This window comes from Streptomyces sp. Root1304, assembly GCF_001426405.1.
Taxonomy (GTDB): Bacteria; Actinomycetota; Actinomycetes; order Streptomycetales; family Streptomycetaceae; genus Streptomyces.
Window position 1 is genome coordinate 55,352 of sequence record NZ_LMEP01000006.1, and the last position, 54,752, is coordinate 110,103.

Here is a 54,752-nt window from a genome sequence, read left to right on the forward strand (position 1 = left end):
CCGTGATGGACGTCCACGTCATCACCCTGACCCCGCGTCAGACCGTGGCCGAGCAGGACGCCGAGTACGGTCCCCGGCTCCACGACCGCGACCCCGACCTGTGCTGCGCACTGCGCAAGGTCAAGCCGCTCGAAGAGGGCCTGACCCGGTACCGCGCCTGGGCGACCGGCCTGCGCCGCGACGAGTCCCCGACCCGGGCGAACACCCCGGTCGTCGGCTGGGACGAGAAGCGGCGGAAGGTCAAGGTCTCCCCCATCGCCCGCTGGACGCAGGACGACGTCGACGCCTACGTCACCGAGCACGGTGTCCTCACCAACCCGCTCCTCATGGACGGGTACGCCTCCGTCGGCTGCGCCCCCTGCACCCGCCGCGTCGAGGCGGGCGAGGACGCCCGCGCCGGACGCTGGGCGGGACGGGCCAAGTCCGAATGCGGACTGCACGGATGACGGACACTCAGGAAGTTCAGGAGAAGCACGTGACGGGTGCCACCATCTGGCTCACCGGCCTGCCGAGCGCCGGCAAGACCACCATCGCGTACGAGCTGGCAGGACGCCTCCGCGAGGAGGGCCACCGGGTCGAGGTGCTCGACGGCGACGAGATCCGCGAGTTCCTCTCCGCGGGCCTCGGCTTCACCCGTGAGGACCGGCACACCAACGTGCAGCGCATCGGCTTCGTCGCGGAACTGCTCGCCTCCAACGGCGTGAAGGTCCTCGTCCCCGTCATCGCGCCCTACGAGGACAGCCGCGAGGCGGTCCGCAAGCGCCACGCCGCGGAGGGCACCCCGTACGTCGAGGTGCACGTCGCCACCCCGGTGGACGTCTGCTCCGTCCGCGACGTGAAGGGGCTCTACGCCAAGCAGGCCGCGGGCGAGATCAGCGGCCTCACCGGCGTCGACGACCCCTACGACGAGCCGCGCAACCCCGATCTCCGGATCGAGTCCCACACCCAGACCGTGCAGGAGTCGGCAGCGACGCTCCACGCGCTGCTCACCGAGAGGGGCCTCGCATGACGACCGTCGCTCATGTTCACGACACCACGGACAGCCCGTTCGCGCTGTCGCACCTCGACTCCCTGGAGTCCGAGGCCGTCCACATCTTCCGTGAGGTGGCGGGCGAGTTCGAGCGGCCGGTGATCCTCTTCTCCGGCGGCAAGGACTCGATCGTCATGCTGCACCTGGCGCTGAAGGCCTTCGCTCCGGCGCCGGTCCCCTTCACGCTGCTTCACGTCGACACCGGGCACAACTTCCCCGAGGTCCTGGAGTACCGCGACCGCGTCGTCGCCCGGCACGGGCTGCGGCTGCACGTCGCCTCCGTGCAGGAGTACATCGACGCCGGCAAGCTCCGCGAGCGCCCCGACGGCACCCGCAACCCGCTGCAGACCGTCCCGCTCACCGAGGCGATCCAGCAGCACCGCTTCGACGCCGTCTTCGGCGGCGGCCGCCGCGACGAGGAGAAGGCCCGCGCCAAGGAGCGGGTGTTCTCGCTGCGCGACGAGTTCTCGCAGTGGGACCCCCGCCGCCAGCGCCCCGAGCTGTGGCAGCTCTACAACGGCCGCCACGCGCCCGGTGAGCACGTCCGCGTCTTCCCGCTCTCCAACTGGACCGAGCTGGACGTCTGGCAGTACATCCAGCGCGAGAAGATCGAACTCCCGCAGATCTACTTCGCCCACGAGCGCGAGGTGTTCTCCCGCAGCGGCATGTGGCTGACGGCCGGCGAGTGGGGCGGCCCCAAGGAGTCCGAGACCACGGAGAAGCGGCTGGTCCGCTACCGCACCGTCGGCGACATGTCCTGCACCGGCGCCGTCGACTCCGACGCCGCCACGCTCGACGCCGTCATCGCCGAGATCGCCGCCTCCCGGCTCACCGAGCGGGGCGCGACCCGCGCCGACGACAAGATGTCCGAGGCCGCGATGGAAGACCGCAAGCGCGAAGGGTACTTCTAATGAGCACGTCCACCGAGCAGCTGTCCGACCAGCTGGCGGCCACCACCCTGCTGCGTTTCGCCACCGCCGGCTCCGTCGACGACGGCAAGTCCACCCTGGTGGGCCGGCTGCTGCACGACTCCAAGTCGGTCCTCGCCGACCAGCTGGAGGCCGTGGAGCACGCCTCGCGCTCCCGCGGCCAGGAGGCGCCCGACCTGGCGCTCCTCACCGACGGACTGCGGGCCGAGCGCGAGCAGGGCATCACCATCGACGTGGCGTACCGCTACTTCGCGACGCCCCGCCGCCGGTTCATCCTCGCCGACACCCCCGGGCACGTGCAGTACACCCGGAACATGGTGACCGGCGCGTCCACCGCCGAGCTGGCCGTGGTCCTGGTCGACGCCCGCAACGGCGTCGTCGAGCAGACCCGCCGGCACGCCGCCGTCGCCGCGCTGCTGCGCGTCCCGCACGTGGTGCTGGCCGTGAACAAGATGGACCTGGTCGACTACCGGGAGCCCGTCTTCGCCGCCATCGCGGAGGAGTTCACGGCGTACGCCTCCGAGCTCGGCGTCCCGGAGATCACCGCGATCCCGATCTCGGCGCTCGCCGGCGACAACGTCGTGGAGCCGTCCGCGAACATGGACTGGTACGGCGGCCCGACGGTCCTGGAGCACCTGGAGACCGTCCCGGTCAGCCACGACCTGACGGCCTGCCACGCGCGCTTCCCCGTGCAGTACGTGATCCGCCCGCAGACCGCCGAGCACCCCGACTACCGGGGTTACGCCGGTCAGATCGCCGCCGGTGCCTTCCGGGTCGGCGAGCAGGTCACCGTGCTGCCCTCGGGGAAGACCTCCACGGTCACCGGGATCGACGCGCTCGGCGAGGCCGTGGACATCGCCTGGGCCCCGCAGTCGGTCACCCTCCGGCTCGCGGACGACATCGACATCTCGCGCGGCGACCTGCTCGCCCCGAGCGGTGACGCCCCGGCGACCACCCAGGACATCGAGGCGACCGTCTGCCACGTGGCGGACCGGGCGCTCTCCGTCGGCCAGCGGGTGCTGCTCAAGCACACCACCCGCACGGTCAAGGCGATCGTCAAGGAGATCCCCTCGCGGCTGACCCTGGACGACCTCTCCCAGCACCCGAACCCGGGTCAGCTGGTCGCCAACGACATCGGCCGGGTCGTGGTGCGCACCGCCGAGCCGCTCGCGCTGGACGCGTACGCCGACTCGCGCCGCACCGGTTCGTTCCTGCTGATCGACCCGGCGGACGGCACCACGCTGGCGGCGGGCATGGCGGGCGAGTCCTTCGCCACCGCCAAGGCCGTCGCGGTCGTCGAGGACGAGGAAGGGTGGGACTTCTGATGAGCGAGAACGTCTACGCCACCTTCGCGAAGGAGGGCGGCCGGGTGGGCTCCGGTGCCCTCGGTGCGGGCATGGGAGGCGTCGCGCGATGTGCGTGCTGACCTCGACGCGCCGCGTGCGCGGCGCGACCCCGCTCCACCCCGAACGACATAGACGCAGACTTCGAAAACGCTGAATCGAGGGGAAAACCTCCCGTGCCTGCCACCACCCGTACCACCCTGCGACGCGGCCTCGCCGCCGCCGCCGCTCTGCCGCTGCTGATCGGCGCGCTCGCCTCCTGCGGCTACGGCTCCGAGGCCAAGAACGACGAGAAGAAGGTGGCCGCCGAGGGCGAGAAGCTCTCCGCCGACACCGTACGGCTCGGGTACTTCCCCAACCTCACGCACGCCACCGCGCTGGTGGGCGACCAGGAGGGCCTCCTCCAGAAGGAGCTGGGCGGCACCGAGCTGGTGCCCACCACCTTCAACGCCGGCCCCTCCGAGATCGAGGCGCTCAACGCCGGCTCGATCGACATCGGCTTCATCGGCCCCTCGCCGTCCATCAACGGCTACGTGAAGACCAAGGGCTCCAACCTCCGCATCGTCGGCGGCGCCGCCTCCGGCGGTGTGAAGCTCGTGGTGAACCCGGCGAAGATCAAGACCGTGGACGACCTCAAGGGCAAGAGGATCGCCACCCCGCAGCTCGGCAACACGCAGGACGTGGCCTTCCTCAACTGGATCTCCGAGAAGGGCTGGAAGGTCGACGCCCAGAGCGGCAAGGGCGACGTCTCGGTGGTCCGCACGGACAACAAGGTGACCCCGAACGCCTACGCCTCCGGTGCCATCGACGGCGCCTGGGTGCCGGAGCCGACCGCTTCGAAGCTGGTCAGCGACGGGGCGAAGGTGCTGATCAACGAGTCCGACATCTGGCCGGACAAGAAGTTCGTGATCACGAACATCATCGTGTCGCAGAAGTTCCTGACCGCCCACCCGGACGTCGTCGAGGCCTTCCTGCGCGGCGCGGTGAAGACCAACGCGTGGATCAACGCCAACCCGGACAAGGCGAAGGCCTCGGCCAACGCCAAGCTCAAGGACCTCTCGGGCAAGGCGCTGGGCGCGAAGGTCATCGACGCCGCGTGGCCGTCCATCCAGTTCACCGACGACCCGCTGGCCGCCACGCTCCAGGCGCAGGCCGACCACGCGGTGAAGGCCGGTCTGCTGGAGAAGCCCGAACTGGGCGGCATCTACGACCTCAAGCCGCTCAACAAGGTCCTGAAGGCCGCGGGGCGGCCCGAGGTCTCCGACGCCGGTCTCGGCGTGAAGTAGTTCCGGGATACCGGCGTCAGACACCCGTGCAGCAGCCCGAGTTCAGCTTCACCAGGAGGTGACGACCATGGCCACGACCGCGACGCTCGCCAAGGCCGAGGACCGTGCGGCGGTGACCCATGCCGCCCGCATCGAGCACGTCTCCAAGTCCTTCGGCGGACCCGCCGGCGGGCAGCTCGTCCTCGACGACATCTCGCTCGATGTCGCCCCGGGCGAGTTCGTCACCCTCCTGGGCGCCTCGGGCTGCGGCAAGTCCACGCTGCTCAACCTGGTCGCCGGGCTCGACCGGCCGTCCGCGGGGTCCATCGAGACCCCCGGCGGCCGGCCGGCCCTGATGTTCCAGGAGCACGCCCTCTTCCCGTGGCTCACCGCGGGCAAGAACATCGAACTGGCCCTGCGGCTGCGCGGGGTGCCCAAGACCGAACGGCGCTCCGAGGCCGAGCGGCTGCTCGAACTCGTCCGGCTCGGCGGCTCGTACGGCAAGCGCGTCCACGAGCTGTCCGGCGGCATGCGCCAGCGGGTCGCGCTGGCCCGCGCGCTCGCCCAGGACAGCGACCTGCTCCTGATGGACGAGCCGTTCGCCGCCCTCGACGCCATCACCCGGGACGTGCTGCACGACGAACTGACCCGGATCTGGCGGGAGACGAAGCTGTCGGTGCTCTTCGTCACCCACAACGTGCGCGAGGCCGTGCGGCTGGCCGAGCGCGTCGTCCTCCTCTCGTCCCGGCCGGGCCGGATCGCCCACGAGTGGACCATCGACATCCCTCAGCCGCGCCGCATCGAGGACTCCGACGTCGCGGAGCTGTCCCTCGAGATCACCGAGCACCTGCGTGGGGAGATCCGCCGTCATGGCCAGCACTGAAACCAGCCCGAGGGCCCCGAAGACGCGGAAGGCGGACGACCTCGCCGGGCTCGAAGCCGGCCTGGACGCGCTCGACACCGTGCAGATCCGGCGGACCCCGGTCCGTGAGGTCCTGCTCAAGAAGGTGTTCCCGCCGGTCTTCGCCGTCGTGCTCGTCCTCGTGGTGTGGCAGCTGCTCGTCACCGCGAAGGTCACCGACGAGTACAAGCTGCCCGCGCCGTCCGCGGTGTGGGACAGCCTGACCACGATGTGGCTGGAGGGCACCCTCCTCGAGGTGCTGTGGACCAGCGTGTCGCGGGCCCTCCTCGGCTTCCTCATGGCCCTCGCGATCGGCACCCCGCTCGGACTCCTGGTCTCCCGGGTGAAGTTCGTCCGGGCGGCGCTCGGCCCGATCCTCTCGGGTCTCCAGTCGCTGCCCTCGGTGGCCTGGGTGGCACCGGCCGTCCTCTGGCTCGGCCTCAACGACAGCATGATGTTCGCGGTGATCCTGCTGGGCGCCGTCCCGTCGATCGCCAACGGACTCGTCGCCGGTGTCGACCAGGTCCCGCCGCTCTTCCTGCGGGCCGGGCAGACGCTCGGCGCGACCGGTCTCAAGGGCGCCTGGTACATCGTGATGCCGGCCGCGCTTCCGGGCTATCTCGCCGGGCTCAAGCAGGGCTGGGCGTTCTCGTGGCGTTCGCTGATGGCCGCGGAGATCATCGCCTCCTCCCCCGACCTGGGCCTCGGCCTCGGCCAGCTCCTGGAGAACGGCCGCAACAACATCGACATGGCCGGCATCTTCCTGGCGATCATCCTGATCCTGGTCGTCGGCATCGCCATCGACCTGCTGATCTTCAGCCCGCTGGAGCGCGCCGTGCTGCGCCGCCGCGGTCTGCTGGCGCAGGGCTGAGTCCGACCGTGAACCGACCGGCCCTCCTCGTCATCGCCCACGGCAGCCGCGACCCGCGGCACGCGGCGACCGTCCGGGCGCTGGTGCGCCGGGCCGGTGCGCTGCGGCCGGGGCTGCGCGTGGAGACGGCGTTCCTGGACTTCAACCTGCCGTCGGTGACGGGGGTCCTCGACCGGCTCGCCGCCGACGGGGTGCGGGAGGTCGTGGCCCTGCCGCTCCTCCTCACCCGGGCCTTCCACGCGAAGGCCGACGTCCCCGCCGTGCTGCGCCAGGCACCGCCGTCCCTGAGCGTCCGCCAGGCGGAGGTCCTCGGCCCCTCGCCGCTGCTGATCGCGGCGGTGGAACGGCGGCTGTACGAGGCCGGGCTCACGCCCGGCGACAAGAGCACCACCGGGGTCGTCCTGGCCTCGGCGGGCTCCACCGACCCGGAGGCGATCGCGGTGATCGCAGAAACGGCGCGGGAGCTGCGGCGCACCGGTTGGTGCTCCGTGCGGCCCGCGTTCGCCTCCGCATCCCTTCCCCGTACGGAGGAAGCCGTACGGGCCCTGCGCACGGAACGGGGCGTCCGGCGGGTGGCCGTCGCCCCGTACGTGATCGCCCCCGGCCGCCTCCCGGACCGCATCGCGGCGGGCGCGGCGGACGCGGACGTGCTCGCGGACGTGCTCGGCCCTTCCCCGGAGCTGGCCCGGCTCCTGGTGGACCGCTACGAGGGGGCGCTCGCGGCGCGCGAGCCGGTCGCGAGGACGGCGTAGCCCGTCAGCCCTTCGGGTTCCGTCCGGTCAGCCTTTAGGGTTCCGGCCGCTGACCGCGAGGGCGCGGGTGAACGCCGGGGCGTCGTCGGGTACGTCGACGACGGCGGCGAAGCCCTCGTACTGGCGGTAGATCGTGGCGTTCTCCTCGACGACGCCGAGGACGAAGACCGCCGTGTCCTCGGGGACGTCGAAGTCCTGCCCCGTGGAGCGGGCCAGGTCCCAGCCGTGCAGGGCGAGTTCGAGGACGAGCATCGCGGCGATGGCGGTGGCGGGGACGCCGTCGGAGCCGAGGCTGATCTCGCCCTCCCAGGCCTCGGGTCGTTCCCAGGCGGCCAGCGCCCGGTCGAGCTGGGCCGCGTACGCCTCGGCCCAGCCGTCCTCGGCGACGAAGGAGCGCTTGACGGTCTCCTCGGGGAGTTCGGTGCGCAGGGCCCGGTGTTCGAGCCCGTGCGCGCTGTAGAGCACCAGGTGGTCGGCGAGCTCGCCGACCGTCCAGCCGGAGCAGACGGACGGTGCGGCGAGCTGTTCGGCGGTGACCGCGCGGGCGACGCGGCTCGCTTCGGCGGCGCAGACGGTGAGGTGGCTGTGGGTCTCGTTCATGCCGTCCACGCTACGGAGCGGCCGGCCGCCGGTCTTGAACTTTCGCGACAGCGGCCGGCCCGGCCCTACGGGAACGCCCTACGGGATGGTCCGCGACGGGAAGATCCGACGGCCGTCAGGAGGAGGCGCCCCGGAAGAGGTAGCCCTCGATCGCGCTGCGGTCGGTGTTCCAGAAGGTGACGCCGGGGGTGGGGCCGACGTTGAGGAACTCGACCTCCGGGGAGAGCGCGATGTCGAGCGGCGCGCCCTCGTCGCCGGTGTTGGTGACGCGCTCCTGGTAGGCGAGGGAGAAGGAGGTCACGGTGGTGGTCTTCTCGCCCGGCCGGAAGAGCCGGAGGCCCGCGTACGCCTTCTGCTTCGGCCGGATGGTGGCGAGGGCCTTCGCCGGGGACTCCAGCGGGCCGATCGGGTCCTCGGAGCCGAGGCCGATCAGCGGGTAGTGGTAGAGCGTGCAGGCCGAGCCGGAGATGTTGGTGGCGGTGATGAGCAGGTGCTGCCCCGAGTCCATCCGCCAGTACGACGTACCGATCGAGAGGTCGGGGTCGGCGCAGGCGCGGGCCGCGCCCCGGTCGCCGTTCCCGGAGTCCCCCGAGGTGCCGCCGGAGCCCTTGGATCCGGTGGAGGCGCTCGGGTCGGCCTTCCCGCCGGGCGAGACCGAACCGGTGCCCGTGTCGGGGGTCCCACTGCTCGGGGCGCCGCTGCTCGGGGTTCCGGCGGGGGTGGTGGCGGGGGCGCTCGTGGTGCCGCTCGGGCCGGCGGCCCCCGCACGGCGACGGCCGCGGCTCCGAGTGCGCATGTCTTCCGGTTCCTGCGGGCAGCTCGCATGGTGGTCCCCCGTATGCCTTCACCTGGATCGAACGGTCTGACTGACTGGCTGATTCTTGCCCCGGGGGCATACTGAACTCGCCGTTCCGGTCGGACTGTTACGGATCGGTGGCAGGGCCGCCGCACATCCGTTCCCTCAGCCGAAGTCGAGGCCTCCGGTGCGGGTGCGCTTGAGCTCGAAGAGGTCGGGGTGGCCGGCGAGGACCCGGAAGCTGTCGAAGAGTTCGGCCGCCCGTTCGCCGCGCGGCACGGCCCGCAGGACCGGTCCGAACCAGACGGTGCCGTCGACGTGGAGGGTCGGGGTGCCCACGTATCCCTCGGCCTCGGGCTCCTTGCCGGCGTCGTGGCTGCGGCGGACGGCCTCGTCGTACGCCGGGTCGTGGGCGGCCGCGGCGAGTTCGGCGGGGAGGCCGAGTTCGGCGAGCGACTCGGCGACGACGGCGTCGAAGTCCTCCTGCTTCCGCTCGTGGATGCGGGTGCCGTACGCGGTGTAGAGCGGGCGCAGGATCTCCTCGCCGTGCTGCTGGGCGGCGGCCGCCGCCACCCGGACGGGGCCGATGGAGGCGTCGACGAGCGCGCGGTACCAGTCGGGCAGGGTGTTGCCCTCGTTGTGGAAGTACAGGCTCATGACCTTGAAGCGGAGGTCGATGTCCCGGTGGCGTTCGACCTCCAGCATCCAGCGGGAGGTGATCCAGGCGAAGGGGCAGGCCGGGTCGAAGTAGAAGTCGACGACGGGACGGGTCCCGGCCTCTTCCCGGGACTCGGTCCGGGGCTGGGTCTGCGGCTGGATCTGGGTCTGCGGCTGGATCTCGGTGCTCGTCATGACACTGAATCTAGTCAGTGGATGGCCCGGACATCCGGGCCATTCGCCGCCGATTCACCTGGGCCACTTCGGGCTCAGTCCTCCCGTGTCATCTCGATGAGCTTGAGCACGGTGTTCCAGTTCCTGGCCGTGGTCACGAGCCCCTTCATGACGGACGGGCGGGAGATCACCGGGGCCAGCCTGGACGTCCCGAGACCGTCGGGGACGTAGAGGTAGAGGACCCGGTCGCCGAGGGCGAAGTCCTCGGGGAGGTAGCTCCCGCGGTCGATCGCGGCGAAGCGTTCGGGAGTGACGGGCCCGGAGCAGTAGAAGGCGTGGAGTTCCTTGCCCTTCACCTCGGCGGCCGGGAAGGGGCAGGCCTCGGCGACGGCGGCGAGATAGTCGCCGTCACGGACGAGACAGTCGACGCGGAAGCCGAAGTGGCCCTCGATCGCGTCCTCCAGCGCGGTCGCGAGCCCGTCCTCGCCGGCGTCCGAGTCGGTGGTGAAGACGGCGTTCCCGCTCTGGAGGTAGGTGCGCACCTTCGTGTGCCCGAGGCCTTCGAGGAGGCCCCGGAGCTCCGCCATGGGGACCTTCCGGTGCCCGCTCACGTTGATGCCGCGGAGCAGGAGGGCGTATGTCTGCGTCATGGGTGCAGCGTAGGACGGTCACCGCGCCTCGTGGGGGGCGGCGCGGTGACCGGTTCGAACACTGTCCGATCAGGGTGGCCGGGAGAAGACCCTTCACCCATCTGTGACTTATTCAACAATGTTTCGTAATGCCGGACCGTCCTCGAACGGTTTATTTGCGCTGATAGCGGGCGAGCACCCGGTTGCCGTCCTCGACCAGGCGTCTGCGCAGTTCGGCCGTGTCGATGGCGCCGCTGTAGTACTCCTGGAAGGCCGGGGTCGCGACCTTGTCCTTCCACTCCGGGTATCCCCGCACCGACTGCGCGGGCGCCGGGCTCAGCCTTTCGGCCACCGCCGCCCCGGTCGCCCAGCCGTCGCGGGCGGTGTGCAGCGAGGGGTCCGCGAGGGCGGCCGTGCCGGTGGGCAGCATCCAGTCGCCGCGCGCGAGCCGCGCCATGTTGGCGGGGCGCAGGAAGAAGTCGAGGAAGGCGGCGGCCTCCTTCTTGTGCGGGCTGCTCTCGGCGATCGACAGGGTCTGCGGGGAGACGCCCTGGGTGAGGCCGGCGCTCCCGGCGGGCGCGGGCAGCACCGTCCACTCGAAGCCCTTCGGCGCCTGCTGGACGATCTGCTGCCGGTAGGCGAAGCCGAGCGGGACCATGGCGTACTTCCCGGCGAAGAGGCCGGGCAGGGTGTCGGAGCCACCGCTGCCGAGGGTGGTGCGCGGGGCGGTGCGGTCGGTGACCACCTGGTCGTGGACGGTGCCGGGGACGACCGCGTCGGCCTCGGTGAAGCGGACGGTGACCCGGCCGTCGGCCTCCCGGTGGAAGAGCTGTCCGCCGGCGGAGAGGCCGAGGTTGAGGCTGACGGAGACGGGTTCCTTGAGGGGCCAGGCGACGGCGTACCGGCCGGGTCCCATGCTCCGGGTGAGGTCCTGGGCGATCTGCCGGAACTCGGTCCAGCTCCAGGGCTTCTCCGGGGTGGGGACACGGACGCCGGAGGATTCGAGGATCTTCCGGTTGGCGATGAGCACGCGGGGTTCCTGGAGGAACGGCACGCCGTAGACGCCCTCGCCGAAGGTGGTGGTCTGCCAGCTGCGGGCGGGGATGTCGGCGCGGAGCCGGGCCGAGAGCAGCGGGCGGAGGTCGGCGAGGTCGCCGCCGTACGCGAAGTCGGCGAGGTCGTCGGAGGCGTCGTGGATGAGGTCGGGCGCCTCGCCGCCCTCGAAGGAGGTGAGGAGCTGGTCGTGGACGGAGTCCCAGCTGCCCTGGACGTACTCGACCTGGATGCCGGGGTGGCCGGCGTTCCACTCCTCCACCAGCTCCCGGTTGGCGTCGACGGACTCCTTCTGCCAGGCGAGGGACTGGAAGCGGAGCCGTACGACACCGTCGTCGGGTCCCTCGCTCCCCGTGGTGCAGCCGGTGAGGAGCAGAGCGAGCGCGGCGACGCAGGTGAGGAACGGTCGTCTCATGACTTCACCGCCCCGGCCATCATGCCGCCGGTGATCCGCCGCTGGAGGACGGCGAAGACGACGAGGGACGGCAGGGTCGCGAGGAAGGCCGCGGCGGCGAGCGGGCCGAGGTCGGCGACGCCCTCGGCGCCGAGGAAGTGGGTCAGGACGACGGGCAGCGTCTGCTTCTCCGGGGACTTGAGGAGCACGAGGGCGAAGAAGAACTCGTTCCAGGCGGTGACGAAGGCGAACAGGGCGGTGGCGACGATGCCGGGGAGGAGCAGCGGCGCGGTGACCGAGACGAGGGTACGGAGCCGGCCGGCGCCGTCGACGGCGGCGGCCTCCTCCAGCTCGGCGGGGACGGCCCGGACGTATCCCATGAGCATCCAGAGGGCGAAGGGCAGCGACCAGACCACGTACACCAGGACGAGTCCGGGCACGCTGTTGATCAGGTGCAGGTTCTTGAGGACGAGGAAGAGCGGGATGATCACCAGGACGAACGGGAAGGCCTGGCTGATCACGACCCAGCCGGTGGCGGCCGAGGCGAGCCCGCCCCGGTGGCGGGCCGTCACATAGGCGAGCGGGGTCGCGACGGCCACCGCGATCAGGGCGGCGGCGACCGCGGCGACCAGGCTGTTCGCGGCGGCCCCGAGCAGCGGCTGCTCGCCGAAGGCCTGCCGGAAGTTGTCGAGCGTGGGGTCCTTCGGAATCCAGGTGGGGTGGAGCGAGGCCAGCTCGGGCGCCGGTTTGAAGGCGGTGGAGATCAGCCAGAGGAACGGGAAGGCGAGGAAGACCAGGTACGCGAGGAGGGCCAGGTACTGGCCGGCCCGCGCGGGTCCGCTCGTCCGGAGGGCGCTCACCGGTCCTGGTCCCCTTTCAGCCGTCGTACGAGGGAGAGGGCGATGAGCACCGAGACGGCGGCGACCATCACACAGCCCATCGCGGCGGCGTAGCCGAACTGCCCGTAGCGGAAGGCCTCTTCGTAGGCGAAGAGCATGGGGAGCCGGGTCCGGCCACCGGGTCCGCCGCTGGTCAGGACGTAGACCAGAGCGAAGGAGTTGAAGTTCCAGATGAGGTTGAGGGCGGTGATGGCGAGGGCCACGGGCCGGAGCGCGGGCCAGGTGACGGTACGGAAGCGGCGCCAGGCTCCGGCGCCGTCGAGGGCGGCGGCCTCGTGGAGCTCGCGCGGGGTGTTCTGGAGTCCGGCGAGCAGGGCGACGGTGGTCTGGGGCATCCCGGCCCAGACGCCGACGACGATGACGGCGGGGAGGGCGGTGGCGAGCCCGGAGAGCCAGTCGTGGCCCTCGCCGAGGCCCAGGTTCCGGAGGGTCTCGTTGAGGATGCCCGCGTCGGGGTTGTAGACGAGCCGCCACATGATGCCGACGACGACCTCGGGCATCGCCCAGGGGACGATGGCGAGGGCCCGCGCCAGCCAGCGGAAGCGGAGGTTCTGGTTGAGCAGGAGGGCGAGGCCGAGACCCAGGAGGAACTGGGGGACGGTGACTCCGACGGCCCAGACCAGACCGATGCGGAACGATTCCCAGAAGAGGGTGTCGTGCAGCAGGTCCTGGAAGTTGAGGGTGCCGACCCAGCGGGTGCCCTGGGTGCGGCCGGACTGGGCGTCGGTGAAGGCGAGCGCGACGCCGTAGAGCAGCGGGCCGACGCTGAGCACCAGGATGGGGAGCAGCGCGGGGAGCACCAGGAACCAGGCGCCGAGGTCGGGGCCGCGCGGGCGTCCGCCGTGGGCGGCGCGCGGTGCCCGTGTCGTGTCCGGCCGCTTCGTCGCGGTCGTCGAGCTCATCGGTCCGACCCCCGTCCGCCTGTCCCGGACCCCGTCCGGGAGGTCCCGTGACCGCCGTGGGAATCCCGCCATGGTCCTGACGGACCGTGGGGCCGTCAAGGCGGCCTCCGCGGTGAGCTGCCCGGATGGGAGACTTTGGCTCAATCGCACAGGTGAGGGAGAGGTCGATGGACGAGGCGCGGGCGCGGGAGATCCTGGCGGCGGCGGGGCTGCCGGTCGCGGAGGCGCGGCTGCTGGCGCTCGGTGAGAACGCGGTCTTCGCCGTGGGTGATCTCGCCGTGAAGGTGGGCCGGGACGCCGAGCTGTTCGAGCGGGCGGAGCGGGAGGTGGCCCTCGCCTCCTGGCTGGAGGCCGCGGGTGTGCCGGCCGTCCGGGCGGCCGAGGAGAAGCCGCGTCTCGTCGACGGGCATCCGGTCACCCTCTGGCACCGGCTGCCCGACGCGGTGCGGCCGACGGAGCCCCGTGACCTGGCCCCGCTGCTCCGCGCGGTGCACGCGCTGCCCGAGCCGGCCGGCTTCACCCTGCCCCGGCGCGAGCTGCTCGGCGGGGTCGAGCGGTGGCTGCGGCTCGCGGGTGACGCGATCGACCCGGCGGACGCGGCCTTCCTCCGCGAGCGGCGCGATGCCTTCGCCCCCGCGGCGGCGGCGCTGACCCCGCACCTGGCGCCGGGCCCGATCCACGGCGACGCCCTCCCCCGGAACGTCCACGTCGGCCCGGAAGGACCGGTCCTGGTGGACCTGGAGACCTTCTCGTCCGATCTGCGCGAGCACGACCTCGTGGTCCTCGCGCTCTCCCGGGACCGGTACGGCCTGGACCCGGCGGCGTACGAGGCGTTCACGGAGGCGTACGGCTGGGACGTGCGCGCGTGGGAGGGGTGCGCGGTGCTGCGCGGGGCGCGGGAGACCGCGAGCTGCGCGTGGGTGGCGCAGCACGCGCCGTCGAACCCGAAGGCGCTGGCCGAGTTCGAGCGGCGGGTGGCCTCGCTGCGGGACGGCGACCCCGAGGTGCGCTGGTACCCGTTCTGACATCATGATCCCGTCGAACCGGCCGGTGGTGAACGGGGTGTTGAAGATGCGGGTGGAGCTTTCGGACGTCACGCTGGACGTCGAGGTGAGCGGTGAGGGTCCGGCGGTCCTGCTGGTGCACGGCTTCCCGGACTCGCACCACCTGTGGCGCCACCAGGTCGCCGCGCTCACGACGGCGGGCTTCCGGTGCGTGGCCCCCACGCTGCGGGGCTTCGGCGCCTCGGACCGCCCCGAGGGCGGCCCGGAGGCGTACCACCCGGGGAAGCACGTCGGCGATCTGGTCGAGCTCCTGGCGCGGCTCGACCTGGACCGGGTCCATGTGGTGGGCCACGACTGGGGTTCGGGCATCGCGCAGGGCCTGACCCAGTTCTTCCCGGACCGGGTGCGGAGCCTGAGCATCCTGTCCGTGGGGCATCTGGGGGCGATCCGGTCCGCGGGCTGGGAGCAGCGGCAGCGGTCCTGGTACATGCTGCTGTTCCAGCTGGCCGGGCTGGCCGAGGACTGGCTCGCCCGGGACGACTTCGCCGGCCTGCGGGACATGCTGGGCGAGCACCCGGACGCGGAGTCCCTGATCGAGGAGCTGCGGGCGCCCGGCGCGCTGACGGCCGCGCTGAACATCTACCGGGCGGGCATCCCGGCGGAGGTCCAGTTCGGCCCGGAGGCCCCGGCGGTGCCGTTGCCGGAGTCGGTGCCGGTGATGGGCGTGTGGTCGACCGGCGACCGTTTCCTCACCGAGCGCTCGATGTCCGGGACGGCGGAGTACGTGGCGGGCGACTGGCGTTACGAGCGGGTCGAGGACGCGGGCCACTGGCTCCAGCTGGACCAGCCGGAGAAGGTGAACGACCTGCTGCTCTCCTTCCTGAAGGAGAACTCCTAGCCGACCGGCCGGCCGACGGGCGCCACCACCGGACCGCGCAGGGGCCACGTGGGATCCACGACCGCTTCCGCGTCGCCCTTGCGGCGCAGGAAGTCCTGGAAGTTCTCGGCCCAGGCGCGGTACCAGACGATCTGCCGCTCGTGGAGTTCGGCCGGGTCGAGCTCGGCGACCTCGCGGTGCCGCTCGGCTATCGCGACGGCGACCCGGACGGCGGCCAGCGCGTCGGCGGCGGCCTGGTGGGCGGCTTCGAGCACGACGCCGTACTCCCCGCAGACGGCTTCCAGGGTCCGCTTGCCGCGCCGGTAGCGGTCGACGGCCCGGTCGATGGTGTACGGGTCGACGACGGGTCCGACGGGCACGCCGCCGAGCCGCTCGCTCAGCGAGGGCAGCCCGTGGCGGTGCAGCTCCGCGGAGAGCAGCGTCAGGTCGAAGCCGGCGTTGTACGCGACGACGGGGACGCCGTCCTCCCAGTACGCGGTGAGGGTCCGCGCGATCTCGTCGGCGACCTCGCGCACCGGCCGGCCCTCGGCGGCCGCGCGCTCGTTGCTGATGCCGTGGATCGCGGAGGCCTGTTCCGGGATGCGGATGCCCGGGTCGGCGAGCCAGTCCCGCCGCTGTGCGATGTGTCCCCCGCCGTCGACCTCGATGATCGAGGCCGTCACGATACGGGCCTCCAGCGGTTCTGTGCCGGTCGTCTCCAGGTCGAAGCCGACCAGCGTTTCGCCGTGCCAAGCCATCGGGTCCTCCTTACGTGATCTCCCCCGTGGTGCTGACCACCCTCGCACGCACCACTGACAACGCCCCCGGCTGCCCCCGGCGAGAGGTCAGGAGACGGGCCGGGAGTCGAGCCAGACGGACTCGAATTCCTCCCGGTACGTCTCGAAGAGTCCGTGATCGCCGTCACGTGCGCCCTGGCCGTGGCGGACCACGTTCCGGCCGCCGCCGCGCAGCACCAGGACGGGTGCCTCCATGCCCCGGGCCCGGCGCAGATAGGACTGCACGACGCCGACGCCGTCCGGGCCGTCGCCGTCCACCAGGTAGGCGGTGAAGCGGGGGGTCTCGTCGAAGACGTGGATCTGGAAGGCGCCGGGGTCGCGGAGCTTGGAGCGGACCCGGCGCATGTGCAGGATGTTCATCTCGACCGAGCGGCTCAGCTCGCCCTTCTTCAGGCCCAGTTCCCGTTCGCGGCGCTTGACCGCGCTGCTGGCGGGGTTGAGGAAGAGGAGGCGGGTCCGGCAGCCGGACTCGGCGAGCCGGACCATGCGGCGGCCGGAGAAGTTCTGCACCAGCAGATTGAGGCCTATGCCGGTGGCGTCGAGGCGGCGGGCGCCGCCGAAGAGGTCCTCGGCGGGCAGCTGCCGCTGGAGCCGCACCCGGTCGGGGTGGACGGAGACCACGTCCGCGTACCGGTCGCCCACGAGGTCCTCGACCGCGTCCACGGGCAGCCGGTCGGCGGACGGCACTCCGGCGCCGCTGCCGAGGATCTCCAGGATGCGGGCGGAGGCCCGTTCGGACTGGGCGAGCACGGTCAGCGAGAGGGCCCGGTTGCGGGAGACCACGTTGCGCGTGACCTCCAGCTCGTCGAGGGCGAGCTCCACCTCGCGCCGGTCGTCGAAGTAGGGCTCGAAGCAGGGCCAGTGCTGCACCATCAGCTCGCGCAGCTGCGGCAGGGTGAGGAAGCTGAGGACGTTGTCGTCGGCCGGGTCGAGGAGGTAGCCCTTGCGGCGGGAGACCTCGCGGACGGCGACGGCCCGCTGGACCCATTCCTGGCCGGCCGGGCCCGCCGCGGCCACCACCCACTCCTCGCCGTGCACGGGCTCGTACACGGGCCGCAGGACGGCGGCGACCACGGCGCGGAGCCGCTGCTCGACGAGGTTCAGCCAGATGTAGGCCCGCCCGGCGCGCTGGGCGCGGGTGCGGACCTCGCTCCAGGCCTCGGCGTCCCAGTCGATCTCGGCCCCTATCTCCACGGGCCGGGCGACGGTGACCGCGCCGGGCGGCACGACGCCCGGGGTGGCCGCGCCGGACGACGCCGAGGCCTCCGCGGGCTCGGCCGGGCCCCCCTCGTGACCCGAATCACCTGGGGGCAGCTCCAGACCTCCCGAGCTCACCCGCGCACCGCCTTCTGCTCCTGGACGCCCGTGTCGACCGGTCCGACAACGATCAAGGAAGGGTACTCCGGGAGCGGGAGGCGGTGCAGCAGGATCGTCAGGCTCCTTCGTCAACTCCCCAGATCGGGCTGGCCGTTCTGCGAGGCGAGATCGGGCGGAGTGAGCGGATTCATAGCGGTTACGTCCCTGGGCGCGAGCTGGAAGCCCTGCCAGTGGACCGGCATGGGCTGCTGGTCCTCGTCCCGGGCGATGTGGTGGAACCCGATGTTGACCCAGACGGACGGTTTGGTCAGAGTCTCACCGTTGACCCATTTGTCCACGCTGTCACCGGCGTTGGGCGCGCAGTTGCCGATGTTGTTGCTGGCGAACTTCTCACAGGCGCGGGCCTGCGTGAAGTACACGTCGTGCTTGGTGAAGCCGCGCCCGGCGTGGGTGTCGGTGTGGCCGGGCACGATCTCGTACGAGCGGGCGTGGCCGTCGGCGTTCTTGCCGGTGCCACTGACCACCCGCCACCAGCGCATGTTCCTGGCGTCCCCGGCGAGCTCCTTGGTGACGACGGTCCGCTTGGTCTTCACGGTCGGTCCGCCGCCGCCCGCGGGCGGCGGGGTGACGGTGGAGTCGAACTGCTCGATCCGGTCCTTGGTGGAGCCGTCGAGACCGAAGTCGAGCTTCCAGAAGACGTTGTGGGCGTGGCTGGTGGCGTAGGCGCGGGCGCCCTTGCCGAGCGGCCAGCCGCGCCCGTCGGTGGCGTCGTAGTCGACGGGCGAGAGGCTGCCGGTGGCTCCGACGTTGGCGCCGATGGTGCCGTCGGCGGAGAAGCGCCACTCGGAGATGTACTCGTACCAGCCGACCTTGTTCACGGTGTAGACGAGCAGGTCCTTGGCCTGTGCCTGCCAGACCTTGGAGCCGTTGTCGCTGGCCATGCGGTAGGCGTGGCCGCGGGCCCTGGTCGTGGTGCACAGGCCCTTCACCTGGCCGACCTCGGGCACCTTGATGGTGGTGAGGGTGCCGCCGGGGCACTCGGCCGGCTTGAGGTTCTGCAGGCCCCAGCCGAAGCCCGCGCCGGTGAGGTCGTCGTACTCGGCGACGCCGTCGTCGTACGGCACGTGGATCTGGGCGAGCCGGGCGCTGGCCAGGACCTTCACGGGGGCGGCGGCACCGGGCGGCTGGAAGGTGACCTTGTCGAGGGTGAGGCCGGCGTCGGTGTCGTAGCGCCAGCACATCCGCCAGACGGTGCCGCCGTCGAGCTTCTGGGTGATGCGGTAGGCGGCGGAGCAGTCGGCCGACGGCGGGACGGGCGCGCGGGTCGGGGACGGCGGGACGGGCCCGCGCGTCGGGGAGGGCGGGACGGGCGCGGCGGTGGCCGCGGGTGCGGAGGCGGCCGTGGCGGTGCCGAGCAGGACGGCCGCGGCCAGGACGGCGCCGCGTCGGCGGGCCCGGTTCGGCTCGTGGGTCCGGTCCCGTCGGCGGGCCGGGGTGCGCGGGTGGGACATGGGAACGTACTCCCTCGTACGAGATGCGGCAGGAGAGGACGGGCGCGGCGGTGGTCAGCCGACGCGGGTGACCGTCCTCGCCGAGAGGTCGACGATCAGGTTGCGGGTGTCGATCCAGGCCCCGTTGAGGACCTTGGTGACGAGCCGGACGCAGCGGTGCTCACCGCAACGGGCCAGCTGCGGAGGTACGTTCGCCTCGCGGTAGGTGCGGTAGACGTCGCCGTTGAACCACAGCTGGGTGGTCGAGGTGAGCGCCTTGCCGGTGGCGTCCGCGTAGTCCTCCTTGACGCCCTTGCCGAGCGGGCTCGCGAGGATCAGTTCGAGGGCCGCGCGGAGTTCCTCGGGGTGGGCGGAGGGCTGGACGCCGCGCTGGGCGCCGGACCGCTCGACCTTCCCCGTGTCGAGGTTGACGGTGCGGGTGATGAGCTCGTCCCGCTTGTAGTCGTAGAAGCGGACCTCGGCGCGGCGGGTGCCGTCCCCGGGCAGCGGGTCGGCGAGGTCGGTGCCGAGGTGCTGGGGGCCGCGTCCGCCCGCGACGTCCTGCTGGGCGGCGGCGCCGGGCGGGGTCAGCGCCAGGCTCTCCGCCCGGGCGAGCTCGTCGTCGGTGAGCGGGTCGCTGCCGACGCCCTTCTCCCCCTCGGCGGCGGCGGGGACGACGGTCGCCGGCGCGGGCGCGGTGCCCCCGGTCGCCGTCCCTCCGCCGCCCTGCTGTCCGTAGCCGGCGGCGCCGCCGTCGGCTCCGGCCGAGCCGTCGGCCGCGACGGTCCCCCGGCCGCCCGGAGTGTCGTCCGCCCCTGCCGGGCCCGGCAGGCTGATCGCGACCGCGACGGCGGTTCCCGTCACCGCCATGGCCGCTCCGGCCACCACCTTCCCCAGGTGGCGGCGTGCTATTTCGTACACACTTCCCCCTCTTTCCCCCTCTTGGTCTGCGGTCACCCGGTAGGACGGGGCGAAGTCCTAGGAGGTTGCGCCTCTTTCGGGCAGGATTCGGCCGAAGAACACCTCCATAACCCGGACAGAAGAGGAAGATTCGTATCCATGCAGGTCTGGCCGGGACAGGCGTACCCCCTGGGCGCCACCTATGACGGAGCGGGAACCAACTTCGCGGTCTTCTCGGAGGCCGCCCACAGGATCGAGCTGTGTCTGCTCCACGACGACGGCTCGGAGACGGCGGTGGAGCTGCGCGAGACCGACGCGTTCGTGCGGCACGCCTACCTGCCGGGTGTGATGCCCGGTCAGCGGTACGGGTTCCGGGTGCACGGCCCGTACGCCCCGGAGCGCGGGCTGCGCTGCAATGCGACGAAGCTGCTCCTCGACCCCTACGCGCGGGCGGTGTCGGGGCAGGTCAAGTGGGGTGAGGCGGTGTACGGCTACCCCTTCGGGCGGCCCGACGCGCGCAACGACCTCGACTCGGGCCCGCACACGATGACCTCGGTCGTGGTCAATCCGTACTTCGACTGGGGCGACGACAGGCGGCCGCGCACCGAGTACCACCACACGGTGATCTACGAGGCCCATGTGAAGGGCCTGACGATGCTCCACCCGGACCTTCCGGAGGAGCTGCGCGGGACGTACGCGGGGCTCGCCCACCCCTCGGTGATCGGGCACCTGAAGGAACTGGGCGTCACCGCCCTCGAACTGATGCCCGTTCACCAGTTCGTGAACGACCACCGGCTGGTGGACGCGGGGCTCTCCAACTACTGGGGCTACAACACGATCGGCTTCTTCGCCCCGCACAACGCCTACGCCTCCTGGGGCGACCGGGGCCAGCAGGTCCTGGAGTTCAAGTCGGCGGTACGGGCGCTGCACCAGGCCGGCATCGAGGTCATCCTCGACGTGGTCTACAACCACACCGCCGAGGGCAACCACCTGGGCCCGACGCTCTCCATGCGGGGCCTGGACAACCCCTCGTACTACCGGCTCGCCGACGACCCCCGCTACTACACGGACACCACGGGCACCGGGAACTCGCTGCTCATGCGCTCCCCGCACGTGCTCCAGCTGATCATGGACAGCCTGCGGTACTGGGTGACCGAGATGCACGTGGACGGCTTCCGCTTCGACCTCGCGGCCACCCTGGCCCGGCAGTTCCACGAGGTGGACCGGCTGTCCTCGTTCTTCGACCTGGTGCAGCAGGACCCGGTGGTGAGCCAGGTGAAGCTGATCGCGGAGCCCTGGGACGTGGGCGAGGGCGGCTACCAGGTGGGCAACTTCCCGCCGCTGTGGACCGAGTGGAACGGCAAGTACCGCGACTGCGTACGGGACCTGTGGCGGGGCGAGCCGCGCACCCTCGCCGAGTTCGCCTCCCGGCTGACCGGCTCCTCCGACCTCTACCAGGACGACGGACGGCGCCCGCTCGCCTCGGTCAACTTCGTGACCTGCCACGACGGATTCACCCTGCGCGACCTCGTCTCGTACAACGAGAAGCACAACGAGGCCAACGGCGAGGGCAACCGGGACGGCGAGAGCCACAACCGCTCGTGGAACTGCGGCGCCGAGGGCGACACCGAGGACGTGGGGATCGGGGAGCTGCGCGCCCGCCAGACCCGTAACTTCCTCGCCACCCTGATGCTGTCGCAGGGCGTGCCGATGCTCAGCCACGGCGACGAGTTCGGGCGCACCCAGGGCGGCAACAACAACGCCTACTGCCAGGACAACGAGGTGTCCTGGGTGCGCTGGCCCAAGGAGAACAGCGAGGCGGAGGCGACGCTGCTCCGCTTCACCCGTGCGATGGTGCGGCTGCGCCGGGAGCATCCGGTCTTCCGCCGCCGCCGCTTCTTCCACGGGCGTCCCGTCGAGGGCACCCACGACGAGCTGACGGACATCGCGTGGTTCACGCCCGAGGGCGAGGAGATGACCTCCCGCGACTGGCAGGCGGCGCACGCCCAGGCGCTGACCGTCTTCCTCAACGGCAACGCCATCTCGGAGCCGGGCACGCAGGGCGAGCGGATCGCGGACGACTCCTTCCTGCTGATGTTCAACGCCTCGGCGAAGGAGCTGGAGTTCGCGGTCCCGGACAGTCACGGGGCATGCTGGCGCACGGTGGTGGACACCTCGGACCCGGAGGGCATGCCGCCGCAGCAGGGCCCGGAGCTGGCGGGCGGCGAGCGGGTGACGCTGGCGCCGCTCAGCCTCACCGTTCTGCGACGGCCGGCCTGAGCTCCCGTACCGGAGCCGTCACCCGCACCGTCCACGACAGCACCGCGCAGGCCACCGCCGCCCCCACCGCCACCGCGAAGGCGGCGGGGGCGCCGTGGCCTTCGGCGAGGCGTCCCGAGACGGCGAGGGCGAGGGCCTGGCCGGCGACGACCCCGCTGGTCAGGAAGGCCATGGACTCGGCGAGCCGGGCAGCCGGGACGGTCCGCTCGGTGAGCCCGAAGACCGTGATCAGGTGCGGGGCGTAGGCGGCGCCGAGGACGACCACCACCGCGTAGAGCGCACCGAGCGAGCCGACGGACAGCAGCGGCAGGGAGAGGACGACCAGCGCGACGGTCGCCGCCCGCCAGCGGGTCATCAGCCCGATCCGGGCGGGCACGGCCGCCATGGAGAGCCCGACGGCGGCGCTCATCACCCCCATCGCCGCGTAGACCAGACCGGCCTGGGCGGGTGCGCCCAGCTCCTCGGTGAGTGCCGTGATCCCGGCCTGGGAGGCGCCGAACATGGCGCCCTGGAGGACCATCGCACCCCGGAGGGCGTACGCGGACCCCGGCAGCCGCGTCCGTTCGGCGGCGCCCGTACGGGTGGACGCGGCCGGGTCCGGAAGGGTGGCGCGCGCGGAGGGGTGGAGGGCGAAGGCCGTGCCGAAGACGGTGAGGAGCAGCGCCGCCAGGAGGAGTGCGGCGGCCGGGTGGGCGACGGCGGCGGCGAGGCCGACGAGGGCCGGGCCGAGGACGAAGGACACCTCGTCGAGGGTGCCCTCGAAGGAGAGCACCGTGCCGACGAGCCGGTCGTCCGCGCCCGAGCGGCGGGCGAGGGCCACCGAGCGGGTCCGGGCGAGCGGCCCGATCTGGGGGACGGTGGCCCCGGAGAGGACGGCGACGGCCATGAGCCAGGCGGTGGGGGCGTGGGCGAGCGCGGCGAGGACGAGTCCGGTGACGGCGAGCGCGTTCGCGAGGGAGGCGGCGAGGACGACCCCGCGCTGGCCGTGGCGGTCGGTGAGCCGCCCGAGGACGGGTCCGGCGACGGTCTGCCCGGCGGCGAGCGCACCGCCCACGAGGCCGGCCGTGGCGAGGGAGCCGCTCGTCCCGGCGACCAGGAGGAGGCTGCCGAGCTGGCACATGGCGGTGGGCAGCCGGCCCAGGAAGGAGACGACGGGGAGGGCGGGGCCGAGCAGCGAGAGCGTGTCGCGATACATCCGGAGCATCGGGCGAACGTAACGCGACGCACCCGAACGAGTGCATGGGGCGATGACACAGAAGCCCTCCGACGGGGTACGTACGTTCGCATGACCTCCCTCCCGGCCGGTTCCTCGGCCACCCGCCCGGTCCCGCCCACCGCCACCTACCGGCTCCAGCTCCAGCCGGAGTTCCCCTTCGCGGCGGCCGGGCGGGCCGTGCCGCACCTCGCGGGACTCGGGATCTCCCACCTCCACCTCTCCCCCGTCCTGGAGGCGGTGCCCGGCTCGACCCACGGCTACGACGTCACCGACCACCGGTCCGTACGGGCCGAGCTGGGCGGCGAGGAGGGGCTGCGGGCCCTGGCGGCGACCGCGCGGGCGCACGGCCTCGGGCTCGTCGTGGACCTGGTGCCCAACCACATGGCGGCCTCCCCGACGCACAACCACGCGCTGCGGGCGGTGCTCGGGGAGGGCCCGGACTCGCCGTACGCCCGCTGGTTCGACATCGACTGGCGGGCCGGGGACGGCCGGCTGCTGCTGCCGGTGCTGCCCGCCCGGCTCCCCGAGGTACGGGACCGGCTGCGGGTCTCGGACGGCGCGCTCCACCTGGACGGCCAGGAGTTCCCGCTGCGGCCCGGCACGGAGGGGCTGCCGCTCGACGAGCTGCTCGACGCCCAGTGGTACCGGCTCGGCTGGTGGCGGCTCGCCCGCACGGAGCTGAACTACCGGCGCTTCTTCACCATCTCGGAGCTGATCGGGGTCCGGGTGGAGGACCCGGAGGTGTTCGAGGCCACCCACGCGAAGATCGTCGAGCTGGTGCGGGACGGGGTGGTCGAGGGGCTGCGCATCGACCACCCGGACGGGCTCGCCGACCCGCAGGGCTATCTGGATGACCTGGCGGCGGCGACCGGCGGGCGCTGCTGGACGGTGGTCGAGAAGATCCTCACCGGGCCGGAGACGCTGCCGGCGGCCTGGCCGGTCGCCGGGACCACCGGGTACGACGCCCTGCACCGGGTCGACGGGGTGTTCACCGACCCGGACGGCACCGAGGAACTGACCGGGGTGTACCGGGATTTCACGGCGAAGGCGGGTGACAGGGGCGGGCACTGGGAGGCGACCGGGCGACGGGCCGCGTACGAGGTGGTGGGGCACGACCTGGCCGCCGAGACGGCCGCGCTGACCCGGCTCGCGGAGCGGATCTGCGCCGCCGACCCCGCGCTGCGGGACCACGCCCCCTGGGCGCTGCGCACCGCGATCCGGGAACTCCTCGTGCGCGTCCCGGTCTACCGCTCCTACCGGACGGGCGGCGAGGAGGTGCTGACCCCGGAGGCGGCGCGCGGCGCGAAGGCCGCGTTCGCGGTGCCCGAGGAGGCGGCGGCGGTCGACGTGGTGCGGGACCTGGCGCTCGGCCTACGCGGGGACGGGCCCGAACACCGGTCGTTCCGCGCCCGGTTCGCGCAGACCTCGTCCGCGCTGCGGGCCAAGTCCGTGGAGGACACCGCCTTCTACCGGTACGTCCCGCTGCTGTCGGCGAACGAGGTCGGCGGGGACGCGGGGCGCCCGGCGGTGTCGGTGGAGGAGTTCCACGCGTACTGCGGGCGGATCTCGCGGGACTGGCCGGACACCGGCACGGTCCTCACCACGCACGACACCAAGCGCAGTGCGGACGTCCGGGCCGGGATCGCGGTCCTCTCCCAGTGCCCGCGGGTGTGGGCGGAGCTGCTCGCCGAGGTCGCGGGGGTGCCCGCGCCCGATCCGCACGTGGCCTGGACGGCCTGGCAGACGGCCTTCGGCTTCGGGGCCCCGGACCCGGAGCGGCTCGGCCCCGCGATCCTCAAGTCGGTACGGGAGGCGGGGCTGCGGACCAGCTGGACGGAGCCCGACGCGGGGTACGAGAGGGCGGTGGCCGAGTTCGCGGCGGCCGGGCCCGGCCGCATCCCGCTCCGGGCGGCCTCGGAGGCGGCCTTCGCCCTGGAACCGCACATCCGGGCGCACGCGCTCGGCGCGCTCCTGACGCAGCTGACGATGCCGGGGGTGCCGGAGCTGTACCAGAACACGGAGCGCGCGTACCGGGCGCTGGTCGACCCGGACAACCGGGCCCCGTTCGCGGTCGGCCCGGACGACGACCACACGGCCCTGGTGCGGGCGGCCCTGAAGCTGCGCCGGGAGCGTCCGGAGGTCTTCGCCGCCGCCGGCTCGTACACCCCGCTGACGGCCGAGGGCCCGGCCGCCGCGCACTGTCTGGCCTTCGCCCGCTCCGCCGAGGTGGTCACGGCCGTCACCCGGCTGCCCCTCCGCCTCGGGGAGGCGGGCGGCTGGCAGGACACGGAACTGGTGCTGCCGGAGGGCCGCTGGGCCGATGTCCTGGACGGGGTACGGGAGTTCACGGGCGGCGCGGCGACGGAACTGAAGCTGGCGGAGCTGTTCGCGGAGCGGCCGGTGGCGCTGCTGGCCCGTATCGACGGCTGAGGGCGCCCCGGGTCGTGGACCCGGGACGCCCTCGGTCTGCCGGGCGCCGCCGGTCAGGAGCGGGAGGCTCGCGAGACCTCGCACTTGGTGTACTCCGAGCCGTCGCCGGAACCGGTGTACGGGGTGGTCAGTTCGGCGCTCGCGGAGGCACCCGCGGTGACCGCGATGCCGGTCTTCGTCGCGGACGCCGGGGTCGCGGTGCCGCTCGCGCCACCGGTGAACTTCATCGTGACGCTGTAGTCGTAGTCGAGCACGCCGTCGTTCTTGATGGTGATCCGGGCGACGAGGTTCTTCGTGGCGGCGTCGTACTTGCACTCGTCGATGGTCACGTCGCGGGCCGCCTTGGCCGCGCTGCTGGAGCCACCGGACACGGAACCGCCGGAGGTGCTGCCGCCGTCGTTGTCGTTGCCGTGGTTGCTGCCGCCGGAGCTGCTGGAGCTGCCGGAGCCGCTTCCGCCGCAGCTGCCGCCGTGCGAGCCGCGGGCACCGGTCAGGGCGACGACCGCGATGCCGAAGACAGCGATGGCGCGGACATGACGCATCTTCATGTTTGAATCCCCGTGAAAAGTGGTATATAGAACGGCCGTTTGACGGGCGCACGTCACCCTAGCAGCGGTCACGGACACCTCCGCCCGGGGCGGCCGCCGGACCGGCCGCCGCTCAGCCGCCGGGACGGACGATCAGACTCCGGGGCGCCCGGGTGATGAGCCCGGTGGGCGTGGGGCGGAAACCGTCGGCGAGCCGGAGCCGGGGCATGGCCGTGAACAGGGCCCGCAGGGCGTACTCGGCTTCGAGCCCGGCGAGCACGACGGCGGGGCAGAAACCGCCGCCGTAGGTGAGCTGGCCCGGATCGTCGCGCAGCGGGTCGAACCGGCCGGGCTCGCGGAAGCGTTCCGGGTCGCGGCCCGCCGAGCCGATCAGCAGGGCGACGGACGCGCCGGCGGGGACGACCCCACCGCTCACCGGGACCTCGGCGGTCGTCCGGCGTACGGCGATCTGCACGGGCGGGTCCCGGCGCAGCGACTCGGTCCAGGCGCGGCCGACGAGCCCGGCGGGGGCGTCACGGAGTGCGGCGACCTGGTCGGGGTCGGACAGGACGTTGCCGAGGAAGGACGCGAGGGCCTTCTCCCGTACGGCGATCTGCCCGCCGCACTCCCCCGCCAGCGCCCCGGCCGCCCGGCCGCGCACCAGCCGCATCATGTCCCGGTACGGCACCCCGACGGCGGCGGCGACCGTGCCTGCGGGCAGCCAGTGGCAGAAGTCGGCGACCAGGTCGGCCTGCGGTCGCTCGGCGATCCGGCGGGCCAGGACGTACGCGGTGCGTTCGGTGACGGACCGCAGGGCCTCGGCGTCGACGTCGACGTGGGCCCGCGCGCACGGCGGGTCGCCGGGCCGGTGCCCGTGGGTGAAGCGCCCGTCGGTGAGCGCGGCGGCCACGTCCGCGTAACGGCTGAGCACCCAGGACCGCAGCAGCGGGTCGTAGGTGAGCGGGAAGTCCTCGCGGAGGGTCCGGTGGATCCGGTGCGGGTCGCGCGAGGCCCCGGGATCGAGGGGACTGGGCGCGACGGTCCGCGCGACGGACCCGTGGGGGCCCGCGGCTCCGGCGGCCGTCGGGTCGGGCACGGTCCGGACGCGCCCGGGAGGCGCGGCGGGACCGACGGCGTCCCCGCGCTCGGCGGGGGCCATGGACGGCAGCCGTGTCCACGGGTCCCCGGACGGCATCCCGGGCCGCTCGTCCGGTATGCCCGGGCCCGGTTCGCGGTGCGGCTCGTCGCTCATCGCGCGCCCCCTGTCGATCGGCGGTGGGTACCGCGGCCGGGAGGTGGCGCGCGTCCCCCCAGCCCACCACCCCGGGCGCCCCGCCGCCCGCCGCGTACCCCCGAACGAGTGACGCCGCCCGGCACCCGTACGACCGCCGGGCGCCGTTCCGGCTCAGTCGAGCGACAGACGGAACGACATCTGGCCGAAGCCCACGACGTCGCCCGCGCGGACCGCCACCGCGCCCGTCACACGGCGGCCGTTGACCGTCGTGCCGTTGGTCGAGCCGAGGTCGCGCAGGACCCACATCCCGCTCTGCATCGAGAGTTCCGCGTGCAGCCGCGAGGCCGTCTCGTGGCTGAGGCGGAGGCCGTTGACCGGGTCGCGGCCGATGCGCAGCGGGTGCGGGCCCGGCAGGGGCAGCAGCAGCTTCGGCAGGCGCTCCGCGTGCCAGGCGCGGCCCAGACGGGCCGTGAAGGCCGACATCCGCTCGACCGCACCCACGACCCGGCGGGTCCAGGTGCCCTCGGTCCTCAGGTCGGCGGTGAGCAGGGCGAGTTCGTCCGGCCGCCGGGCCTGCAGCGCGCGCTCCATCCTGAAGACGAACGTGTCGTGCGAGAGGCGGCCCTGCGCGGCGCCCTCACGGAGCAGCACCAGCGCACGGTCCCGCTCGGCGTCGGTGAGCCGAGGGGAGTTCGCCGGAAGCTCGAAAGGGGTCGTCACATCCGTGATTGTCGGCCTGCCGGGCCCGACGTGTCCAGAAGGGCCCCTGAGCCGCGGAAACCCCGTACCGGACCGGGCGGGTTCGCTGTTACGGTCTGCGGGCTCCGAACCCGGCATCCCCAGGGGGAAACCAGACGTGACCTCGTCCTCTTCGACCACTCACCACGACGCAGCGCAGCACATCCCGCACGACCTCGTCATACGCCCGCTCGCCGGCCCCGAGGAACTCGACCTGTTCCTCCGCCTCACCTATTCACTGGACCACGAGGTCGCCGACGACCTCGCCACCGGCCGCCGGCTGCCCGAGTGGATGTGGATCGCGCTCGACGGCGACCGCCTCCTCGGCCGGCTGTCCTGGTGGGTGAAGGCCGCCGGCGGCAAGCCGCAGGTGCTCGACTTCTTCGACCTCGCCCCCGAGCTGTCCCCCGAGGCGCGCGCCGAGGTCGGTCTGCGGCTCCTGGAGACCGCGACGGCCGCCGTGATCCCGGCGGGCGAGCAGCGCCCCGAGTTCGAGCGGTACATGCCGGCCGACTGGCGCGAGCTGCCGGAGACCCGGTCCCTCCTGGAATCCGTCTTCGGCGCCCTGACGGCGACCGGCGCCCGTGCGCTGGTCGAGCGGCTGCGCCTGGAGTGGCGGCCCGGCACCCCCGTACCGGAGCCGAAGGGCCGGCTGGAGTTCCGTCCGGTGCGCGACCGCGAGGACCTCGTCGCGCTGATGACGCCGGTCATGGAGGGCACGCTCGACGCGCACGGCCGGGCCGACCTGGCCTCGGGCATGTCGGCGCGGGAGGCGGCGGAGCTGCACTTCGACGAGGAGTTCGCGCACTACTCCTCGCCGCGCGCGTGGTGGCGGATCGCCCAGCTGCCGGAGAGCGGCGAGCCGGTCGGCTTCGTCGTCCCCGCGCGCAACAACTACCACCACACGATCGCCTACATCGGCGTCCTCCCGGCGCACCGGGGCCACGGCTACATCGACGACATCCTGGCGGAGGGGACGCGCGTCCTGGCCGCCGCCGACGTCCCCCGCGTCCGGGCGGCGACGGACCTGGGGAACGTACCGATGGCGGCGGCGTTCGCCCGTGCGGGCTACGTGAACTTCGAGCGCGCGATCAACTACGTGTGGGACGCGCCGGGCGTGGCGGGGTCCTGACTGCCAGGATGGACCCGGTGGGCCCGGTGGACCCGAGGGCACGGCGGTCGTGAAGGCCGCCGTGACCGGGTACCGGTCCCACCGAGTGGTTGGTCCGTCGACGAGGGGATTTCCGTGCTCTTCGAGGTGTGGGCGCCGCACGCCCGTGACCGGGTGACGCTGGAGCTGAACGGCTCCGGCCACGACCTGGACCGGGACGCCGAGCGGGCCGGCTGGTGGTCGGGGGTCGTGCCCGCCGAGGACGGCGACCGGTACGGCTTCGCGCTGGACGGCGGGCCCGTCCTGCCGGACCCGCGCGCCCGCCGGCTGCCCGCCGGGCCCGACGGGCTCGCCGCGGTCGTCGACCACTCCGCGTACGCCTGGCTGCACGAGTCCCCCCGGCTGCGGCTGCGCAGCTCGGTCCTGTACGAGCTGCACGTCGGCACCTACACCCCGGAGGGCACCCTCGACGCGGCGACCGCGCGTCTCGGGGAGCTGGCGAACCTCGGCGTCACCCATGTGGAGCTGATGCCGCTCTGCCCGTTCCCCGGGGTGCGGGGCTGGGGGTACGACGGGGTGGCGCCGTGGGCGGTGCACGAGCCGTACGGCGGTCCCGAGGCGCTGAAGCGGTTCGTGGACGCGGCGCACGGGCTCGGCATGGGGGTGGTCCTGGACGTGGTCCACAACCACCTGGGGCCCTCCGGCAACCACCTGCCGTCCTTCGGGCCGTACTTCACCGAGACCCACCACACCCCGTGGGGCGCGGCGGTGAACCTGGACGCGCCCGGCTCGGACGAGGTCCGGGCGTACTTCCTGGGCAGCGCCCTGGCGTGGCTGCGGGACTACCGGATCGACGGACTGCGCCTGGACGCCGTGCACGCGCTCGCGGACACCCGCGCGTACACCTTCCTGGAGGAGCTGTCGGCGGCCGTGGACGAGCTGGCGAGGGAGCAGGGCCGCCAGCACTTCCTGATCGCGGAGTCCGACCTCGCCGACCCCCGTACGACCACGCCCCGGGCGCTCGGCGGGATCGGGGTCCACGCCCAGTGGAACGACGACTTCCACCATTCCCTGCACACCGCCCTGACCCGTGAGTCGCAGGGCTACTACGCGGACTTCGCGGCGGCCCCGATGGCCGCGCTCGCGAAGACCCTCACGCGGGTGTTCTTCCACGACGGCACGTACTCGGCGTTCCGGGGCCGCCACCACGGGCGCCCGGTGGACCGGGAGCGCACCCCCGCGCACCGCTTCCTCGGCTATGCGCAGACCCACGACCAGATCGGCAACCGGGCGCTGGGCGACCGCCTTTCGGCCTCCCTCTCCCCCGGGCTGCTCGCCTGCGCGGCGACCCTGGTCCTGACGGGCCCCTCGGTGCCGATGCTGTTCATGGGCGAGGAGTGGGGGGCGACGACGCCCTGGCAGTACTTCACCGACCACACCGATCCGGAGCTGGCGGAGGCCGTACGGCGGGGCAGGCGGCGGGAGTTCGCGGCGCACGGCTGGGACGAGAACGAGGTCCCGGACCCGCAGGAGGCCGCCACCCGGGACCGTTCCGTCCTCGACCGGTCCGAGCGCGAGCAGGACCCGCACAAGCGGCTGCTCGCCTGGCACCGCCGGCTCATCGCCCTGCGCCGCACCCTGCCGGACCTGACGGACCCGGACCTGGCGGGTGTGAAGGTGGCCTTCGACGAGGACGCGCGGTGGCTGGTGTTCCGGCGCGGGGTGCTGCGGGTGGGGGTGAACCTGGGCAAGGAGCCGGCGGTGATCCCGCTCGGCTCCAACGGCCGCGACCGGGTCCTGGCGGCCTGGGAGCCGGTCGGGACCCCGGCGGAGGACGGGGTGCTGCGGCTCCCGGGCGAGTCGGCGGTCCTCCTCACGGACGGCTGAGACCGCCCGCGTGGACCACCCGCGTCCTACTCGACGATCGCCATCTCGTGCGGGGTGTTGTTGAAGCGGCGCCCCGCACCGTCCTCCGTCGCCGTCACGATGTCCTCGATGCGGACGCCGAACCGGCCGGGGAGGTAGACGCCGGGCTCGATGGAGAAGCACATGCCGGGGACGATCGGCAGTTCCTCGCCCTCGATCATGTACGGCGGTTCGTGGGTGGTGACGCCGATGCCGTGGCCGGTGCGGTGGATGAAGTACTCGCCGTATCCGGCGTCCGTGATGACCTTGCGGGCCGCCCGGTCCACGTCCTGGCAGGCGACCCCGGGGCGGACCGCCTCGAACCCGGCCTGCTGGGCCTCCCGGACGAGGTCGTGGACGCGCCGCTCCTCGTCGGTGGGTTCGCCGACGTGGACGGTACGGGTGGTGTCGGAGCCGTAGCCGTGCTTGAGGCCGCCGAAGTCGAGGACGACCATGTCGCCGCGCTCGATGACCCGGTCACCGGCCTCGTGGTGCGGGTTGGCGCCGTTGGGGCCGGAGCCGACGACGGTGAAGTCGACCTGGGAGTGCCCGAACTCCATGAGCAGCCGGGCGAGGTCGGCGGCCACGTCGGTCTCCTTGCGGCCGGCGAACCGCACCTTCAGGATCTCGCCGTACGCCCGGTCGGCGGCGGCCCCGGCGGCGGCGATCCTGGCGAGTTCGTGGGCGTCCTTGACGCCCCTGAGCATGGGCAGGGCCTCGGTGAGCGAGACGTACGAGGTGCCGGGCAGGGCCTTCTGGAGGCCGAGGAGGTGCATGGCCCAGGCGTTGTCGCTGACGCCGAACCGTCCGTCGACGTCGAGCAGCGGCGCGGTGACGGCGTAGGGGTCCTTGCCGTCGGTCCAGTCGCGCAGGGAGAGCGCGGCGGCCCCGGTGGCCTTCTCGGCGTCGGGGGCCTCCAGGGTGGGGACGACGAGGACCGGTTCCTGGCCCGCGGCGAGCACGAGGACGGTGAGCCGCTCGGTGATCGCGGTGGGCTGGTAGCCGGTGAGGTAGACGAGGTCGGGGCCGGGGGCGACGAGGACACCGGCGAGCCCGGCGTCGGCGGCGGACTCGGCGGCGCGGGTCATACGGGCCCGGTAGTCGTCCGCGGTGAAGGGCACGACCTCGTCGGTGGCGCGGCTGCTCGGCATGGGGGCTTCTCCTCGGCGTCGTCGTCCGTGCGTCGTACAGCATCCTGCCGGGCGCCGGAGCGGCCCGCGACCGGTCAGCGGCGGTCCGGGCCCTGCGCGATGAGCCGTTCCAGGAGTTCCTGGAAGTCGTCCCCGACGACGATCCGCAGGTCTCCGTGCTCCTCGTCGTGCTCGCTGAGCTGGGTGAGGACGCCGCCGCGCCACCAGAAGACGTACGGGCTGATGGCGCCCGGCACGTCCTCGTACCCGGAGGCGGCGAAGGAGGCCATCGCGCCGAGCGCCGGGATGATCGAGGTGTCGCGGATGGGGTGGAAGGCGAGCTGGTGCCGGAAGGGCATCGCGACGAGGGCGCCGTGCTCGCCGAGCGGCAGGCCGGTGACCCGGCGGACGACGCCGTCCAGGTCGAGGACGCGGCTCGCGGTGTAGAAGGAGTCGCCGAGGATGATCTCGAAGCACATGCCGTCGGCGTCGCGGACGGTCTCGTGCTCCTCGACGGGCAGCCCGCGCAGGTTGCGCAGGGCCCGGTCGCGGAGCTGGGCGTGGTCGCCGAGCCGTTCGAGGGCCTCGTCGGTGAGCATCATGACGCTCTCGGGGAGGTCGAGGGCGAGGATCTCGTACAGGCCGGGCGCGACGGTCCGCGCGTACCCGAAGGCGGCGGCGTCGATGCCGTCGCCGCTGACGACCCGGGGGTAGAGCTGGGCGCGGATCTGCTCGGGCGGCAGGGTGTCCAGGGCGGACGGCCCGTCCATGGCGCGGACGACCAGACCGACGTGCCGGTGGATCATGCCGGGCCAGACGCGGGTGCCGCGCCGGTCCTGGTGGCAGACGGCGGCGAGGTTGCCGAGGCCGAAGCGGCGGCCCTTGTCGTCGATGACGTGGTCGGCGTAGACGGTGACCTCGAGGCCGAGTTCGGCGAAGGTCTCCCGGACCCGGCCGCGGAAGAGCGCGGCCTCGCGCTGCGAGAAGTACGCGAACTCGGGGTCCCTCGGCGCGTCGCCGTCGTCCCGCCTGGGTCCTCGTCGCAGCCACCCCACGCCTGCCCGCCTTCCGTCGCCGTTGCGCACAGGGTAGCGACTACGGGTGTCGGGCCTTGAGCCGTCGGGTGAACTCGGCCACCGGGGTGGCCGGTTCGGGTGGCGGGCCGGTCGGCAGGAGGAGTTCGGTGCGGTGGACGAGGCGGGGCGCGACCAGGGGGACGGAGACCGCGCCGGGGGTGCCTGCGGCGAGGGCCGAGGGGAGCAGGACGAGGCCGTGGCCGGCGGCGGCCAGGGCGGTGAGGGCGCGGGTGTCGGTGCCCTCGTAGCGCAGGGCGGTACGGAAGCCCCGCCCGGCGGGTCCGCCGTGGACGGCGCGCAGCCGGTCGAGGGGGACGCCGGCGGCGGGCGCGTCGAGCCAGCGGGCGTCGACGAGGTCGTCGAGGCGGAGTCCGGTGCGGCCGGCGAGCGGGTGGTCCGCGGGCAGGACGACGGCGAGGGGTTCCTCGGCGACGGCGGTCGCGGCGAGCGGGGCGATGTCGGGCAGCCGCAGCGGGTCGCTGGGGGCGGCGACGCCGTCGACGAGCCCGGCGTCGGCCTCGCCGGTGGCGACGGCGGCGGGCACCCGCTCGCGGGGCAGCGCGCGCAGGGTGACGCCGGTGGCGGGGAGGGCGGCGAGGGTACGGGGGTGGAGGGCGAGCGGGGAGGCGGCGACGGCCAGGGTGGCGCGGGGCGCGGCGGCGAAGCGGTCGAGGTCGGCGCGGGCGGCGTCGAGGCGGAGGAGCAGGGCTCCGGCGTGTTCGAGGAGGCGGGCGCCGGCCGGGGTCGGGGCGACCGGTCTGCGGGTGAGCAGCGGCAGGGCGAGGTCGGTCTCCAGGGCGGCGATGTGCTGGGAGACGGCGGACTGGGTGTAGCCCAGCTCGCGCGCGGCCCCGGAGAAGGAGGCGAGCCGGGCGACGGTGACGAAGGTGCGCAGGAGGTGCGGGTCCATCGGTGGGGTGCCGGCCCCGGTCAGGAGCCGTCGGGGGAGGTGAGCAGGGCGCGGGCGTAGTGGGCGAGGGAGCGGTTGTAGCGGGGCAGGAGGGGGGCGAGGGCGCCGAGGGCGAGGGAGGCGGCTTCGCGGTCGCGCCCGGTGTCGGCGAGGGAGAGGGCGAGGAAGGCGTCGACGGCTCCGGCGAGGGCGGTCTCGTCGGCGTCCAGCCGGTCGGCGGGGAGGGCGCGTTCGGCGGTGAGGAGTTCGACGCTGCGGTCGGGGCGGCCGAGGTTGCGGAGGCTGCTGGCGAGCTGGATGACGGCGCGGCGGCGGCGGAGTCCGGTGATGCCGAGGTCGAGGGCGCGCTGGTAGAGCCGGACGGCTTCGACGGGTTCGCCGGTGGAGTCGTGGGCGGCGCCCAGCTCGAAGAGGGCGACGGGGTCGTCGTCGGGCCGCTCGGCGGCGAGTTCGGCGACGCGGGCGCGGAAGTCGGCGGGCTCGTGGTCGTCGAGGCGGGCCCAGAGGGCGGCGACGCGGGTCTCCCAGTCGTGATCGTTCGTCATGCGGCCAGCCTATCCAGGCGGTCATCAGTGTTCGTGATGGAAAGCGCAGGAATCATCGTTGGACGTGAACCGGGGGCGCCGCGAAGGATGGCGGCCATGAACGACACACACGCCCTCCCCCGTACCGCCCGTCCCTCTCCTCCCTCCCGGACCCCTCGTATCGCCTTGGTCGGCGACCGTTCCCCGCACGTCCGTTCCCATGTCCGGGTGCCCGTCCTGCTCGACGGCCTCGCGGAGCGGGACGGCCTGGCGCTCGACGCGTACTGGATCCCGACCGGGGACGCGGCGGCGCCCGGCGCGGTGAAGGGCTTCGACGCGGTGTGGGTGCTGCCGGGGAGCCCGTACGCGAGCGAGGCGGGGGCGCTGGCCGCGATCCGTACGGCCCGGGAGGACGGCGTCCCCTTCCTCGGCACCTGCGGCGGATTCCAGCACGCCCTGCTGGAGTTCGCGCGGAACGTCTGCGGTCTGGAGCGGGCGGCGCACGCCGAGAACGAACCGGCGGCGGACCCGGGCGACCTGCTGATCGCGCCGCTCGCCTGCTCGCTCGTGGGCCACGAGGGGGTCGTACGGGTCACCCCGGGCTCGCTGGCCGAGCGGGCCCTGGGCGCGGAGCGCACCACCGAGCGCTACCACTGCGACTACGGCCCCGACAGCCGCCACCTCGCGACCCTGCGGGCCCACGGCCTGCGGTTCACGGGCGCGGACGAGGAGGGCGGGGTGCGGATCGCGGAACTCCCGGAGCACCCCTTCTTCCTGGCGACCCTCTTCCAGCCGGAACTGTCGGGCGACTCGGGCGACGACACCCGTCCGCACCCGCTGATCCGGGCACTGGCGGCGGCGGCGACACGCCACGCGACGGGGCACGCGGTCTGACGCTTCGACGAGTTCGCTCAGGAAGACGATCGCGAGGAGGGAGGGAACACACGCTCGAAGTACCATCCCTCCAAGATTCTCCGGCCGGTAAGTCCCAACCTCCGCAGTGGCGTAGTCGGACGGAGTCATCTCGGTAGAGGGGGCAGAGGGCGATGAGTGTGGCTGAGAGTTGGTCGCGTGTGATGGGTCTTCTCCGGGAGCACGCGTCGGCCGATCACGCGGATCTGCCGGGGCCCGCTACGGAGCAGATGCTCGCGGCAGCCGAAGAGCGGATGGGGATCTCCCTGCACGGGGACCTGCGGACGTGGCTGTTGCAGAACAACCTGGATCTGCCCGAGGAAGACTTCGACGACGACGTGATGTGCTGCGGCTTCGACGGGTTCCCCGACGAGGGAAGCTTCTTTCTGGGTATCCGGGCGATGGAGAGGCTTTACGCGAACCGCTCCACGTCCTGCGGATTCGACCCTCCGGACCAGCCGGACCACCCGTTCTGGCGCAACGAGTGGATCCCGTTCCTGTCGGACCGGGACGGCTGGAGCGGAAAGTTCATCGATGTGCGGGACGGGCGCGTCGGCAGCTGGTTCGTGGGTGGCCCCACGGTCACCGGCGAGTACGAGTCGATGGCCCGGTATTTCGACTCCGTGGCGGAGACGCTGGCGAGGATCGCCGCTGGAGGCTCCCCGGTCTGCCGGTTCGCCGAAGGCCGACTCGTCTGGTCGTGAGACGGTTCCCACTTGAGTCGCGCAGAGCTCACCGCTACCACACGATGTCCGAGGCACACCACGGCGCATGGTGCGCCTCGGATCATGTGAGCGATGGCGTTCGACGTGTTTCCGAGATCACCCCGGGACTGCGGGGCGGGATTTTCAGCTGGGGGTGAAGCCGCCCGCGACCGGGTTGCCGTCGACGTCGCACCAGACGGTGGACGTGCCGCCGGACGGCACGCGGTTTCCGAAGTGGCGGTACGTGCCGTAGCCCGACTTGTAGCAGTCGACCCACGCGGTGAAGTAGCCACCGGTGCAGCTGATCTGAATTCCGACGTGGGGGCTCCCGTAGACCTTCCACCAGTTGGTACAGCTGTACCCGGCGGCGGCGTCGGGGCTCTGGGCGGCGGCCTTCGGCGCAGCGGAAGCGGTACCGGCCATTCCCGCACCGGCCAGGATCACGGATGCGACGAGAACTGACGCACGGCGAATTACGGACATGACTGAATTTCCTTTCCTCAAGGTCATCAGCAGACTCACCGAAGGTATTTCACGCACCGCCCGGAGGGAGAGCGCTTTCCCGGTTATGGCTCGATCTGGTGCGGCCATCCGGTTCTTTCCGAACCCCCCGCGCGCATTCCTCTGTCCGGCGACACGCCCATTGGCCAGATCCCGGCATGCTCTTTCCATCGACCGCCCACGCCGGTTCGAGCCGGCGCGGAGCGCCTGATCCCGGACACCCCCTAGGACATCGTCACGACCAGGTGCGCGCGGTCCCGTCCCCGGGCGACCAGGCGGGCGTTCTTCTCGTCCGAGTCGTGGACCCAGCGTTCCGCGTGGGCGCGGTCCTTGCCGTGCCGGACGTGGCGGTCGACGAGGCGGGGGACGCGGTGGCGGGCGTCCAGTTCCAGGTACCAGGTCTCGTCGAGGAGGGGGAGGACGGCGGCCCAGGCGCCTTCGTCGTGCAGCAGGTAGTTGCCCTCGGTGATGACCAGCGGGACCTCGGGGCCGACCGGGATCGACCCCGCGACCGGCTCCTCCAGGGTGCGGTCGAAGGCCGGTGCGTAGACGGTGGTGCCGGGTTCGGGGGCGCGGAGGCGGGCCAGGAGGGCGGCGTACCCGGCGGCGTCGAAGGTGTCCGGGGCGCCCTTCCTGCCCGCCCGGCCGAGGCGTTCGAGTTCGGCCTGCGCGAGGTGGAAGCCGTCCATGGGGACGAGGACCGCGAGCCCGTCGAGGCGGTCGACGAGCCGCTCGGCGAGCGTGGACTTCCCGGCGCCCGGGGCGCCGGCGAGCCCGAGGACGCGCCGCCGCCCCGGCGTGGCGAGCGCCCGCGCGCGGGCGGCGAGCCGGTCGAACTCCTGGGCGTCCATGCGGGGCATTCTCCCACCGCCGGCACTCAGGGTGCGTTCGGCAACGTGCCGGGGAACTTGCCACCCTTGACGGCTAACACCATTAGCCGTAACTTGACGCCCCATGGCTAACAGCGTTAGCCGTGTTGATCATTCGTGAAGCGAAAGGGCTGCGGTGAGCACTCCCCCAGGCGAAGCCGGGCAGCCCGTCATGGCCGACCGCGCCCGGCAGATCATGGCCGCTGCCCGGGAGTTGCTCGACGCCGAAGGGCCGGAGGCCTTGTCGATGCGACGCATCGCCGAGCGCGTCGGCATCCGGGCGCCTTCCTTGTACAAGCACTTTCCCGACAAGGCCGCTGTCGAGGCCGGGCTTCAGGCACAGGGGATGGTTCGCCTGGCGCAGGACCTGGAGGCCGCCGAGGCCGGGATCGGCGACGATCCGCCCCTGCTGGTGCTCGCGAACGCCTATCGGCGGCATGCGCTCGCCGGTCCGCATCTCTACCGCCTCACCCACACTCGGCCGCTCGCCCGCCCCGCGCTCCCCGAAGGGCTCGAAGACCGCGCGGCGATGCCCCTGGTCCGCGCGGTGCGTGGCGACGTCGATATCGCGCGGTCGTTCTGGGCGTTCGCCCACGGCATGGTGACACTCGAACTCGACGGCCGATTCCCGCCCGGAGCGGACCTGGACGCCGCATGGCGCACCGGCTGCGAGGCGTTCGCCGACCTGCTCCGGAACAAGAACGGCGGCGATGCCCTGTGACGGCCGCCGCCAAGCGGCAAGGAGCCCCGGCAGGAAGCCGTCCGGTGCACGCCTGATGACCCATCCCTTCACCGACACCGCGACGGAATGAGCATGGATCTCGCCTACCTTCCCAGCCCGTCAACCGGGGTACTGCACCTCGGCCCGGTGCCGCTGAGGGCGTACGCCTTCTGCATCATCCTCGGCGTGTTCGTCGCCATCCGGCTCGGCGACCGGCGCTGGGTCGCACGGGGCGGGGACCGGGGCGTCATCGCCGACATCACCCTCTGGGCCGTGCCGTTCGGCCTCGTCGGCGGACGGCTGTACCACGTGCTCACCAGCCCCGACGCGTACTTCGGCGACCACGGCGAGCCGATCCGGGCCCTGTACGTGTGGGAGGGCGGGCTCGGCATCTGGGGCGCCATCGTCCTGGGCGGCCTCGGCGCGTGGATCGGCTGCCGTCGCCACCGCATCCCGCTTCCCGCCTTCGCGGACGCCGTCGCCCCGGGCATCGCCGTGGCCCAGGCCATCGGCCGCTGGGGCAACTGGTTCAACCAGGAGCTCTACGGCCACCCCACCACGCTCCCTTGGGGCCTGGAGATCGACCGCGCACACCGCCTATCCGGAATGCTCGACATCGCCACGTATCACCCCACCTTCCTCTACGAGTCGCTCTGGGACATCGGCGTCGCCGCACTGGTCCTCTGGGCGGGCCGGCGGTTCGCACTCGGCCACGGCCGGGCCTTCGCCCTGTATGCCGCCGCCTACACGGTCGGCCGATTCTGGACGGAGTACCTGCGCATCGACGAGGCCCACGCGTTCCTCGGCCTGCGCCTGAACGGCTGGACCTCCGTCGTGGTCTTCCTCGGCGCGATCGTCTACCTCGTCGTATCGGCCCGCCGCCTCCCCGGCATCGAGGACGTGTCGCGGCCCCGGAGCGAGGGCGGAACGGAGGAGGGCGACGACCCTCGTCACACCATGCCGACCTCACACGTCGACGCGTCCACCGGCACCCCGGCCGGGGCGAAGGCCGACTGACGGCCTGAACGAACTCGCTCCAGGAGAGCTGCTCCCCACCCTTCAGTACCCCGCCCCAAGCCGGATCTCGCCCCCACCGTCTCGCAAGGAGTGAGCGCATGACATCCCCAACACCCGGCAAGGCCCACCGGAGTTCGGCGTCGGGCCCGGTCCGCGGCGCCTGGGCCCTGCTCGGTGTGTTTCTGCTGGCCTGGACCGTGCTCGAGATGGTCAACCACGGCGGCTGGACGATTCCGCTGGGCATACTGGGCTTCATCGCTCCCGACCTGACGCTGTTCGTCGGACCGTCGGGGCCACACGAACCCGGGCAGCTCCCCCGCGGCAAGGTGCCCGCCTACAACCTCGTCCACCGGCCGATCGTCCCGGTTCTGGGGCTCATCGTGGTCCCCTTCCTGCCGGGCGACGGACCGGATGCCAACGTCGGACTGTTCACCTTCGCGCTCGGCTGGCTGCTGCACATCGCCTCGGATCGGACACTCGGCTACGGACTGCGCACTGCCGACGGCCGGCAGCGCTGAGCGCCGACCGGGCGGCTTCGCGGACCCGGACGTGGCCACCACTCCTTCTCCGGCGATCAGCCGACGACGGGTACCGGCTGCGCGGGGTGCGGGGTCGAGCGGTGCAGGCCCCGGCGGTCGTAGAGGTGGGTGAGGGCGAGGCCTAGGGCGAGCGACACGGCGAAGCCGATGCCGACCATGGTCCAGGCGCGGCCCAGTCCGGCGTCGGTCCGGGCCCCGAAGTAGAGGATGGACCGGACGCCGTCGACGACCTGCCGGAACGGTTCGAACTCGGCCAGGAAGCGGTAGAAGTCCGGGAGTGCCTGGATCGGGATGGTGGCGCCGGCCGACGGGATGGCCAGACCGATCAGGACCAGCATGGAGACGATCGGGCCCGGGGTGCCGAAGACGGCGAGCAGGGCCAGCGCGGTGGTGCCCATGGCGGCGGTGGCGCAGGTTCCGAAGATCCACAGCAGGGCCAGGTGGGAGGCGTCGATGCCGATGACGCCGACGGCCGCGGCCAGGGCGAGCGCGGAGGTCAGCATGGACAGGACGATCATGAGCGCCGAGCAGACCAGGAAGTGGTGCACCCGGGTGGCGTGCTGGACGGGCTTCACGACGCGGAACGGGCCCTTGTCGCTGGCGAGGTAGCCGAGTGAGGTGTCCACCTGGGTGTGGATGACGTTGGCACCGAGCATGCCGCCGAGGACGAGGATGAGCGCGTAGAAGAAGGCGCTCAGGCCGAGGCCGCTGTGCTGTCCGAGGGGGTGGCCCTCCTGGACGACGAGGCGCACCGGGTCGGCGATCATCAGTTGCGCGGCAGCACCCGGCGCCTGCGCGGCGGGGGCGGCGTGCGCGCCTGCGCCCTGCGCCGCCGCCCGGTGCGATGCCGCCCGGCCCAGCTGCTTGCCCATCTCCGCGGAGGTCGTCTCGACGACCTTGCGGTTGATCTCGGTCGCCATGGAGGAGCCGAAGCTTCCGGCGGCGGGGTTGGTCAGGACCGTCACGGTCGGCGGATGCGGCGTGCCCTGCGCGGGCCCGGCGAGCGCGGCGACGGAGGCGGAGAAGTCGTCGGGGATGACGAGGGCGCCGAAGACCTTGCCACTGGCGAGCAGGTCGTCGGCGGTGCGGCGGTCGACCTGCTTCCAGTCGACCTTCTCCTTGAGGTCGGCCGATCCGGTGATCTGCGCGGTGACCTGCGCGCCCAGGTCGATCCGCCGGCCGGCCACCTGGGCGCCCCGGTCCGTGTCGACCAGGGCGATCGGCAGGTCCTTCGTCGAGCCGACCGGGTCGTTGTTGGCACCCAGGTAGAGCAGGGACAGGACGAAGGACAGCAGGCCGAGGATCACCGCCGACGGGAGCCACACGCCGCGCCGGCGGAGGAGCCCGCGTGCGCTCACGCGCAGCGGGTGGGTGGGTTCGGACATGCAGGGGCTCCCGCTTCGGTGGGGTGTCGTCGCTGGTCGGCGACACATTAGAAACCTTCACTTTCCAGCTGAAGAGTGACACTATCGAATGGAGGTGTCCATTCGAGCCCCTGGGAGACTGCTCACACACGGAACAGCTTCGAGCGAGAGTGCCCATGAAGATCTCTGACCTGAGCCGTCTGTCCGGAACGCCGGTCGGAACGATCAAGTACTACCTGCGGGAAGGCCTGCTGCCCCCCGGCCGGCCGCTCGGAGCCACCCTGACCCTGTACGGCGACGAGCACGTCCAGCGCCTGCGCCTGATCCGCGCCCTGACCGCCCGCGGCGGCCTGTCCATCGCCGCCACCCGGGACGTCCTCACGGCGATCGACGAGCCGCTCGACCCGCTCGCCACGCTCGGCGTCGTGCACTACGCGCTCCCGACCCCGGTCGACGCCACCGAGACGGACGCCGTGGAGGAGCAGGCGCCCCGGGTCGACGAGCTCGTACGCGCCATGGGCTGGGACGTCTCCGCCGATTCCCCGCACCGCCGCGCGCTCGCCGCGAGCCTCATGGACCTCAGCCGCCTCGGAATCGACTACGGCACCGGGGACCTGGTGCCGTACGCGGAACTGGCCGCCGCCGCCGCGAAGCTCGACGTCGACCGGCTCGAGGAGCTCGACGACGCCGAGGACCGGCTCAAGCTCGCCGAGCACGCCGCCATCGTCGTCCTCCTCCTGGAACCGGTCCTGGCCCTGCTGCGTCGTCTCGCGCAGGAGAACGAGACCCGCCGCCGGGCGGCGTGGGCCCGCACGCCCGGAGGGGCGGCCCCGAACCCGCCGGCCGACTCCCCCTGAGTCCCCCGGGGGCGGGGACACCGGGGGCCGCGACCGGCCCCTCAGGGGAGACCCTCGCCCACCCCTCCCCCGAACCCTCATTCACACCCCCCGTCCGACAAGGGTCATCCCGCACGATGACGTGGATCGACGCGGGTCGACGCGGGTAGGTTCCGGTCCTTCCTCGTATTACGTTGAGGAAATGCCGTCCATCGCACTCGTCACCCTCGTCGTCCGTGACTACGACGAGGCCGTCGCCTTCTACACCGACGCCCTCGGCTTCGACCTGGTCGAGGACACCGACCGGGGCGGCGGCAACCGCTGGGTCGTGGTCCGTCCGCCCGGCGCCGCCGGGGTCGGCGGCCTCGGGAACGCGGGCCTCCTCCTGGCCCGCGCCAAGAACGAGAACGAGGAGGCCTCCGTCGGCAACCAGACCGGCGGCCGGGTCGGCTTCTTCCTGCACACCGAGGACTTCGCCCGCGACCACGCCCGGATGACGGCGGCGGGCGTGAAGTTCATGGAGGAGCCGCGCCACGAGCCGTACGGCTCCGTCGCCGTCTTCGAGGACCTGTACGGCAACCGCTGGGACCTGCTCCAGCCCGCCGAGTAGGCCCCGGGAAAAACCGCTGTCGCCCGCGCGGCTCCGCTCCCTACACTCGCGGCACGGCGCACCGACCGGTGTGCCGTGCCGCGAGTGACGACCGAGGAGAGCCGACCGTGCGTACGCGCCGCTTCGACGTGATCCTCGCCTCTCGCCCCGGCCGGTGGCGGCTGCGCGCCCGCCATCGCCGACCCGTGACGTAACGCCTCTTCCGAGCGCCGTCCGGGCATCGCGCTGCCCTGTTCTCCACGCAGCAGCGAAAGGCACGACACCGTGCGTACCCAGCCCCAGCCCCTCACCGCCCGCGTCCGCAACCTCGGCATCCTCGCCCACGTCGACGCGGGCAAGACCACCGTCACCGAGCGGTTCCTCTACCTCACCGGCGCCACCCACAAGCGCGGCGAGGTCCACGACGGCACCACCGTCACGGACTTCGACCCGCAGGAGCGCGACCGGGGCATCACGATCTTCGCCGCGGCCGTCAGCTGTGACTGGGCCGGGCACCGGATCAACCTCATCGACACGCCCGGTCACGTCGACTTCTCCGACGAGGTCGAGCGTTCGCTGCGCGTCCTCGACGGCGCCGTCGCCGTCTTCGACGCCGTCGCGGGCGTCGAGCCGCAGAGCGAGACGGTGTGGCGGCAGGCCGACCGGCACGGCGTCCCGCGCCTCGCGTTCGTCAACAAGATGGACCGGGCGGGCGCCGACCTCGACGCCGCCGTGGAGTCGATCCGCACCCGCCTGGGCGCGGTCCCGCTCCCCGTCCAGCTGCCCATCGGCCGCGAGGACGGTTTCACCGGCGTCGTGGATCTGGTCGGGATGCGGGCGTACGTGTGGGCCGACGGCGCCGGCACGTACACCGAAGGGCCGGTCCCGGACGCCCTCCTGGACGAGGCCCGGCATCGCAGGCGGCGCCTTGAGGAGTCGGTGGCGGAGCTGCATCCCGGCGCCCTGGAGGAGTTCTGCGCGCACGCGGAACTCTCCCCGGGGACGCTGACGGGCGCGCTCCGCGACCTCACCCTCTCGGGTGACGCGGTGGTCGTGCTCTGTGGTTCGGCGTACCGCGACCGGGGTGTCGAGCCGCTGCTCGACGCCGTCGTCGCCTACCTACCGGCTCCCTCGGACATGCCTCCGGTGCGTGGGGAGGTCCCGGCGGACCCGACGGCGCCGTTCACCGCGCTCGCGTTCAAGGTGAGCGCGACCGCCACCGGCCGCATGACCTACGTCCGCGTCTACGCGGGCACGATCGGAAAGGGGGACACCGTGCTCGACACCACCGCCGGGCGCACCGAGCGCGTCGCCCGCATCCTGCGGGTGCAGGCGGACCGGGCGACCGAGGTGGACGTGGCGCGCGCCGGGGACATCGTCGCCGTCGTGGGGCCGAAGGGCGCCCGCGCCGGTTCGACCCTCTGTGCCCCGGACGCGCCCGTCGTCCTCGAACCGCCGACGACCGCCGACCCGGTGGTCTCGGTCTCGGTGGAGGCGCGGCGGAGCGCGGACACCGGCCGGCTCGCGACGGCGCTCGCCCGGCTGTCCGAGGAGGACCCCTCGCTGGTCGTGCGGTCCGACCCGGAGACGGGCCAGACGGTCCTGTCGGGGCTCGGCGAACTGCACCTGGAGGTCGCGGTGGAGAAGCTGCGCCGCGACCGGGGGCTGGAAGTCGCCGTCGGGCGTCCCCGGGTCGCGTACCGGGAGACGGTGGCGAAGGGTGTCACCGGACTGCTCCACCGTCATGTCAAACAGGACGGCGGCGCGGGCCAGTTCGCCCATGTCGTCATCGACGTCGAACCGGTGCCGGAGGGCGAGGAGTTCGTCTTCGCCTCGGCGGTCACGGGCGGCCGGGTTCCGCAGGAGTACGTCCGCGCGGTCGAGGCCGGCTGCCGTGACGCGCTCGTCGAGGGCCCGCTCGGCGGGCACCCGGTGACGGGTGTCCGGGTCACGCTCACGGACGGCGCCACGCATCCGAAGGACTCCTCGGAGATGGCGTTCCGCACGGCGGGCCGCTTCGCCCTGCGCGAGGCGCTCCGCGCGAGCGCCATGACGCTCCTGGAGCCGGTGGCCGACGTCACGGTCACCGTCCCCGCGGAGTCCGTCGGCGCGGTCCTCGGCGACCTCGCGGCGCGCCGGGGCCGGGTCACGGACCAGACGACCCGCTCGGGTACGGCGGTGGTGGAGGCGACGGTGCCGCTGGCCGAACTCTTCGGCTACGCGTCCCGGCTGCGCGGCCGCACCCAGGGCCGGGGCACGTTCACCACCCGCCCGGCGGGCTACGCCCCCGCCCCGCAGGGCCGCACGGAGTGAACGGAGGTGTCCGGGCCGCGGTGACCCCGCGGCCCGGACACCGGACCGGATCGACCGGACCGCGGCGCGAACCAAGGCAGCCAACCCCCGCGTCAGGGAGTTAAGTTGATCGCATCGGACGCGAGGGGTACGAGTGACGGACCAACAAGACCTGCTGTACCGCGTGGAGTCGGACCCGGCCTGGAACACGGCCGCGGCCGGCACCGCGCGGGTCGGCCTGCACCCGGACGAGACGGCGCCCGAGGTCATCGTGGTGAGCGGTCCGTGCCCGCGCTGCCGCCATGAGACCGTGCACGCCGAGCCGCTCGTCGCGTACGCCGACGCGCTCGCCCGCACCGGCCTGCTGGCCCGCCTGCTGCTCCGCCGGGCCGCCGAGGCGGGCTCGCGGGACGTCGAGGTCATCTGCGCCTGCTCCGCCACCCACCCCGAGGCCGGGGAGCACAAGGGGTGCGGGGCCTCCTGGGTGCTGCACGTGGAGTGGGGCGTCTGATGGCGATCCGCGTCACGGCCGGTACGCCCAGTACGCCGGCCGGCCGCGCCCGGGCCGAGGAGTCCCGGGGGCTGCTGGAGGGCGAGCTCGCCCGGGTCCGCGCCCAGGCCGAGAACTGGCGCAACGGCCTCGCCGCCCTCCTCGGCCTGCTGACGGCGGTCGGGATCGTCAAGGGGCCCGACACCCTCCAGGGCCTGTCCGGCGGCGCGCGCGGCACGGTGGGCGTGCTCCTGCTGGGCGGACTGCTGCTCTCCGCGGGCGGGGCCTTCTTCGCGATGCGGGCGGCGTTCGGGCTGCCGCGCCGCCGCGTGGCCGACGCCTCGCTGGAGGAACTGCTCACCAGGGAGCGGCTGACCGTGCGCCGGGCGGTACGGGACCTGCGGCGGGCCGTCGTGGCGGGGTTCCTGGCGCTGGCCATGGTCACCGCGGGGATCGGTCTGACCTGGTACGGCCCCCGGCCCGGGAATCCGGGGGTGCTGATCGTGCAGACCGACGGGAGCGTGCTGTGCGGCACGCTCACCGGGCTCGACGCCAAGGGGGCGCGGTTGCGGGTCAAGGACGTGGAACGACGGGTGCCGTCGGGCCGGATCGGGTCGGCGAAGTCGGTGGAGAGCTGCCCCTAGGGACTGTCGTCCCCTGGGGAGCACCCGGCCGTCGGTCAGAGGCGGGTCGCGGTGCGGACGAGGTCGGCGACGGCTCGGGATCTGCTGTGGGGCGGCCAGGCGATGACGGTCGTGACGGCCGGTGCGTCCGGTACCGGTACCGTCGCGTGGTCGTCGCCCAGGTGGGCGCGGAGGGACTCGGGCACGAGCGCGCAGGCCCGTCCGAGCGCGATCAGCTGGAACAGCTGGGTGTGGTCGCGCACCTGGGGGCCGGGGCCGTCGGGGAAGACCCCACCCGGTCGGGGCCAGCGCGGCAGGGGCAGGTCCGTGAGGGCGGTGACCTCGGCCGTCGACACATGGGGCCGGCCGGCCAGGGGGTGCCCCGCGGGCAGGACCACGACCTGTTGTTCGGTGCGCAGTTCCTCGGTGTCGAGTCCGGCCGTCGTGTCGAAGGGCCGCTGGAGCAGAGCGACGTCGGCGCGCCCGTCGCGCAGCAGCCCTTCCTGCTCGCCGGGCCCGCACAGCACCACCTCGACGGCGACCGCGCCGGGTTCGGCGGCGTAGGCGTCCAGCAGCTTCGACAGCAGTTCGCGGGAGGCTCCGGCCTTCGTGGCCAGCACCACTCCGGGTGGTCCTGCGGCGGCGCGGCGGGTGCGGCGCTCGGCGGCTTCGACCGCGAGGAGTGCGGCCCGGGCCTCCCGCAGCAGCACCGATCCGGCCTCGGTGAGGGTGACCGCGCGAGCCGTGCGGTGCAGCAGCACCACTCCGAGCCGCCGTTCGAGCTGCTGGATCGCCCGCGACAGCGGGGGCTGCGCCATGGCGAGCCGCCGCGCCGCCCGCCCGAAGTGCAACTCCTCCGCGACGGCGACGAAGTACCGCAACTCCCGTGTCTCCACCGCCTCATCGTATCCGGCGCTCACCAGGGCCGATATCCGTACGGTATCGGCGCCCACCCAGTCGGTCTTGGACGTCCGGCCCGGGTCCGCACGACGCTGGACGACATGAGTGAACAGACGATCGCGCTGGTGACCGGTGCGAACAAGGGAATCGGATACGAGATCGCGGCGGGCCTGGGCGCCCTCGGCTGGCGCGTCGGCGTGGGCGCCCGGGACCGGCGGCGCCGCGACGCCGCGGTGGAGAAGCTGCGGGCGGCCGGGACCGACGCGTTCGGCGTTCCGCTGGACGTGGCGGACGACGCGAGCGTGGCCGCCGCGGCCGAACTGGTCGCCGACCGTGCCGGAGGGCTCGACGTCCTGGTCAACAACGCCGCGATCACCGGCGGCATGCCGCAGACGCCCACCACGGTCGATCCCGCGACCGTGCGGGAGGTCGTGGAGACGAACGTGATCGGGGTCGTCCGCGTCACCAACGCGATGCTGCCCCTGCTGCGCGCGTCGGCCTCGCCGCGGATCGTGAACATGTCGAGCAGCGTCGGCTCGCTCGCCCTGCAGACCACGCCCGGCGTCGACATGGGCGTGGTCCCCGTCGCGTACCTGGCGTCCAAGACCTTCCTGAACGCCGTCACCGTGCAGTACGCCAAGGAGCTGGGCGGCACGGGCATCCTCGTCAACTCCGGCTGCCCCGGCTTCACCGCCACCGACCTCAACGCCTTCCAGGGCGTCCGCACGCCCCGGCAGGGCGCGGCCGTCGCGATCCGCCTCGCGACCCTGCCCGCCGACGGGCCGACCGGCGGATTCTTCGACGACGGTGGTTCAGTTCCCTGGTGACGGGTCCGTCGGTCCCTGGAGGTTGGCCGTCCAGCGGGCGTCGGGGACGACTCCTCGCCGGTGGAGGTCGAGGATCAGGGGGGCGGTCTGCTCCCAGAGGATGTCCACGATCTCCTGGATCGCCGCACCCAGCTCCAGGAGGGGCGCCGCGTTCTCTTCGAGGCGTGCCTGCGTGTGGGTGCGCACGAGGTCGCGCCGGAGTTCGGCCGGCGGATGGGTCGGGGACTGGGGGCGCGGCGCGTTCGTCCCCGTCACCAGCAGGGGCACGGCCCGGTCGAGGACCTCGCAGGCGGAGAAGAACAGTTCGACGCCCGCGTGGGCCAGCGCCGCACCGTGGTTCCTGTACATGGCCTCCAGGCACAGGTTCCAGCCGAGGAGATCGGCCACGACCTCCTGCTCCCACTTCCAGCCGACCTCGGTGACCTCGCCCTCCTCCGTCCCCAGCAGGCGACGCGGGGACTGCCGGTCGGCCACGTGCTCGGCCATGACGTGGCCGTACTCGTGGCCGAGGACGAAGAGCTCCATCCCGTCCCGGAGGATGCCGCCCATGGTGGCGACGGCTTCCGGGGGGAAGTACTGGGGCGCCGCGCTCGGCCGGCCCTCCAGGAGGTAGCCGAGCACGACCTCACGGAAGCGGCGCACGGCCTCCGGGGACTCCCGCACGTGACTCCGCACCCTGTCGATGTCCACGGAGAACGCGATCCCGCCGTCCTCGGCGTCCTCGTAGGGCATGGCCAGGGCCACGGCTTTGCTGAACAGGTTGGCGAAGTTGAGGAGTTCGTCCTCGAAGACGACCAGGTGCGTCTGCGAGCCGGGGGCGAGCAGCGTCAGGGCGTTGATCTCGCCCGTGGCCATCATCCCCAGCACGGGTCGGGGGAAGGAGCCGTCGAAGGATGCCTCCAGCTGGTCGGCGAGCATGTGGATCACCATGTATCCCCCCGGGTGCTCGTCGGGACCCCGGGGCGGCCAGTGCGCCTGCCCCGCTGCCCCGAGCTCGACGACCTGGCGCACCTTCTCCTCCGAGAAGCCGAACGCCCCCTTCCCGGCCTCCACGAGGAACCCCTCCCAGCGCTCCCCCGCCACGGTCCTCCCGCCGCGCGCCTGGGCGATCTGCGCCTGGAGCTCCCACAGAAAGGCCCGTGCCCTGACCTCGTCCGTCTCCGCCGTCATGATGCCGTTCCCCCGTTCCGTTCAATTGCCTTCAGTCTGACGGCAGTCGGACGGTCGCGTCAGCGAATCGGCTCCGCCCCGAGGTCGAGTTCCGCCCGTACGGTCTTCCCGACCGGCACCCGGTCGAGCACCTCCCACCGGGTGGCCAGCGCCGCCACGAGCAGCAGGCCGCGCCCGCCCTCGTCGAGGGGGCGCGGTGCGGCCGGCGCCCCGCCGGGCGGCCGGCGCTCGCCCCGGGTGTCGGAGACCTCGACGCGGAGCAGCACGCCCGGCGTGTACGTCAGCCGCAGTTCGCAGTCGCGGCCGGGCACCCGGCCGTGGGTGACGGCGTTGGCGGCGAGTTCGGCGACGAGGAGTCCGACGGTGTCGGAGGCCTCGGAGCCGTACGGGAGCCCCCAGCGGTGCAGTTGGTGCTGGGCGAGCCGGCGGGCGAGCCGCGCACCGCGCGGGGTCGAGCTGAAGCGCTGCGCGAACACACGTACGGTGACGGGCGCTTCGCGGGTCACAGGGGAGGTCATGAGGCCAATGTGGCGCCGCCCGGAGCCTGTTGCCAGGTCAGAAACCCGTACGCTGCCGCACCGTACGGGTTCACAGTCTGGACAGTACCGGTCACCGCCCGTGAGCATGGGTCCGTTACTGCGAGTGCACGGGTGCGGGAGGTGGCCGGGTGACGGACGAGGTTCCGGAGGACGGACCGGGTGGGGTTCCGAGCGGGGCCGGACCGGAGACGTCGGACAGCTTGAAGGTCTTCGGAGAGGTGGTCAAGGCCTTCCGGAAACGGGCCGGTCTCACCCAGGAGGCCTTCGCGCCGCTCGTGGGGTACTCGCTGCCGACGGTGGCCTCGATCGAGCAGGGCCGCCGTTTACCGCCCTCGGACTACGTGACCCGGTCGGAGGAGATCCTGGACGCCTTCGGCGCGATCAGGAACGCGGCCAGACATGTGGGCCGCAAGCAGGGCCTCGCGAGCTGGTTCCGCCCGTGGGCGAAGCTGGAAGCGGAGGCGGTGACGCTCTACACGTACGAGAACCGCCTCGTGCCGGGCCTGCTCCAGACCCCGGCGTACGCGAAGACGCTCTTCGAGGAGCAGATTCCCGCACTGGGCGACGACGACATCACGGCGCTGCTCGCCGCCCGGGTCAATCGCAAGGTGCTTCTGACGGACCGCCCGGACACGGCGTACAGCTTCATCGTCGAGGAGCATGTACTGCGCCGTCAGACGGGCGGGGAAACTGCCATGCGCGAGCAGATCGAGCACATCCTCGACATCTGTTCCCGGCGCAACATCGAGTTCCAGGTCATGGAACAGGCACGAGGACACCACGCGGGACTTGGCGGGCCTATGCGTCTCCTGGAGACCCCGGAGAACAAGTGGTACGCCTACTGCGAGGGCCAGGAGACCGGCCAGCTCATGTCCGACCGCAAAGTGGTCAGCATCCTCCAGAAGCGATATGCCAGGATGCGGTCACAGGCTCTGTCCTTCGAGGAGTCCGTGAGCCTGTTGCGGGAGATGCGAGGAGCAACATGAGCACCACAGACCTGGCCTGGTTCAAGAGCACCTACAGCAGTGGCAGCGGCGACGACTGCGTCGAAGTCGCCCTCTCCTGGCACAAGTCGAGCTACAGCGGCGGCGACGGTGACGACTGCGTCGAGGTCGCCTCCTGCCTCTCGACCGTGCACGTCCGTGACTCGAAGAACCCGGCCGGCCCCCAGCTCGCGCTGACTCCCGGCACGTGGACGGAGTTCCTGGCGCGGCTGGTCTGACGACGGGCCCGGGGAGGCCGTGTGCCAGGATGCGGGCACCGGCCTTCCGCCGCACACGGGCGGCCCGGTGCCGTACGACGCGAGGAGCGCAGCCCTGATGAGCACGGACCCGAAGCCCGCCGGATACCTCTCCGGCCTCTTCTCCCTCGAAGGGCGCACGGCGCTCGTCACGGGCGGCAGCTCCGGCATCGGCCGTGCCGTCGCGGGGGCCCTCGCCCGCGCCGGGGCGCGTGTGGTCGTGCTGGCGCGCAAGGAGGCGGAGCTGACCGCGACCGTCGACGAGCTGACGGCCGACGGCTGCCGGGCGGCCTGGGTGAGCGCCGACCTGAGCGACCGTACGGGGATCAAGGCGGGCGCGGAGGCGGCGGCGGCCGTGTTCGGGGAGCCCGACATCCTGGTCAACTCGGCGGGGATCAACCTGCGTCCGCCGTTCGGTGAGCTGGGCGAGGAGGTCTGGGACACCACGATGACGGTGAACCTGGAGGCGCCGTTCCTGCTGGGGCAGCGCTTCGGCCCGGGGATGGCGGAGCGCGGCTTCGGGCGGATCATCCACATCACCTCGCAGCAGGCGCACCGCGCGTTCGTGCAGAGCGGCGCGTACGGGGTGTCCAAGGGCGCGCTGGAATCGCTGGCGCGCTCGCAGGCGGAGGCGTGGTCGCCGCACGGGGTGACGGCCAACACGCTGGTCCCGGGCTTCGTGATGACGCCGCTGAACCAGCGGCTGTCCACGGACCCGGAGAAGGTGGCGGCGCTGGCGGCCCGCACGATGGTCGGCCGGAACGGCCTGGCGGAGGACTTCGCGGGCGCGGCGGTCTTCCTGGCGAGCGGCGCGTCGGCGTACGTCACGGGCCAGTCCCTCTTCGTGGACGGCGGGTTCTCCGTCCACTAGAGGGTGTCGTGAGGCACGCTCAGCGCTCAGCCGAGGAGCGTTGCCAGGATCAGTTGGTCGAAGACGAGGTAGGCCAGGGCCGAGAAGGGGAGGGCGGTCAGGAGGGTCAGCGCGCGTTCCCTGTGGGTGCGGCCCATGAGCAGCGGCACGAGAACCATGACGGTGAGGCAGGCCCATGCCTGGGGGGCGTAGTGCAGAACCCAGGCGTAGTGGATGCCCTCCATGCCGAAGACACCCGCCAGCGCGGCAAGGCCGATGACGCGGTGGCGCGGGCTGGTGCCACGCCACCAGGAGCCCGCCACCCCGAAGAGGGGGCCGGCGACGCACGCCATGCCGATCCAGACGAGCGGAGCGAACAGAGAGCCCACGCCGCCGCGCGCGACCTCCGCGTAGCCGTAGTAGCCGATGACGAGACCGGACTCGGCGAGCAGGCCCCCGACGGCGGCCACGGGCAGGCCGACCTTCCGGGCCAGCAGGGCGCCCGCGGCGAACGCGGCGACGGACCAGACCGCACCGGAGTTGGGGATCTGGTTCCACGCACCCGGAAGCCAGCCCTGGGCCAGATTGGTCAGGACACCGAGAAGGAGTCCTCCGACGAACGCCGACGCCGACGCGTATCCCCAGGCTCTTCCGCTCGTATCGCGCACTGAGACGATGACCGGGGACGCGCTCATGGTGGTGCTCACTTCTCTGCCGGGGGCCGCATGGCTCACACCTCGTGGTGCAGAGAGGAGGATGTGCGATGCCGACGGCGCGTTCCCTTGACCTGCGGCTCACTTCTCCGCCGAGGGCCGCGCGGCTCGCACCTGTCGGCCGGGCGGGCCGATGCGGGGTTCCGTCGGCGACGACTCAGCGTCGGGGGAACGGGTCATGGACAGGGCCCGATCGAGACGGACCGGGTCGGTCGTGACGAAACCGCGGAAGGTCGTATTCGGGGATCAGGAAGCTGCTGTATCCGACGGGCCCGGAGCGCTCCCCCCAGTACATCGCGCCGGCCACCACGTGACCGTCGGCGCCCGAGTCGGTCTCCAGGACGAACGCGCGCCGGTCGCGCCAGGGGCGGGGGTCCGCGTCCCGGATCCGGTCCGCTTCGCCCGGGGAGGCGAGGCGGACGGTCAGCCGGGAGTAGTGATCACGCAGGGAGAGTGCGCCGACGTTCTTGAAGAGGACTTCCACCGTGGTGGACAGTCCGGCGTCGGGGTTCGGCTCGCCGCGGAAGAGGATCTGGCCGTGGCCGATGATGTAGGCGAACAGGCTCAGAGGCCGTTCGAACACGACCGGCACGTCCACCGACTCCGTACGCTGACCCGACACGAGCACCCCTCGCTTCTCCCTAGGCCGCCACCTCGCCCCCGCCCCACGATCGGTCTCACGGCGGGCGAAACGGCGCAACCCTACCTCCCCCGGCCCGGCTGACCTCGCGGCACCGCCCTAGTCGACGTCGGCCCGGTCGGCCGGCAGTTCGGAGCGGACGAGTTCCAGGAGGCGGCCCATCCAGTTTCGGCCCCGGCCTCCGTTGTCGCCCCAGAAATCCGAGTCCGCGTCGTCGTAGACCAGGGTCGCGTCGCCCGTGCCCAGAAGGACCGCGGCGAGGTCGGCATGCTGCTCGTACTTGGTGCGCAGCAGTCGGGTCATGACCGCTGTGCGGGTCCTGTCCCAGCCCTCACGGCGCGTCGCCCTGGCCGCGAGTGTCTGGGCCTTCGCCCCTGTCTCCGCGGTGGCGACCGCGATACGCGCCTCCGGTTCGGCGACGGACTCGGCCCAGTAGGCGTGCGCCACCGACGGACAGGTGATGTCGTCCAGGGTGATGGCTGCGGGGTAGTCGTTGCGCAGGGACCGCTTGTCGGGGTGTTCGAGCGCGCGCTGCGGATACGAGTGGGGCAGCTTCAGCGCGGGGGCGAAGGAGTACGCGGCCCCGTCCGCCGGCACCCGCGAGGGCGCCTCGGCCAGCCATCGGCTCCGCTCCTCGAAGTACGCGATGGCCTCGTCGTACTCCTCCTGTGTGATGCGTTCGTCGGGCCATTCGGGATCGGGACCGCCCGGGCCTGTCACCAGGATCTGCAGGGGGTGGTCCTTGCGGTCCATGTCGCCGAGGGCGTAGTGACGCACCGTCTCGGGGATGGCCAGATAGGCGGCCCTGGCCGCGGACCGGTTCTCCTCCGTCCGCTCGGCGAGGAACACGTCCACCGCCGCCAGGCAGCGGCCGGTCGAATCGGGCCGACCGTTCAGCTCGTCGATGGTGTCGCGGACCTCGGCGAGCAGCAGCTCCGGAGTGAGCCAGGTGTCCGGCTCACCGAAGGCCCACGAGCCCAGGTGGTGTGCGGATGCCCGGCCGCCGTCGGGAAGGCTGGTGGCCACCCACCCGCTGCGGAGCTTCTTCTCGAATTCGTCGAGCGTGACCAGGTCCCAGCAGTCGACGATGCCGTCGGCGTAGATGAAGAGGTCGGTGAGGAAGTAGGTGCCGCCGTTGCAGATGAACGCGTGACGCCAGGTTCCGGGAACGCGAACGCCGTCCGCCATGCGATGGGTGAGTCGTCTGCCGATCATCCCGCGATGATGCCCGAAGATCCTGCCGGAAAGCACACCGATTAATCCGTCGCCGCAGCTCAGAGCCACGACGGCCTGGCCGGCGCGGGCTGGAGCGCGCGCGGTGTGCGGGTCCGTTGGGCGGCCGACGGGGTGGGCGGACTCGGGGAACGATTCAGCACCCCTCGGGTCGCCCCGCCCCCTGACCGCCGTCGACGCCGCCCGGCCCTCGTACCCCGGGCGCGGGTGGCTCGACGACGGCGGCCCCGGCCGCTCCGTCAGCCCGCCTCCGGCTCCAGCCGGAGCGAGATCGAGTTGATGCAGTACCGCTGGTCCGTCGGCGTCGGGTAGCCCTCGCCCTCGAAGACGTGGCCCAGGTGGGAACCGCACCGGGAGCAGCGGACCTCGGTGCGGACCATGCCGTGGGAGGTGTCGTCGATCAGCTCGACGGCCTCGGAGTCCTTCGGGTCGAAGAACGACGGCCAGCCGCAGTGCGACTCGAACTTCTCGTTCGAGGTGAACAGCTCCGCGCCGCAGGCCCGGCAGGAGTACACGCCCTGG

At 72.7% G+C, this 54,752-nt stretch carries 57 protein-coding genes (2 of these 57 running past the window's edge); 28 read left to right on the forward strand and 29 right to left on the reverse strand.

The annotated features are described in order from the left end of the window. The 8 genes from ASD33_RS10645 to ASD33_RS10685 form a co-directional block, all read left to right on the forward strand. Window positions 1-446 carry the 3' portion of a phosphoadenylyl-sulfate reductase gene (locus ASD33_RS10645; protein ID WP_056557198.1) on the forward strand. The gene continues 277 nt to the left of window position 1, outside the view, so only the last 446 of its 723 coding nucleotides appear in the window; the start codon falls outside the window, past its left edge; its stop codon occupies window positions 444-446. Further along, a complete protein-coding gene (gene cysC, locus ASD33_RS10650; protein WP_056557201.1) occupies window positions 443-1,009 on the forward strand; it encodes an adenylyl-sulfate kinase in 567 nt (188 codons plus the stop codon). Before ASD33_RS10645 ends, cysC begins: the two co-directional genes overlap by 4 nt. Beyond that, window positions 1,006-1,941, forward strand: a complete 936-nt coding sequence (cysD, locus tag ASD33_RS10655) for a sulfate adenylyltransferase subunit CysD (RefSeq protein WP_056557204.1) — start codon at window positions 1,006-1,008, stop codon at window positions 1,939-1,941. The genes cysC and cysD overlap by 4 nt, the downstream gene beginning before the upstream one ends. After that, complete coding sequence (locus ASD33_RS10660) at window positions 1,941-3,284, forward strand: GTP-binding protein (protein ID WP_056557207.1); 1,344 nt, start codon at window positions 1,941-1,943, stop codon at window positions 3,282-3,284. Before cysD ends, ASD33_RS10660 begins: the two co-directional genes overlap by 1 nt. 194 nt (window positions 3,285-3,478) lie before the next feature. Further along, window positions 3,479-4,588, forward strand: a complete 1,110-nt coding sequence (locus tag ASD33_RS10670; RefSeq protein ID WP_056557210.1) for an aliphatic sulfonate ABC transporter substrate-binding protein — start codon at window positions 3,479-3,481, stop codon at window positions 4,586-4,588. 67 nt (window positions 4,589-4,655) lie between these two features. After that, entirely contained in the window at window positions 4,656-5,450 is a 795-nt protein-coding gene (locus ASD33_RS10675) for an ABC transporter ATP-binding protein (RefSeq protein WP_056557213.1), read from the forward strand. After that, window positions 5,437-6,339: an ABC transporter permease gene (locus tag ASD33_RS10680; protein WP_056557216.1), complete on the forward strand. Its 903-nt coding sequence runs from the start codon at window positions 5,437-5,439 to the stop codon at window positions 6,337-6,339. The genes ASD33_RS10675 and ASD33_RS10680 overlap by 14 nt, the downstream gene beginning before the upstream one ends. An 8-nt stretch (window positions 6,340-6,347) precedes the next feature. Continuing rightward, on the forward strand, window positions 6,348-7,091 hold the full coding sequence (locus ASD33_RS10685) for a sirohydrochlorin chelatase (protein WP_056557219.1): 744 nt from the start codon (window positions 6,348-6,350) through the stop codon (window positions 7,089-7,091). 27 nt (window positions 7,092-7,118) lie between these two features. Here the strand turns inward: ASD33_RS10685 and ASD33_RS10690 are convergent, their stop codons facing one another. The 7 genes from ASD33_RS10690 to ASD33_RS10720 all read right to left on the reverse strand — a co-directional run bounded on the left by ASD33_RS10690 (window position 7,119) and on the right by ASD33_RS10720 (window position 13,195). Then, window positions 7,119-7,691: a TIGR03086 family metal-binding protein gene (locus ASD33_RS10690; protein WP_056557433.1), complete on the reverse strand. Its 573-nt coding sequence runs from the start codon at window positions 7,689-7,691 to the stop codon at window positions 7,119-7,121. Window positions 7,692-7,806: 115 nt separating this feature from the next. Further along, on the reverse strand, window positions 7,807-8,487 hold the full coding sequence (locus ASD33_RS10695; RefSeq protein ID WP_056557222.1) for a DUF4232 domain-containing protein: 681 nt from the start codon (window positions 8,485-8,487) through the stop codon (window positions 7,807-7,809). A gap of 165 nt (window positions 8,488-8,652) precedes the next feature. After that, window positions 8,653-9,339: a DsbA family protein gene (locus ASD33_RS10700; RefSeq protein ID WP_079044701.1), complete on the reverse strand. Its 687-nt coding sequence runs from the start codon at window positions 9,337-9,339 to the stop codon at window positions 8,653-8,655. 74 nt (window positions 9,340-9,413) lie between these two features. Further along, complete coding sequence (locus ASD33_RS10705) at window positions 9,414-9,968, reverse strand: DUF1697 domain-containing protein (protein WP_056557225.1); 555 nt, start codon at window positions 9,966-9,968, stop codon at window positions 9,414-9,416. A 151-nt stretch (window positions 9,969-10,119) separates the two neighbouring features. Next, a complete protein-coding gene (locus ASD33_RS10710; protein WP_056557228.1) occupies window positions 10,120-11,415 on the reverse strand; it encodes an extracellular solute-binding protein in 1,296 nt (431 codons plus the stop codon). Further along, window positions 11,412-12,254, reverse strand: a complete 843-nt coding sequence (locus tag ASD33_RS10715) for a carbohydrate ABC transporter permease (protein WP_056557230.1) — start codon at window positions 12,252-12,254, stop codon at window positions 11,412-11,414. Before ASD33_RS10715 ends, ASD33_RS10710 begins: the two co-directional genes overlap by 4 nt. Continuing rightward, window positions 12,251-13,195: a sugar ABC transporter permease gene (locus ASD33_RS10720; protein WP_056557233.1), complete on the reverse strand. Its 945-nt coding sequence runs from the start codon at window positions 13,193-13,195 to the stop codon at window positions 12,251-12,253. The genes ASD33_RS10715 and ASD33_RS10720 overlap by 4 nt, the downstream gene beginning before the upstream one ends. Window positions 13,196-13,362: 167 nt before the next feature. Here ASD33_RS10720 and ASD33_RS10725 point away from each other — a divergent pair, with 167 nt between their 5' ends. Together ASD33_RS10725 and ASD33_RS10730 are read left to right on the forward strand one after the other, a co-directional pair. Next, window positions 13,363-14,220, forward strand: coding sequence for an aminoglycoside phosphotransferase family protein (locus ASD33_RS10725; RefSeq protein WP_056557236.1), 858 nt, complete (start codon window positions 13,363-13,365; stop codon window positions 14,218-14,220). Window positions 14,221-14,266: 46 nt separating this feature from the next. Continuing rightward, complete coding sequence (locus ASD33_RS10730; RefSeq protein ID WP_056557436.1) at window positions 14,267-15,097, forward strand: alpha/beta fold hydrolase; 831 nt, start codon at window positions 14,267-14,269, stop codon at window positions 15,095-15,097. Here the strand turns inward: ASD33_RS10730 and ASD33_RS10735 are convergent. From ASD33_RS10735 to ASD33_RS10750, 4 genes are all read right to left on the reverse strand, one after another. Further along, entirely contained in the window at window positions 15,094-15,834 is a 741-nt protein-coding gene (locus ASD33_RS10735; protein WP_056557239.1) for a 3'-5' exonuclease, read from the reverse strand. The genes ASD33_RS10730 and ASD33_RS10735 overlap by 4 nt on opposite strands. Window positions 15,835-15,921: 87 nt before the next feature. Continuing rightward, window positions 15,922-17,208 carry an SAV2148 family HEPN domain-containing protein gene (locus ASD33_RS10740; protein ID WP_056557243.1) on the reverse strand — a complete coding sequence of 429 codons (1,287 nt, stop codon included), beginning with the start codon at window positions 17,206-17,208 and terminating at the stop codon, window positions 15,922-15,924. A 110-nt stretch (window positions 17,209-17,318) separates the two neighbouring features. Beyond that, window positions 17,319-18,701, reverse strand: coding sequence for a copper amine oxidase (locus tag ASD33_RS10745; protein ID WP_056557246.1), 1,383 nt, complete (start codon window positions 18,699-18,701; stop codon window positions 17,319-17,321). 54 nt (window positions 18,702-18,755) lie between these two features. Then, on the reverse strand, window positions 18,756-19,601 hold the full coding sequence (locus tag ASD33_RS10750) for a hypothetical protein (protein ID WP_056557249.1): 846 nt from the start codon (window positions 19,599-19,601) through the stop codon (window positions 18,756-18,758). Window positions 19,602-19,739: 138 nt separating this feature from the next. Here ASD33_RS10750 and glgX point away from each other — a divergent pair, with 138 nt between their 5' ends. Then, the gene (glgX, locus tag ASD33_RS10755) at window positions 19,740-21,860 is read left to right on the forward strand and encodes a glycogen debranching protein GlgX (protein WP_056557251.1); all 2,121 of its coding nucleotides are present in this window, start codon (window positions 19,740-19,742) and stop codon (window positions 21,858-21,860) included. On the opposite strand, the gene ASD33_RS10760 is transcribed toward glgX, so the two are convergent. Further along, the gene (locus tag ASD33_RS10760) at window positions 21,835-23,055 is read right to left on the reverse strand and encodes an MFS transporter (protein ID WP_056557439.1); all 1,221 of its coding nucleotides are present in this window, start codon (window positions 23,053-23,055) and stop codon (window positions 21,835-21,837) included. The genes glgX and ASD33_RS10760 overlap by 26 nt on opposite strands. A gap of 90 nt (window positions 23,056-23,145) precedes the next feature. Here ASD33_RS10760 and treY point away from each other — a divergent pair, with 90 nt between their 5' ends. After that, window positions 23,146-25,506, forward strand: coding sequence for a malto-oligosyltrehalose synthase (gene treY / locus ASD33_RS10765; protein WP_056557255.1), 2,361 nt, complete (start codon window positions 23,146-23,148; stop codon window positions 25,504-25,506). Window positions 25,507-25,559: 53 nt separating this feature from the next. On the opposite strand, the gene ASD33_RS10770 is transcribed toward treY, so the two are convergent. The 3 genes from ASD33_RS10770 to ASD33_RS10780 all read right to left on the reverse strand — a co-directional run bounded on the left by ASD33_RS10770 (window position 25,560) and on the right by ASD33_RS10780 (window position 27,987). Next, the gene (locus ASD33_RS10770; RefSeq protein ID WP_056557259.1) at window positions 25,560-26,054 is read right to left on the reverse strand and encodes a hypothetical protein; all 495 of its coding nucleotides are present in this window, start codon (window positions 26,052-26,054) and stop codon (window positions 25,560-25,562) included. A 112-nt stretch (window positions 26,055-26,166) separates the two neighbouring features. Continuing rightward, window positions 26,167-27,285 carry a cytochrome P450 gene (locus ASD33_RS10775; RefSeq protein WP_056557262.1) on the reverse strand — a complete coding sequence of 373 codons (1,119 nt, stop codon included), beginning with the start codon at window positions 27,283-27,285 and terminating at the stop codon, window positions 26,167-26,169. A 153-nt stretch (window positions 27,286-27,438) separates the two neighbouring features. After that, window positions 27,439-27,987, reverse strand: coding sequence for a DUF1707 and FHA domain-containing protein (locus ASD33_RS10780; RefSeq protein WP_056557265.1), 549 nt, complete (start codon window positions 27,985-27,987; stop codon window positions 27,439-27,441). Between the two features lie 136 nt (window positions 27,988-28,123). Here ASD33_RS10780 and ASD33_RS10785 point away from each other — a divergent pair, with 136 nt between their 5' ends. Further along, on the forward strand, window positions 28,124-29,137 hold the full coding sequence (locus ASD33_RS10785) for a GNAT family N-acetyltransferase (protein WP_242426897.1): 1,014 nt from the start codon (window positions 28,124-28,126) through the stop codon (window positions 29,135-29,137). 114 nt (window positions 29,138-29,251) lie between these two features. Continuing rightward, on the forward strand, window positions 29,252-31,003 hold the full coding sequence (gene treZ, locus ASD33_RS10790; RefSeq protein ID WP_056557268.1) for a malto-oligosyltrehalose trehalohydrolase: 1,752 nt from the start codon (window positions 29,252-29,254) through the stop codon (window positions 31,001-31,003). A gap of 26 nt (window positions 31,004-31,029) precedes the next feature. On the opposite strand, the gene ASD33_RS10795 is transcribed toward treZ, so the two are convergent. The 4 genes from ASD33_RS10795 to ASD33_RS10810 form a co-directional block, all read right to left on the reverse strand. After that, the gene (locus ASD33_RS10795) at window positions 31,030-32,172 is read right to left on the reverse strand and encodes an aminopeptidase P family protein (protein ID WP_056557270.1); all 1,143 of its coding nucleotides are present in this window, start codon (window positions 32,170-32,172) and stop codon (window positions 31,030-31,032) included. Window positions 32,173-32,246: 74 nt separating this feature from the next. After that, window positions 32,247-33,206 (reverse strand): hypothetical protein, encoded by a 960-nt coding sequence (locus ASD33_RS10800; protein ID WP_056557272.1) that lies wholly within the window; start codon window positions 33,204-33,206, stop codon window positions 32,247-32,249. Window positions 33,207-33,246: 40 nt separating this feature from the next. Further along, window positions 33,247-34,137 carry a LysR family transcriptional regulator gene (locus ASD33_RS10805; RefSeq protein WP_056557275.1) on the reverse strand — a complete coding sequence of 297 codons (891 nt, stop codon included), beginning with the start codon at window positions 34,135-34,137 and terminating at the stop codon, window positions 33,247-33,249. A gap of 20 nt (window positions 34,138-34,157) precedes the next feature. Further along, entirely contained in the window at window positions 34,158-34,682 is a 525-nt protein-coding gene (locus tag ASD33_RS10810) for a tetratricopeptide repeat protein (protein ID WP_056557278.1), read from the reverse strand. Window positions 34,683-34,778: 96 nt separating this feature from the next. On the opposite strand from ASD33_RS10810, the gene ASD33_RS10815 reads away from it, so the two are divergent. Further along, window positions 34,779-35,555 carry a CTP synthase gene (locus tag ASD33_RS10815; RefSeq protein WP_056557281.1) on the forward strand — a complete coding sequence of 259 codons (777 nt, stop codon included), beginning with the start codon at window positions 34,779-34,781 and terminating at the stop codon, window positions 35,553-35,555. Window positions 35,556-35,707: 152 nt separating this feature from the next. Then, complete coding sequence (locus ASD33_RS10820; protein ID WP_056557283.1) at window positions 35,708-36,277, forward strand: SMI1/KNR4 family protein; 570 nt, start codon at window positions 35,708-35,710, stop codon at window positions 36,275-36,277. A gap of 144 nt (window positions 36,278-36,421) precedes the next feature. Here ASD33_RS10820 and ASD33_RS10825 read toward each other — a convergent pair whose 3' ends face one another. Together ASD33_RS10825 and ASD33_RS10830 are read right to left on the reverse strand one after the other, a co-directional pair. Continuing rightward, window positions 36,422-36,760 carry a hypothetical protein gene (locus tag ASD33_RS10825; RefSeq protein ID WP_157870022.1) on the reverse strand — a complete coding sequence of 113 codons (339 nt, stop codon included), beginning with the start codon at window positions 36,758-36,760 and terminating at the stop codon, window positions 36,422-36,424. A 242-nt stretch (window positions 36,761-37,002) separates the two neighbouring features. Further along, window positions 37,003-37,629, reverse strand: a complete 627-nt coding sequence (locus ASD33_RS10830) for a nucleoside/nucleotide kinase family protein (protein ID WP_056557290.1) — start codon at window positions 37,627-37,629, stop codon at window positions 37,003-37,005. Window positions 37,630-37,819: 190 nt separating this feature from the next. Here ASD33_RS10830 and ASD33_RS10835 point away from each other — a divergent pair, with 190 nt between their 5' ends. From ASD33_RS10835 to ASD33_RS10845, 3 genes are all read left to right on the forward strand, one after another. After that, window positions 37,820-38,368: a TetR/AcrR family transcriptional regulator gene (locus tag ASD33_RS10835; protein WP_056557294.1), complete on the forward strand. Its 549-nt coding sequence runs from the start codon at window positions 37,820-37,822 to the stop codon at window positions 38,366-38,368. A 93-nt stretch (window positions 38,369-38,461) separates the two neighbouring features. Further along, window positions 38,462-39,385 carry a prolipoprotein diacylglyceryl transferase gene (lgt, locus tag ASD33_RS10840; protein WP_079044702.1) on the forward strand — a complete coding sequence of 308 codons (924 nt, stop codon included), beginning with the start codon at window positions 38,462-38,464 and terminating at the stop codon, window positions 39,383-39,385. 98 nt (window positions 39,386-39,483) lie between these two features. After that, on the forward strand, window positions 39,484-39,903 hold the full coding sequence (locus tag ASD33_RS10845) for a DUF4260 family protein (protein WP_056557296.1): 420 nt from the start codon (window positions 39,484-39,486) through the stop codon (window positions 39,901-39,903). Between the two features lie 56 nt (window positions 39,904-39,959). On the opposite strand, the gene ASD33_RS10850 is transcribed toward ASD33_RS10845, so the two are convergent. Next, on the reverse strand, window positions 39,960-41,309 hold the full coding sequence (locus ASD33_RS10850; protein ID WP_056557302.1) for a DUF3533 domain-containing protein: 1,350 nt from the start codon (window positions 41,307-41,309) through the stop codon (window positions 39,960-39,962). A 155-nt stretch (window positions 41,310-41,464) separates the two neighbouring features. On the opposite strand from ASD33_RS10850, the gene ASD33_RS10855 reads away from it, so the two are divergent. The 5 genes from ASD33_RS10855 to ASD33_RS10875 all read left to right on the forward strand — a co-directional run bounded on the left by ASD33_RS10855 (window position 41,465) and on the right by ASD33_RS10875 (window position 46,139). Beyond that, complete coding sequence (locus tag ASD33_RS10855; protein ID WP_056557305.1) at window positions 41,465-42,145, forward strand: MerR family transcriptional regulator; 681 nt, start codon at window positions 41,465-41,467, stop codon at window positions 42,143-42,145. A 181-nt stretch (window positions 42,146-42,326) separates the two neighbouring features. Beyond that, window positions 42,327-42,734, forward strand: a complete 408-nt coding sequence (locus tag ASD33_RS10860; RefSeq protein ID WP_056557308.1) for a VOC family protein — start codon at window positions 42,327-42,329, stop codon at window positions 42,732-42,734. 264 nt (window positions 42,735-42,998) lie between these two features. Further along, window positions 42,999-45,026, forward strand: coding sequence for an elongation factor G (gene fusA, locus ASD33_RS10865; protein WP_056557310.1), 2,028 nt, complete (start codon window positions 42,999-43,001; stop codon window positions 45,024-45,026). Between the two features lie 133 nt (window positions 45,027-45,159). Further along, the gene (locus tag ASD33_RS10870; protein WP_056557312.1) at window positions 45,160-45,516 is read left to right on the forward strand and encodes a hypothetical protein; all 357 of its coding nucleotides are present in this window, start codon (window positions 45,160-45,162) and stop codon (window positions 45,514-45,516) included. After that, a complete protein-coding gene (locus ASD33_RS10875; RefSeq protein ID WP_056557314.1) occupies window positions 45,516-46,139 on the forward strand; it encodes a hypothetical protein in 624 nt (207 codons plus the stop codon). The genes ASD33_RS10870 and ASD33_RS10875 overlap by 1 nt, the downstream gene beginning before the upstream one ends. A 35-nt stretch (window positions 46,140-46,174) precedes the next feature. Here ASD33_RS10875 and ASD33_RS10880 read toward each other — a convergent pair whose 3' ends face one another. Further along, complete coding sequence (locus ASD33_RS10880) at window positions 46,175-47,014, reverse strand: LysR family transcriptional regulator (protein WP_056557443.1); 840 nt, start codon at window positions 47,012-47,014, stop codon at window positions 46,175-46,177. 105 nt (window positions 47,015-47,119) lie between these two features. On the opposite strand from ASD33_RS10880, the gene ASD33_RS10885 reads away from it, so the two are divergent. Next, window positions 47,120-47,845 carry an SDR family NAD(P)-dependent oxidoreductase gene (locus ASD33_RS10885; protein ID WP_056557316.1) on the forward strand — a complete coding sequence of 242 codons (726 nt, stop codon included), beginning with the start codon at window positions 47,120-47,122 and terminating at the stop codon, window positions 47,843-47,845. Here the strand turns inward: ASD33_RS10885 and ASD33_RS10890 are convergent. Both ASD33_RS10890 and ASD33_RS10895 read right to left on the reverse strand, forming a co-directional pair. Beyond that, window positions 47,831-49,015 (reverse strand): hypothetical protein, encoded by a 1,185-nt coding sequence (locus ASD33_RS10890; RefSeq protein ID WP_056557318.1) that lies wholly within the window; start codon window positions 49,013-49,015, stop codon window positions 47,831-47,833. The genes ASD33_RS10885 and ASD33_RS10890 overlap by 15 nt on opposite strands. A 59-nt stretch (window positions 49,016-49,074) precedes the next feature. Beyond that, window positions 49,075-49,533, reverse strand: a complete 459-nt coding sequence (locus ASD33_RS10895) for an ATP-binding protein (RefSeq protein ID WP_056557320.1) — start codon at window positions 49,531-49,533, stop codon at window positions 49,075-49,077. 221 nt (window positions 49,534-49,754) lie between these two features. On the opposite strand from ASD33_RS10895, the gene ASD33_RS10900 reads away from it, so the two are divergent. From ASD33_RS10900 to ASD33_RS10910, 3 genes are all read left to right on the forward strand, one after another. Then, window positions 49,755-50,540, forward strand: a complete 786-nt coding sequence (locus ASD33_RS10900) for a helix-turn-helix transcriptional regulator (protein WP_242426898.1) — start codon at window positions 49,755-49,757, stop codon at window positions 50,538-50,540. Next, window positions 50,537-50,776 carry a DUF397 domain-containing protein gene (locus ASD33_RS10905; RefSeq protein WP_056557323.1) on the forward strand — a complete coding sequence of 80 codons (240 nt, stop codon included), beginning with the start codon at window positions 50,537-50,539 and terminating at the stop codon, window positions 50,774-50,776. The genes ASD33_RS10900 and ASD33_RS10905 overlap by 4 nt, the downstream gene beginning before the upstream one ends. Before the next feature lie 97 nt (window positions 50,777-50,873). Further along, a complete protein-coding gene (locus tag ASD33_RS10910; RefSeq protein WP_056557324.1) occupies window positions 50,874-51,665 on the forward strand; it encodes an SDR family oxidoreductase in 792 nt (263 codons plus the stop codon). A gap of 26 nt (window positions 51,666-51,691) precedes the next feature. Here ASD33_RS10910 and ASD33_RS36235 read toward each other — a convergent pair whose 3' ends face one another. From ASD33_RS36235 to msrB, 4 genes are all read right to left on the reverse strand, one after another. Next, window positions 51,692-52,339: a DUF6518 family protein gene (locus ASD33_RS36235; protein ID WP_079044703.1), complete on the reverse strand. Its 648-nt coding sequence runs from the start codon at window positions 52,337-52,339 to the stop codon at window positions 51,692-51,694. Between the two features lie 175 nt (window positions 52,340-52,514). Beyond that, entirely contained in the window at window positions 52,515-52,979 is a 465-nt protein-coding gene (locus ASD33_RS10920) for a hypothetical protein (RefSeq protein ID WP_157870023.1), read from the reverse strand. Window positions 52,980-53,096: 117 nt separating this feature from the next. Further along, a complete protein-coding gene (locus ASD33_RS10925) occupies window positions 53,097-54,212 on the reverse strand; it encodes an NADAR family protein (RefSeq protein WP_056557327.1) in 1,116 nt (371 codons plus the stop codon). 257 nt (window positions 54,213-54,469) lie between these two features. After that, a protein-coding gene (gene msrB / locus ASD33_RS10930) for a peptide-methionine (R)-S-oxide reductase MsrB (RefSeq protein ID WP_056557329.1) crosses the window boundary here: on the reverse strand, window positions 54,470-54,752 show its 3' portion. It continues 125 nt past the right edge of the window; 283 of the gene's 408 nt are visible here — the last part of the coding sequence; its start codon lies off the right edge, out of view; it ends in the stop codon at window positions 54,470-54,472.

Coding starts and splice junctions, on each gene's coding strand:
- cysC (WP_056557201.1), top strand. CDS start 443: ATGACGGACACTCAGGAAGTTCAGGAGAAGCACGTGACGGGTGCCACC.
- cysD (WP_056557204.1), top strand. CDS start 1,006: ATGACGACCGTCGCTCATGTTCACGACACCACGGACAGCCCGTTCGCG.
- ASD33_RS10660 (WP_056557207.1), top strand. CDS start 1,941: ATGAGCACGTCCACCGAGCAGCTGTCCGACCAGCTGGCGGCCACCACC.
- ASD33_RS10675 (WP_056557213.1), top strand. CDS start 4,656: ATGGCCACGACCGCGACGCTCGCCAAGGCCGAGGACCGTGCGGCGGTG.
- ASD33_RS10680 (WP_056557216.1), top strand. CDS start 5,437: ATGGCCAGCACTGAAACCAGCCCGAGGGCCCCGAAGACGCGGAAGGCG.
- ASD33_RS10690 (WP_056557433.1), bottom strand. CDS start 7,691: ATGAACGAGACCCACAGCCACCTCACCGTCTGCGCCGCCGAAGCGAGC.
- ASD33_RS10695 (WP_056557222.1), bottom strand. CDS start 8,487: ATGCGCACTCGGAGCCGCGGCCGTCGCCGTGCGGGGGCCGCCGGCCCG.
- ASD33_RS10700 (WP_079044701.1), bottom strand. CDS start 9,339: ATGACGAGCACCGAGATCCAGCCGCAGACCCAGATCCAGCCGCAGACC.
- ASD33_RS10705 (WP_056557225.1), bottom strand. CDS start 9,968: ATGACGCAGACATACGCCCTCCTGCTCCGCGGCATCAACGTGAGCGGG.
- ASD33_RS10710 (WP_056557228.1), bottom strand. CDS start 11,415: ATGAGACGACCGTTCCTCACCTGCGTCGCCGCGCTCGCTCTGCTCCTC.
- ASD33_RS10720 (WP_056557233.1), bottom strand. CDS start 13,195: ATGAGCTCGACGACCGCGACGAAGCGGCCGGACACGACACGGGCACCG.
- ASD33_RS10725 (WP_056557236.1), top strand. CDS start 13,363: ATGGACGAGGCGCGGGCGCGGGAGATCCTGGCGGCGGCGGGGCTGCCG.
- ASD33_RS10730 (WP_056557436.1), top strand. CDS start 14,267: ATGCGGGTGGAGCTTTCGGACGTCACGCTGGACGTCGAGGTGAGCGGT.
- ASD33_RS10735 (WP_056557239.1), bottom strand. CDS start 15,834: ATGGCTTGGCACGGCGAAACGCTGGTCGGCTTCGACCTGGAGACGACC.
- ASD33_RS10745 (WP_056557246.1), bottom strand. CDS start 18,701: ATGTCCCACCCGCGCACCCCGGCCCGCCGACGGGACCGGACCCACGAG.
- glgX (WP_056557251.1), top strand. CDS start 19,740: ATGCAGGTCTGGCCGGGACAGGCGTACCCCCTGGGCGCCACCTATGAC.
- ASD33_RS10760 (WP_056557439.1), bottom strand. CDS start 23,055: ATGTATCGCGACACGCTCTCGCTGCTCGGCCCCGCCCTCCCCGTCGTC.
- treY (WP_056557255.1), top strand. CDS start 23,146: ATGACCTCCCTCCCGGCCGGTTCCTCGGCCACCCGCCCGGTCCCGCCC.
- ASD33_RS10770 (WP_056557259.1), bottom strand. CDS start 26,054: ATGAAGATGCGTCATGTCCGCGCCATCGCTGTCTTCGGCATCGCGGTC.
- ASD33_RS10775 (WP_056557262.1), bottom strand. CDS start 27,285: ATGAGCGACGAGCCGCACCGCGAACCGGGCCCGGGCATACCGGACGAG.
- ASD33_RS10795 (WP_056557270.1), bottom strand. CDS start 32,172: ATGCCGAGCAGCCGCGCCACCGACGAGGTCGTGCCCTTCACCGCGGAC.
- ASD33_RS10805 (WP_056557275.1), bottom strand. CDS start 34,137: ATGGACCCGCACCTCCTGCGCACCTTCGTCACCGTCGCCCGGCTCGCC.
- ASD33_RS10810 (WP_056557278.1), bottom strand. CDS start 34,682: ATGACGAACGATCACGACTGGGAGACCCGCGTCGCCGCCCTCTGGGCC.
- ASD33_RS10815 (WP_056557281.1), top strand. CDS start 34,779: ATGAACGACACACACGCCCTCCCCCGTACCGCCCGTCCCTCTCCTCCC.
- ASD33_RS10820 (WP_056557283.1), top strand. CDS start 35,708: ATGAGTGTGGCTGAGAGTTGGTCGCGTGTGATGGGTCTTCTCCGGGAG.
- ASD33_RS10825 (WP_157870022.1), bottom strand. CDS start 36,760: ATGTCCGTAATTCGCCGTGCGTCAGTTCTCGTCGCATCCGTGATCCTG.
- ASD33_RS10830 (WP_056557290.1), bottom strand. CDS start 37,629: ATGGACGCCCAGGAGTTCGACCGGCTCGCCGCCCGCGCGCGGGCGCTC.
- ASD33_RS10835 (WP_056557294.1), top strand. CDS start 37,820: ATGGCCGACCGCGCCCGGCAGATCATGGCCGCTGCCCGGGAGTTGCTC.
- lgt (WP_079044702.1), top strand. CDS start 38,462: ATGGATCTCGCCTACCTTCCCAGCCCGTCAACCGGGGTACTGCACCTC.
- ASD33_RS10845 (WP_056557296.1), top strand. CDS start 39,484: ATGACATCCCCAACACCCGGCAAGGCCCACCGGAGTTCGGCGTCGGGC.
- ASD33_RS10850 (WP_056557302.1), bottom strand. CDS start 41,309: ATGTCCGAACCCACCCACCCGCTGCGCGTGAGCGCACGCGGGCTCCTC.
- ASD33_RS10855 (WP_056557305.1), top strand. CDS start 41,465: ATGAAGATCTCTGACCTGAGCCGTCTGTCCGGAACGCCGGTCGGAACG.
- ASD33_RS10860 (WP_056557308.1), top strand. CDS start 42,327: ATGCCGTCCATCGCACTCGTCACCCTCGTCGTCCGTGACTACGACGAG.
- ASD33_RS10875 (WP_056557314.1), top strand. CDS start 45,516: ATGGCGATCCGCGTCACGGCCGGTACGCCCAGTACGCCGGCCGGCCGC.
- ASD33_RS10885 (WP_056557316.1), top strand. CDS start 47,120: ATGAGTGAACAGACGATCGCGCTGGTGACCGGTGCGAACAAGGGAATC.
- ASD33_RS10890 (WP_056557318.1), bottom strand. CDS start 49,015: ATGACGGCGGAGACGGACGAGGTCAGGGCACGGGCCTTTCTGTGGGAG.
- ASD33_RS10895 (WP_056557320.1), bottom strand. CDS start 49,533: ATGACCTCCCCTGTGACCCGCGAAGCGCCCGTCACCGTACGTGTGTTC.
- ASD33_RS10905 (WP_056557323.1), top strand. CDS start 50,537: ATGAGCACCACAGACCTGGCCTGGTTCAAGAGCACCTACAGCAGTGGC.
- ASD33_RS10910 (WP_056557324.1), top strand. CDS start 50,874: ATGAGCACGGACCCGAAGCCCGCCGGATACCTCTCCGGCCTCTTCTCC.
- ASD33_RS36235 (WP_079044703.1), bottom strand. CDS start 52,339: ATGAGCGCGTCCCCGGTCATCGTCTCAGTGCGCGATACGAGCGGAAGA.
- ASD33_RS10925 (WP_056557327.1), bottom strand. CDS start 54,212: ATGATCGGCAGACGACTCACCCATCGCATGGCGGACGGCGTTCGCGTT.